This window comes from Avibacterium paragallinarum, assembly GCF_011765605.1.
Classification (GTDB): domain Bacteria; phylum Pseudomonadota; class Gammaproteobacteria; order Enterobacterales; family Pasteurellaceae; genus Avibacterium; species Avibacterium paragallinarum.
The window spans coordinates 452,804-510,474 of the sequence record NZ_CP050316.1 but is presented as its reverse complement, the minus strand read 5'-3'; the positions used below and the strand labels follow the sequence as shown (position 1 = coordinate 510,474).

The window sequence follows — 57,671 nt, the reverse complement described above, 5'->3', positions numbered from 1 at the left end:
GCCATAATCTTCATCAGGCAAATAATACCCCATTTCGCCTTTTTTTACTGCATTAAGAAAGGGTTTTATGCCATTTTGTCGGGCGTGCATTTTGCCGCCAAAACGCTGGCGGGTTATTGTCCATAGCCAATCCACTAAGGGGTTGCGGTGCGGGTTGTACATTGATGTCATCGGCATTCCGTAGGTGTGCAAAATAATCCCCGAAGCATCAATCGCCCAGCCGTGAGGCACCATTAGAATAATGTTATGCCCCGCAGCTTTGGCTTGCTGAATATAGTCCAAGCCGATAAATTCGCTACGTTGTTGCAGATGTTTTTTAGAACGCAATGCAATTTCACCAATGCCGAGCATCACTTGGCTGACGCAAATGAACATTTCGTCAATCACCTTTTCCCGCTGAGCGTCCGTCCAATCAGGGAAACAATATTGCAAATTGACCCTCGCCCGATGGCGTTGTTTTTTCGCTTTTTTACCCACAAGCAAGCCGATTTTGGCAGCGAATTTATCCCTTAAGCAAAAAGGAAGCAATGCCAATAATGCCAACGCAAAAATACCGAGCCACACGCCCCAATATTTCGGCAACAAAAATGCCCATTGCCATTTCGCTTCATAGCCTACGCGGGCGGTTAAACGTACATCATCTTGTTGTGTCATAAATCCTCAATTAACCAAACCAGCCTTGATCATAAGCCATTTTTGCAGTCATTATAAACGACATTATCACCACCATTGGGCGTATGAGTTGTTTGCCTTTGCTCAACACCATTTTCGCCCCTAAATTCGCCCCAATCATTTGCCCAAGCATCATCACTAAGCCTGCTTGCCACCAAATTTGCCCGCCGATTAAGAATAATAAAAGTGCGGCAATATTTGAGGTGAAATTTAGCACTTTGGCGTGAGCGGTGGCTTTAGCAAGATTGAAACCGAGCAAGGTAACGAATGCCAAACTTAACAGCGATCCCGTTCCGGGCCCAAAAAAGCCGTCATAAAAGCCAATGCCAAATCCTGCCGTAAAGGCAAAAGTGGCATAAGAAATGCGTTTGTGCCGATCTTCATCCCCTAAATTTGGGGTGAATAAAAAATACGAGCCTATGGCTAGCACTAAAAATGGAATGACTTTTTTAATCAACGCACTATCCACTAACTGAATAAGGATCGTGCCAAGCACTGCGCCGATGAAAGTCATCAGCACCAACAGCCAAATCTCTTTTAAATTCACCGCTCTTTGGCGTAAAAAATACAAGCTGGCGGAACATGAGCCGCCACAGGCTTGTAATTTATTTGTGCCTAATGCCATTGCGGGGGGAATGCCCGTCATTAACAAGGCGGGAATGGTAATTAAACCACCGCCGCCAGCAATAGCGTCAATAAATCCTGCAATAAATGCCACACAAAACAAGATAGCAATAAAGCTTAGGCTGATTTCCATTTGTCGCTCCCTTTTTTAATCCAACCATTCACTTTGATTCGGGGCGTTGCTCACTTGCTGGCATAAAATTGGCTCAGGCGGACGCGTTTTGGGCGTAGCTGTGCCAGTGGACGGTTTAGCAGGCTTAAACCAAGAATATAGCTCATCGCCACAGCCCTCTCCTGCTGGAACGGGTGCTTGATTTTCACAGTAAGTCGCGCCTTTCGGACAAGTTAAACGGACGTGAAAATGTGAATCGTGTCCAAACCACGGGCGGATTTTTTGTAACCAGCGGCGATCGCCTCGCACCGTTTGGCACAATTTTAATTTAATCGCAGGATTGACGAAAATTCTCGCCACTTGTTTATCTTCCGCTGCGAGGCGAATTAAATTTTCGTGGTCTTCTGTCCAAAGCCGATCATCAACCCGTTGTTTTTTTCGATCCACCACCAATAAGCCCATTCCCGCAGGGTTTTGTGCGTCTTTAGCGGATAAACGCCCTAAACGTAACCAAATATCCGCATCAAGCCCCATTTGATGGCTGGCGTGTCCCGTGAGAAAACGTCCGCCTCCCGGCATTGCAATGTCGCCAATGAGCATTGTGGGAATGCCTGCGGCTTTCACTTTTTTCCCTAAGCGTTGCAGATAGGCAATCATATCTGGGTGGCCGTAATAACGATTTTTACTCGTACGGATCACTTGATAGCCCTCGCCGTCAAAAGGCAAGGCTTTCGCACCAATAATACAACCGTTGCTGTATGATCCCACAGGCGTTGGATCGCCCGTAATAGGGCGTTTCACTTTTTGCCAATATTCAGGACTAGCCAATGCGGTAGTTGCAGAAAAAATGCCACAAAAAAGCACCGCACTTAATAATTTCATTGCGTGTTTCATTTACATTGAGCCTTAAAACGTAATAAATGATCTAACAGCACAATCGCCGTCATTGCTTCCGCGATTGGCACGGCGCGAATACCGACACAAGGATCGTGGCGACCTTTGGTGATCACTTCCACGGGTTCATTGTTAAGATTGACCGAACGCCCTGCAATGGTAATGCTTGAGGTGGGCTTTAATGCAATGGTGGCAATAATCGGTTGCCCTGAGCTAATCCCGCCCAAAATGCCACCTGCGTGGTTAGAGCAAAAACCTTCAGGGGTCATTTCATCACGGTGTTCTGTACCTTTCTGTTCCACCACCGCGAAGCCATCGCCGATTTCCACCGCTTTCACCGCATTGATCCCCATTAAGGCGTGAGCGAGATCCGCATCAAGGCGATCGAAAACGGGTTCGCCTAACCCCACTGGCACGTTCTCCGCCACCACCGTTAATTTCGCTCCAATGGAATTGCCCTCTTTTTTTAAGTCGCGGATTAATTCATCAAATTTTTCCACCGCACTTTGATCAGGGCAGAAAAACGGGTTGCTGTTCACCTGTTGCCAATCGATCTGTGCGATATTTTCTACCGTTTTCGGATCAATTTTTACTGAGCCAATTTGTGAAAGATAGCCTCTCACTTCAATGCCAAAATGTTCACGCAAATATTTTTTTGCAATCGCCCCTGCTGCCACTCGCATTGCGGTCTCCCGTGCGGAAGAACGCCCGCCCCCACGATAATCACGCAAGCCATATTTTTGTTGATAGGTGTAATCAGCGTGTCCTGGACGGAAACGATCCTTGATTTCGCCATAATCTTGCGAGCGTTGATCGGCATTTTTGATGATCATTCCGATGCTCGTGCCTGTAGTTTTCCCTTCAAACACCCCTGAGAGAATTTGCACTTCGTCATCTTCTCGTCTTGGTGTGGTGTAACGTGAAGTGCCGGGTTTACGGCGATCCAAATCTGGCTGAATGTCCTGCTCTGAAAGTTCAAGCCCCGGTGGTACGCCGTCCACAATACAGCCCAAGGCAACGCCGTGGGATTCACCAAAGGTAGTTACGCGAAAAAGTTGTCCAATACTGTTTCCTGCCATTATTTTTCCTTATTTTGTTCCTTATGATTTCGCTAAATTTTCTGACACAATTTGTACTTCTTGTGCCGTTGCTTGATTTTTAATAAATACATCAAGCTGGTTAAAGGCGATTTCTACATCGTGTGCAGCGAAGAGTTCATCAATGCGACGATTGAGATGATCCATGGTTTTCGTTCTCTCGTTGAGGTTGCCAACGTAAACCCGCAATTCGTGATCCAGCGTACTTGCACCAAACACGAGGAAGTATGCCATAGGTTCAGGATCTTTCAATACATATTCACATTCATCAGCGGCTTGCAATAATAAACGCTTCACTAATTCCAGATCCGAACCATAAGCCACGCCAACATTAATCACCACGCGGGTCATTGAATCCGTTAATGCCCAGTTAATCAAGCGTTCCGTTACAAAGGCTTTGTTTGGCACGATCACTTCTTTTTTATCAAAATCAATCAAGGTGGTTGAGCGGATACGGATTTTTGATACCGTACCTGAAAATTCGCCGATGGTAACCACATCACCAATACGAACTGGGCGTTCAAATAAAATGATGATCCCCGAAATAAAGTTGGCGAAGATTTCTTGTAAACCAAAACCTAAACCAACGGAAAGGGCGGCGAATAGCCATTGTAATTTTGACCACGACATTCCCAACACTGAAAACGCCGCACCGCCACCAATCGCAATGATAAAATAAGTGAGCAATGTAGTGATCGTATAAGGCGTGCCTTGAGAAAAACTCATTCGGGAAAAAATCAGCACTTCCAATAGCCCTGAAATATTCCGCACCAAAGCATAAGTGCCAATAATGATGCTCAAGGCAAATAAAAGATTTAATAACGTAATTGATTCGCTTACCGTTCCCGTATCCGTTACCACTTGTTGTTGCCACAGGGTTACGCCCTCTAAATAGTAGGCGACGGTAATCAGATCCGACCATACCCAATAAAATAGCCCAAACAAGCCGACCCAAAGTAAGAGATCCACTACGCTTTTCACTTGGCTCTTCACTTGAGCGATATTCAGCACCTCTTCTTGCTGAATTTCGGCATTAATTTCGCTGTCGTTCCCCTCTTCTTTTTGGGTTTGCATTTGCTCACGTTTTTCTAATAAACGGCGGTAGGCAAGACGACGGGCGGACACAGTGAAGCTGCGATAAATCACATCTTTTGCAATCATCCAAAGCACCAACACAAAATAAGTGGACATTAAATGTTCCATTAAATTAAGTGCGGTATAATAATAGCCCATTACGATCAAAATAATTAATGCAATCGGAGCGATAACCAATAATAAACGGGCAATTTTAAATAAATAACTTTGCTCGCCTGCTTGTTCTTGGGTTTTCTGATAAATGCTCACCGCATAGCGTAAACGAGGGCCTACAATAAATAACGAAATCACCAAAATAGAAATGGTTAAGACCTCACCAATAACATCATTGGTAATTCCCCCCTCTAAATGGGTAAAAATAGAGGCGTTTAGCCATAAAGCATAAATCCAAACCGAACGTTTTGATACGGAATAAAATAACTGCACATTATATTGCGGCATATTAAAATGACGATACGCCAAACCATTTGGACGTAACATTGCTAAAATAAAGGCAAAAAAGAGCCAATATCCCGCCATTTTTACTGACCACAACCAAAAGCTTTCAGGGGATTCAAAACAGAAGGTACTAATTAAAATTAATAACCCTAAGAAAACAAAAGTCGAGCGTAAACATAAAATTACCGTCCATAAAATGGCTTCTGGCGTATAACGTTGTCGCTCCCCTCTTAGCGTATTAATTTTGCTATTAATATAGGTAAGACGATGTTTTATTTTTTGGTTATTTAATTGAATTAACACAGTAAAAATACTGAGTAAAATAACAAAAAAACTGCCCGCTAAAATATTATTCTTCCAATTGGAAAAATTAATCAGATGGTGAATATCTTGCAACTGTGCTTTCACTTTTGGTAAAAATGTAGCGAACCAAGCAAAATCAATGGGTGGATTACTTTTCACCCAAAAACTTTGCTGTTGCAATTTACCTTGCAAGGTATCACTAATCGAGCTCACTTGCTGTTGGTTTAATTCAATATTGATCGCAAGATTTAATTGATTATTTAATGTTGTAATCGTGTCAGATAATAATTTACGCCGCTCTTGTAAAATTGTGGTTAATTGCGTTTTTTCATTATCGCTAAAAGGCTTTTGTGCATTTTTTTCTAAATTCGCAATATAACTATCAGTATCATACAAATTATCGCGTAATTCCGTTACATCAAAAATTTGTACGCGTAAATCAGTAATTTGTTTTGAAAGCCCCTGCACCATTTGATCTTGAGGCAATAATTGTTTTTGTTTATTAATAATGCGAGAAAGCACTAATGTACCTTGCAATGCACTAATTTGCTCATTAATATTTCTTTCTGTTTGCTGTAAATTATCTAAAACGCCTTTAATTCGCAAACTATCCTGAGCCAAAATATTTAATTGTGCCGTTTGTTTAACTAAATCTTGGCTAATACGTAAATTTTGATTTTGTTGCTCAACAATAATCGGGTTACTGTCTTGAATATTGGTTTGTGATTGTTTTAATTGTTCCGCTTGTTGCTGAGTTTCTTGTAAATTTTTATTATTAATCACCTCTTGCAACATTGATAATTTGGCTTGTAGTTGTTGCTGAATTAAATTCTTTTCTTCTAATTGAACGGTATATAATGACGTTAAATCATTATTCCCTTGCAACAGCATTTGATTATAACTATTTTGTAAATTAATAAAGGCTAATTCCGTTTCTAATTTTGTTTTTTCAACATTATCTACAGTCGTATCAAATAATAATTTATCAATTTCTTGTGAACGAATTAAATTCGTACTCAATACTGATTGCACTTTTTCTGGAGCAGTACGCTGGCTAACTAATTGTGCATTAATAGAAACCAAATCCGTTTGCGTTTGTTGTAAACGCTGCTGCGTACTAAGTAATTGATTTTGCAGTTCAATTAAAGAGAGACGATTAAAATCCCCGATTTGCAAAGCTGGAGCCGTTTTTAATTTATCAATATCCTTTTGTACCGCACTGGCTTGTGCGGGAGCATTGCTCACCATATTTTTCAGCGTTGCATTATCCGTTTTTTGCTTAGCAATTTTATTTAAAAAATTGAGAGTTTCTTCTAAATTTTGCTGTAAAACCTTATTATTGGGATCATTTTGATCCGCACTTTTTGCCGTATTGAGCTGTGCTTGAATTGCGTCTAGCGTAGGCAAATCCGCAAAACTTGCATTGGAAAACGTCAATAATAACAACACACTATAAAAATAAATCAGACACTTACGAAATAACTTCATTTGCTTTTCCTACTAATTCTTTTAATGCAGATTTCGCCGCTTGGCGTGAAAGTTTAATTTGCCCGTTTAATTGGAATAATTCAAGGGGGAAGGGAAAATATCGCACAGGCTGTTTAAATCGCTCCAAATGCTGAGCGAGAAAAACGCGTAAATTTCCCACCGCACTTTGCTTAAAGCCTTGTTCAAATTCGACCATCGCCACGGGGCGTTGCCCAAATTCCTGATCGTCAATGGGCAATACAAAAACCTGTTTCACGCTAGGATACTGCAAAATAATCCCCTCAATTTCCTCAGGCTGAATATTTTCACCACCTGAAATAAACATATTGTCTGCCCGCCCTAAAATGATTAGCTCGCCGTTAAGCCACTCGCCAAGATCTTTGCTATGTAGCCAGCCATCTTGTTGAATTAAAGGGACAATTTCGCCATTTTGCCAATACCCCAAGCCTAGCCCCGCACCACGCAAGCAGATTTCACCCTCAATAAGTTGCAATTCTCTACCTTGTAAGGGAGTACCAACACCATTGCGATTATCACTTTTTTTCGCACAAACCGTGGACGCCATTTCCGTCATTCCATAGCCAGAATAACAGGTCAGCCCCCATTTTTCTGCTTCCTGTGTTAAAGCTAAAGGAATATGGCTACCGCCTAATAAAATATGCTGTGTTTGAATTGATTGAGCGGGCGATTGTTGCAAATATGCCAAAAACCGCTGTAATTGGGTTGGCACAAGGGATAAATGCGAAACCTGCGTTGCGGCGGCGTAAAAATCTTCACTTGGCAAATGCAACGCCGCCCCAGCCACTAGCCAACGCCACACAATGCCTTGCCCTGAAACGTGGTATAAGGGCAAGGAAAGCAACCACGCGTCATCTTGCTCAAATGCCATTAACTCACAAACCCCTTTGGCATTCGCCCAATGGGCTTGGAGATGATGAACCACTGCTTTGGGGTTACCTGTTGAACCAGAAGTGAGCGTCATTGTGGCTGGACGCTGTGCATCATAAGCTGCCATTGTTTTCGTTGAGGTTCTTCTATCAGCGGAAAAATCATCATCAGCAAGATAAAGTGCGGTCAGATTTTTCAGTGTTTTTTTCGGCTCAAGTGAAAAGTAGAAATGAACGCCATTTGCCTCACAAAGTTGCTGGATTTTATCTTGCGGAAAGGCGGGATTAACCCCTAATACTCTTGCTCCAAGCTGAATGCCAGCCAAATAAGCCAAGAGCAAAGAAAAATGGTTTTTCCCCCACAACGCAATGCCATCACCCTGTTTAACCCCTTGCTGCGAAAACGCTGCGGCGACGGCATTGATTTTATTATTCAACTGAAGCCAAGAAAAAAGTTCGCCTTGCTCGTTACGCAAGGCTACTTTGGTTTGAAAGGGAGCTTGAGTGGCGTAGTGTTGCCAAGGGTACATCATCACAACACCGTTAATTTACCGTGAAGAACGCACGCACTTCATCGATCAAGGCTTCTGGCAAGTGCATTGATTGCATTGCCCCCTCTAACATCAACATTTTTCTTGCACTGTTGGTATTGGTAATCACCCAATAAGGGGTGTCTGGAATTTGTTTTGGCTTGGTGTGATTGCCTGCCATCAATAATGTGCCTTCATCGCGGGCAAAGTAAATCCGCGTACGCCCCTGTAAAGATTCTGTCGCTTGGGCGAAACTTTCGGGATTGGTGCGATAAAGTATGCGTAAAATGGCGAGAAACCGCACCACCGCTTTACTTTCTTGCTGAAAATCTGCCGATTGGATCAGCTCTCGCACTTTGCTACTCACTTTATTAATGGCTTCGTTGGATTGTTTTTTGGTCGCCACTTTAGGTTGGCTTTCCGCGTGAGTTACCGCTGACGCATTCTCCCGCTTTGCGGAGGTTTTCTGATTGCTACGCAAAGAAGCCTCGCTGTGCGGGGCAGTGCTTTGACTTTGCGGGGTTGAACTTAAAGAAGAAAAATTCAGTAAACGGCGTAAAATATCAGATGCACTCTCGCCAATGGATTTCGTTTGGCTCGCAATGTATTGATAAAGCTCTTCGTCCACTTCAATAATTTTCATTTTTTCTCTCCAGTTGCTTGATCTCTTTACGCTTTTGCAACATTATAACGATTTATTTTCAAATACTCACGCAAAAATTATGTTGCAATCTCATTTACTTAACTTTCAATTTCACCCGTTAGAAACCGCCTCCACACAACCCACCTTAGTGTTTATTCACGGGCTGTTTGGTGATATGAATAATTTGGGCGTGATCGCCCGTGCCTTTGCGGAACACTACCCGATTTTACGCGTAGATCTGCGTAATCACGGGCAAAGTTTTCACTCCGAAACAATGAATTACGATCTAATGGCTCAAGATCTGCTTGCTACACTCGATCATTTAGGCTTAAACGAGGTGATTTTGATCGGGCATTCAATGGGCGGCAAAACCGCAATGCGAGCCGCAGCCCTACGCCCTGATTTGGTGCAAAAATTGGTGGTGATCGACATCGCCCCTGTCGCCTATGGCGAACACGGACACGATAGCGTTTTCGCGGGCTTATTTGCCGTCAAAGCCGCCCAGCCAGCCACTCGCCAACAAGCAAAACCCATTTTGGCACAGCACATCCCGCAAGAAAGCGTACAGCAATTTATGCTGAAATCCTTTGATCTCGCGTCAGTAGAAAAATTCCGTTTTAATCTGACCGCACTTTATCAAAACTACGCTCAAATAATGGGCTGGCAACCTTGCTTCTACCCCAATCCGACCCTTTTTATTCGCGGCGGGCTTTCTGATTACATTCTGCCGGAATACAGCGAACAGATTTTGGCACAGTTCCCCAACGCGACATCATTCACCATTAACGGCAGCGGACATTGGGTACACGCGGAAAAACCTGAAGCCATCGTGCGGATTATTTCCCGCTTTTTAGCCAGCTAACGTAAAAGAGGCAATCTTTGCCGCAGGGTTTTATTCATTCAGGAATTATGATATATTTCGCCCTAATTAGTAGTTGTAGCTTCTCATTCTCAATTAGCTACATTTTAAACAACATCAGTGATTTGAAAAATGGCAAAACAAGATGCTGACTGTATAACGCTCGATCTGTTTGCTAACACGCCAAAAGTGGGTCGTCCAAAAACAAATCCACTGAGCCGAGAACAACAACTTCGCATTAATAAACGCAACCAGCTGAAACGTGATAAGTCCAGCGGATTAAAACGAGTTGAGTTAAAATTACATACGGATTTAGTGCAACAGTTAGAAGATTTAGCGTCAATAAAGCGTGTTAGTCGTTCAGAATTGATCGTAACGATTTTACAAGAACATTTTAAATAAAATAGGAAATAAAAATGGCTATCGTTGGTTTATTTTATGGTAGTGATACTGGTAATACCGAAAACATTGCCAGAATGATTCAAAAACAACTCGGTGCAGAAGTCGTGGACATTCGTGACATCGCCAAAAGCACCAAAGAAGACATTGAAGCGTATGATTTTTTAATGCTGGGAATCCCAACTTGGTATTACGGCGAAGCCCAGTGCGATTGGGACGATTTCTTCCCAACCCTTGAAGAAATTGATTTCACCGACAAATTAGTCGCCATTTTCGGTTGCGGCGACCAAGAAGACTACGCAGAATACTTCTGCGACGCAATGGGAACAATCCGCAATATTATTGAGCCGAAAGGGGCAATCATCGTCGGACACTGGCCAACGGAAGGTTACACCTTTGAAGTGTCGCAAGCACTGGTTGATGACAGCACATTCGTCGGTCTATGTATTGACGAAGATCGCCAACCTGAGCTGACCGCAGAGCGTGTTGAAAAATGGACAAAACAAGTTTTCGATGAAATGTGTTTAGCCGAACTCGTTGAGTAAGCCGTTAATCCCAAAATAAGGAACGATTATGTCTGAAGAAAATATCAAATTACTAAAAAAAGCGGGCTTAAAAATTACCGAACCCCGCTTAACGATTTTGGCATTAATGCAAGAACATAGTATGTCGCATTTTTCTGCCGAAGAAGTGTACAAATTACTTCTCGAACGCGGCGAAGACATCGGCTTAGCCACCGTTTATCGCGTCCTAAACCAATTTGACGAAGCCAACATTCTGACTCGTCATAACTTTGAAGGCAACAAATCGGTTTTTGAACTTGCCCCAACAGAGCATCACGACCACATTATTTGCGTAGATTGTGGCAAAGTATTTGAATTTAATGATGAAATCATCGAACAACGACAAAAACAAATTAGCGAAGAACACGGCATCAAATTAAAAACTCACAGCCTTTACCTCTACGGAAAATGTAGCGATATTGACAACTGTGATGAAAAAGATAAAGAGAAAAAATAATCTCTTGTGTAAAAATCTCACTTAAAAAATACCGCACTTTTAATAAAGTGCGGTATTTTTTTAGATCAGTTTTTCACTTTAAATGTCACAATATAATTGGCACTCACATCGTGGTTTAGCTTAAACATTCCCGTTAAAGGATTATAATGGTAGCCCACCATATCTACGCATTCTAACTCTGCATTGTCTGTCCACGCCAATAATTCCGCAGGTTTAATAAATTTCTCGTAATTGTGCGTGCCTTTAGGTAGCATTTTTAGCACATACTCCGCCCCAACAATCACCAATGCCCACGCCTTTAAAGTACGATTGATGGTTGAAAAAAACAGCACGCCATCAGGTTTAAGCAACGCTTTGCACGACTGAATAATCGAATTAGGATCAGGAACGTGTTCAAGCATTTCCATACAAGTGATGACATCAAATTTTTCCTCACCAAGTGCGGTGTGTTTTTCAAGAAAATTTTCCACGGTAGTTTGTTGATAATCAATACGTAGCCCCTGCTCTTGGCTGTGCAATTTTGCCACTTCAAGCGGAGCGGTGGTCATATCAATCCCCGTAACAGTTGCCCCTTGTTTTGCCATTGCTTCTGATAAAATTCCCCCACCACAGCCAACATCTAACACTTTTTTCCCAAATAATCCTTGTGCTTGCTGACAAATATAAGCTAAACGCACGGGATTTAAACGATGAATGGGTTTAAAATCCCCCTCAGGATCCCACCAAGTTTTTGCCATTTTTTCGAATTTGTCCAATTCTTGTTGGTCGATGTTTTGCATTATTTTTCTCGTCTTTTTAAATTTCGTTTTTCTTTGGATCTGATAACGGGTTTCGCTCGTTGAGCGACTTCCTTTCTTCTGCTTACACAAAAGGAAGCAAAGAAAAGGGAACCCCGATAAAACCGCGTTTTCCTCATTCTGATAAAATTTTCTTCACGAAAAGTAAGCCCACACTCGCTACGCTGCGTTCAGGCGTTACTTTTCTAAAAATTTTATTGGAATGACGGCGATTTGGACGGAAATTATATTACAAGTGCGATGGAAATTTTTAAGTTTTTAAAATTTTGTGGAAAATGACCGCACTTTATGGTTCGAATAGCTATTTTTGTAGTTAAAGAAAATATTTTTTCTACGTTAAATTTCTTTTTTATTTTTTTGGGGGGATAACGGGTTTCGCCGTTGGCGACTTCCTTTCTTTTGCGTTCCCAAAAGAAAGGAAGCAAAAAAAGGAAGTCGCTCAACGAGCGAAACTCGTTATTAATCCCAAAGAAAAAAGCAAATTTACGCCATAACAATCTTTATTAAATTAGAGAAATCATTGAAATTATGCTACAATCTCGCCTAATTTTTTATGTAATTAGGGAATATTTCAATGACGAATTTGGTTTCAAACGTTACCCCTGTGAGTATTGAGGAAGAGTTAAAATCTTCTTATCTCGACTACGCAATGTCCGTGATTGTTGGACGTGCCTTGCCTGATGTGCGTGATGGGTTAAAACCTGTACACCGCCGTGTTTTGTATTCAATGGATCAAAGCGGAATTACCCATAATAAAGCCTATGTAAAATCAGCCCGTGTGGTAGGTGATGTCATCGGGAAATACCACCCGCACGGTGATATTGCGGTTTATGACACCATTGTGCGTATGGCACAGCCTTTTTCGCTACGTTATATGTTGGTGGACGGTCAGGGTAACTTTGGTTCGGTGGACGGTGATGCCCCAGCGGCAATGCGTTATACCGAAGTGCGTATGCAAAAAATTACGCAAGAATTGCTGACCGATTTAGACAAAGAAACCGTGGATTTCTCGCCAAACTATGATGGCAAAGAGATGATTCCCGATGTGTTGCCAACCAAAATCCCTGCCTTGCTCGTCAATGGTTCATCGGGGATCGCAGTGGGTATGGCGACCAATATTCCCCCACATAATTTAGGCGAAGTGCTAGATGGTTGCTTGGCATATTTGGATAACGAGGAAATTAGCATTGATGAATTAATGCAGTTTATTCCCGGCCCAGATTTCCCAACGGCGGCGTTAATAAATGGTCGCAAAGGCATTGAAGATGCCTATAAAACAGGGCGTGGAAAGGTTTATGTGCGTGCCAAAGCAGAAATTGAAACCAGCGAAAAAGGCCGCGAAACCATTGTCGTTACGGAAATTCCTTATCAAGTAAACAAAGCCCGTTTAGTGGAAAAAATTGCGGAGCTGGTGCGAGATAAAAAAATCGAAGGCATTAGCAACGTGCTTGATGTATCCAACAAAGAGGGCTTCCGCATTGAAATTGAAATCAAGCGTGATGCGGTTGGCGAAGTGGTGCTGAATAACCTCTATGCCCTCACCCAAATGCAAGTGACCTTTGGGATCAATATGGTGGCACTTGATCACGGGCAACCTAAGCTCTTCAATTTAAAGCAAATTATTGAAGCTTTCGTGAAACATCGCCGTGAAGTGGTTACTCGCCGTACCGTGTTTGAATTGCGTAAAGCCCGTGAACGCGCTCATATTTTAGAAGGTTTGGCGATCGCGTTGGCGAATATCGATCCTGTCATTGAAGTGATTCGTGCTTCAAAAACAGGCGATGAAGCCCGTGAAGCCTTGCTATCTCGTGGTTGGGAACTGGGCAATGTGAGTGCGATGCTCGAAGCCGCAGGAATGGACGCGTCTCGCCCTGAAGATCTTTCCCCTGAATTAGGCGTGCGTGATGGCTTATATTACCTTTCCGAAGAACAAGCCCGTGCGATTTTAGATCTCCGCTTACAACGTCTAACAGGGCTAGAGCACGAAAAAATCGTTACCGAGTACCAAGAAATTTTAGTCGAAATCGGCGAACTTTTACACATTTTAAACAGCACTGAACGCTTGCGTGAAGTGGTGCGTGAAGAATTAGAACGCATTAAAACCGAATTTAATGACGAACGCCGCACCGAAATCACAATGGCATCTGGCGATATTAATCTTGAAGATCTCATCGCTCAAGAAGACGTGGTTGTTACCCTTTCTCACGAAGGTTATGTGAAATATCAACCACTTACCGATTACGAAGCCCAACGCCGTGGCGGTAAAGGGAAATCAGCAACCAAGATGAAAGAAGAAGATTTCATCGAAAAATTATTGGTTGCCAACACCCACGACACGATTTTATGTTTCTCTAGCCGCGGACGTTTATACTGGCTCAAAGTGTATCAATTACCGCAAGCCAGCCGCGGTGCGCGTGGTCGCCCAATCGTCAATATTCTGCCATTGGATGAAAACGAACGTATCACCGCCATCTTGCCAATTTCCGCTTATGAGGAAGATAAATTTGTCGTAATGGCAACCGCAGGCGGGATCGTGAAGAAAATCGCCCTCACAGAATTTAGCCGCCCACGTTCAAGTGGAATTATCGCCTTGAACTTGCGTGATGAAGATGAACTCATCGGGGTGGACATTACCAATGGCAATGACGAAATTATGTTGTTCTCCTCACAAGGTCGTGTAGTGCGATTTGCAGAAAGTGCGGTTCGCCCAATGGGACGCACCGCTACAGGGGTTCGCGGGATTAAACTCGCCCTAACTAACGATCTTTCTGATGATGAAAGTGCGGTGGAAATTGAAGACGTTTCCGAGGATAACAGCGAAGAAACCCTTGATCTCAACATTGATAAAGTGGTTTCCCTTGTTGTTCCAAAAAATGCGGGAGCAATCTTAACTGCAACGCAAAATGGTTACGGAAAACGTACCGCACTTGAGGAATACCCAACCAAATCACGCAACACCAAAGGGGTGATTTCTATCAAAGTGAGTGAGCGTAACGGCAAAGTGGTGGCAGCAACCCAAGTGGAAGAAAGCGACCAAATTATGCTCATTACGGACGCAGGAACATTGGTTAGAACCCGTGTGAACGAAGTGAGCATTGTGGGAAGAAACACCCAAGGGGTTCGCTTAATTCGCACCGCCGAAGATGAGCAAGTAGTAAGCCTTGAACGTGTTTGTGATGTGGACGACGAAGAATCGGACATTGAAACAGACAATGTGGAAGAATAAAAACAAAGTGGGCAACTCGCCCACTTTCTCTTTTCCCAAAGCTGAAACCTTTTTTCACACTGGACTTTTTAAATCCCAAACCATTCTATAGGAATTTCAACAATGATTTTTTATGCTATTTACACCCACTTTTTTTGTGCTTTTATTAGCTTAGGATTATTTATTATTCGTGCCTTAATGCAATTTGCTGGAAAAGATTGGCGTGCCATAAAATTACTCAAAATCCTACCGCACTTATCCGATACGCTACTGATCGTAAGCGGTGCAATCTTATTATTCTCCCTAGGAATAGGCTTCCCTTGGTGGATTATCACCAAATTTGCTTTATTAATTAGCTATATCATTTTTGCCACCAAGTTTTTCAAACAAGGTTCTACAAATAATTTACTCCTCTTTCTTTTCGCCTTATTTTCATTTATTAGTATCATAATACTTGGCTATTTCCATTAGACAAAAAGCGATGCCTCTCACCTCAACAATCAAAGACATATACGCTAGGTTTATTGTTAGAAAAATGAATAATTTTCCATTAATCTTACTAAAATACCAAACTATTAATTATATTATCTCGTTAAATTCTTCTTCAGATACCCCAATGCAAATAGCATCTGAAATATCATATTTCAAACAACATTGATTTATTTTTCCACCCAATTCAACCCACCTTGATTGCCAAGATACAGCGGTTGAATGGTTCGGAAATTTTTGCTTTCCAACATTGCCGCGGTGTCTTTGAGATAAGCTTGGAAATGGGGCGTTTGGCGGTGGGCTTGGTAGGCGGCATCATCAGCGTAGATTTCAAAAAACAGCCATTTGTTCGGTTGATTTTTGTAAGTGGCGGCATACATTGCCAGCACACCATTTTCGGCTTTGAGCGATTGTGCCATTTCTTGGCTGACGATGCGTTTAAAGTCGGTGTTGTGTTGTGGTTTCACTTCCACCATCACTAAATTAGTGCGATAGGATGCAGTGGCTTGCACTTTTTTGTCGCCTAAAAATTGTGGCACAAGCGGGGTAAAGACTTTGTGATCGGTCAAAATGGTGGGGGACTGGGCTAAAAAGGCTTGGTATTGTGGCGATTGACGGTGGGTTTGATATGCCGCATCATCGGCGTAGATTTCCACCATATAGGCCATATCGGGCTGTTCGCTCGGCTGCACGGCATACATCGCCAGTGTGCCTTTTTCCTTGGCAATGGATGTGTCGATATTGTGTTTGCCCACTTGGTTAAATTCGGCGTGCTGCCCTTGTGCGATGCCCAGTTCAAAGAAGTTTATCACGGGGGCTGCCTGCACATTGAGGCTGGCGGCGAGGGTAAGGGTGGTGAGGATTTTTTTCATGGTTGTTCCTATCGTTGTTGTGGTTGAGGGTGTTTCGTTCAATAGCTATCAATGTGTAACGCCGTAGGATGGTTGTTTGCTTTCAACATCATACGGCGTTACTTTGCTGTGTGGGCTTGGGCGATTTAGTGGGCGGCCATGTGTGAAAATGCGTTCAAAATCACCACACCCACGAGAATAAACGCAATGCCGAGTAGCCCCATTGCGTCTGCTTTTGTGCCGAAAAACAGCATACTCACGATGGCAGTTAGCACCAAGCCCACGCCTGCCCACACCGCATAAGCCGTTCCCAGCGGTAAAGTTTTGAGGGCAAGACTTAGAAAATAAAACGCCAAGCCAAAGCCCAACACCACACCTGCGGAGGGCAATAATTTGCTAAACCCTTCGCTTAATTTCAACATTGTTGAGCCAAATACTTCCGACACAATCGCCAAAGCCAGCCATAACCACGCCATTTTTTTACCTCTTTTGTTATCTGAAAAGCGGTATTATAGCCTTTTATATTTTGCCATTATAGACTTGTTTTTTCAGCGAATTTGTGTGCAAAGTGAGCCGATATTGAACGAAACATCTTATTATAGTCGTTTAAGTTCAACATAAGACAAGGCTTTGATCCGCAGACAGTACAAATAGTACGGCAAGGCGAAGTAACGCCGTATTATGTTGAAATCAAACGGCTAAAAATTTGACTGCACTTTAATGCCGTCTGAAAAAATAACGTTGATAAACCCTATACAAGCCGTATAGGGTTACTTAATTTGAGTCGCTCTGCAACTCTGCTATTCAGCCCCAAATAGGCAAAGAAGCAAAGCGGCTTAGCTTAACGAGCCGAGTACGGCTCGTGCTAGGTGGCTTACCAAGGCTGTGTAGTCGGCCCAATGGTAAATTCGCTGATGTTGGTGTCTTCAGGCTGGCTGAGGGCGAACGCCACCACGTTTGCCACGCGTTCGGCGGGGATTTCGTAGTTGTCGTACAGCTCACGATAGGCTTTCGACACGTTGTCGTTAGTGATGCCTGCCACCAATTCCGATTGCACCGCCGCAGGGTAAATAGTGCTGGTGCGGATATTTGTACCAGCCTGTGCCGATTCCATACGCAAGGCTTCCATAATGGCTTTCACCGCCCATTTTGTGCCGCAATACACGCCAGCCCCTGGGTACACTTTCAGCCCAGCCACAGAAGAAGTGGCGAGAATATGCCCTGATTTTTGTGCTTCAAAAGTGGGCAACACGGCGGCAATGCCGTTCAACACACCTTTGATGTTCACGTCCACCATCGCATTCCAGTTGGCAGTTTCCAACGCGGAAAATGGCGAACTTGGCATTAAGCCTGCGTTTAAGAAAATCGCGTCCAATTTGCCAAAAGTGCTTTTTGCCAACTCTACTAAGGCGTGATTGTCTTCAGGCTTGGTTACATCGGTGCTGCGATACACCGCCTCGCCGCCATTTGCAACAATTTTATCGGCAATGGCTTTGAGCTTGTCTTGACGGCGTGCCGCCAAGACGATTTTCGCCCCCTCTTGTGCCAGTTTATAGGCAGTGGCTTCGCCGATGCCTGATGATGCACCAGTGATAATGACGACTTTGTCTTTTAAGTTTTGCATTTTGTTGTCCTTTTATTGTGAATAATGGATGCCGCTTATTATCATTGTTTTTATTGGTAAGCGGTAGTGTACTATTTGTTTATTCTCTATTAAGTTAAACCTAACAATCTCTCAGCATTTTGCTAGGTAATCATTGGTTTTTCGGCTTCATTTCCGTTTTCAGGCAGTCCAAAGAACAATAGGCTTGACTTTCCAACCTATTTAGGAAGAAACCAAACATCACAAAATGCGGAAAAATCCCACCGCACTTTATGTGGTAAAAGTTTGGCGTCATTCATCTTCGCTTCAAACTGGTGTGAACTCATATTCAATCAGTTTCGCCATCGCTTCCGCTTTGGCGTTATCGAATAAATAAGCGGTGAAATGCAACGCCATTTCAATGCCTGCACTAGTGAAAAATTGCCCGTCTTGGCAGACCCGTTGGCGGACAAACCGCACTTGTGGATTGAGCGATTGCCCCCAATCAAAAGCATTAAGATTGGTGGTGGCAGTTTTGCCATTCAACACGCCTGATGCGGCGAGCAACGCCGAGCCTGTGCAAACACTTAGCACAAAGCGATGTGATTGGCACAGCTTCGCCAGCTCTGCCAAAAATACTTGATTTTGCACCAGCGTACGCGTACCTGCCCCACCTGGGATCAACAAAATATCCCCCTCTGCATGTTGCCAAGGTTGAGTTTCTAGCACTGCACCACACGCCCCACGAACCTTGCCGCCATTGGCACTGAGATAGTACATTAAAAAACCTAAGTTTTTAAACTCCGCCAACGCCCCAAAGACATCAAGTTCTAAAAACTGATCGAATAATACCGTGTTCACCTGCATCGCTTCCTCCTTTGTTGTGTTTTGAACAATGCTCTCTTACATAGGCATTATTCTGTTTTTTTATTGAATATCGGTTCTGAAGTGAAGAAACATACTCTATTAAAAGTTAACGATGCTGTTGAAACAACCAATCCCGAGCGGGTTCGAGCAGATAGGCGTAATCAAAAGAATACATATGTTCACCGCCGCGGCTGTTGGCGAGTGTGCCTTCAGGCAGTGTGCTGCCTTGGGCGAATTGGATAAAGTTGTGGGCGTTGCCCTGTGCCAGCAGTTTGGCGGTGTCGGCGTTTTGTTCGGCAAGGCTTGCTTTAGCGGAAAATTCGGTGCTGTCAAACGGGATTTTTTTGGCTTCAAACAGGGCTTTGAGTTCTGCCATGCCTTTGGAGGCTTTGGGGTCGCCCTCAGCAACGGTGTAGATGAATTTGGTGTTTTTCAGCGGTTCAAGCACGGCGGTGTTCCATTGGCTGCCAACAAACATTGAAGCGGCGAAGAGCTGGGGTTCGGTGATGTTGAGGTAGAAGGAAATCATTCCGCCCATGGATTGCCCTGTGGTGTAAACCCGTTTGCTGTCAATGGGTTGGCTGGCAATGGTGTGTTTGAGCAGACGCAGGGCGATTCCGACTTCATCAGTAGTTTGCCAGTCGTCATTCACGGCGGATTGTGGGCCGCTAAAGGCCGGCACAAGGACAAACGCAGGGTGCTTGGCTTGGGCTTCATCGGTCGCCCAAATAATGCCGCCGTAGCCTTGCATTAAGGGGGCTTGTACGCCTTTGCCTACGGTGCTGGCATCGGCAATAAACATCACCAGTGGGTATTTTTTGTTCGGGTCGAGATTTTTCGGCGTGTAGAGGTTATACGCCATTGTTTTGCCCGTTACGCTGTCTTTGAAGCTAAGTTGTTGAAAACGTGGGGCGATTTGTTCACGCATTGTGATGAGTTGTTGATCGTAACTTTTATTCGCACCGCCGTATTGGTTGTTCCACGCACCTTGCTGGCTTGCCGCCTGTGGGCTGGTGGTATCGGTGAGATGAGTGCAGGCAGCCAATGCAAATAGGCTGAGGGTGAGAAGTGATTTTTTCATAATTTTCCTTGTGTTAATGTGCCGTTTGCAAACGTTGCCATTCGGCTTCGCCTTGTGCATCGCCGGCGTTTTTGGCTTGTTGATAATAGGCTAAGGCTTGTTAGCGGTCGGCTGCAACGCCTTTGCCTTGTTCGTAAAATCTGCCCAATGCCACCATCGCTGGGGCGGCGATCACATCGCCACGCTGGGCGGATTATTCATACCATTTTTTGGCAAGGGCGAGGTTTTGCGCTGTGCCAATGGCATTTTCATAACAATAACCGAGCCAATATTGCCCCGTGATGTCGCCTTTGCTGGCGGCTTGCTGAAAATAGGTGAACGCCTGTGCCGCATCACGTGGCACGCCCTGCCCGTTGAGCGACATCAAGCCAAGATAACGCGGAGCTTTCATATCGCCTGCTTGTTCGGCTTGGCGAAACAATGGCAGGGCTTGGGCGTAATCTTGAGCGTGATAAGCGGTAACCGCTTGATTCAGTAACGCCCATGCGGCTTCTTGGGCGGCACTATGAGCAGGGTGAACCGTTGAGAGGGAAGAGGTTACCGTGCAAGCCGATAACAAAAGGCTACACAAAACAAGGGTGAATTTCTTCATAACACAGCCATTTCTAAACATAAATTGCACGGCATTATATAAACCTCTCTATATCAATGCAATTTTTAGATTATTGAATATTATTCAAAACCCTATGCAATATTTTCCTACTAATCAAAACAATGCCATTGCGTTACACTAGCCGACATTCAAGTGAAAACAAAAATAAGAGAACAATATGCAGTCAAAAAACAGCCTCCCCCCCATTGTTTTATTCATGATTTTGGGCTTATTAATGGCGACCACCTCGCTTTCCACCGATATTTATCTGCCCGCAATGCCACAAATGGCCCGGGATTTAAACGGGCGGGCGGAGCTGACGGTAACGGGCTTTTTGGTCGGTTTCGCCTTAGCACAACTGTTATGGGGCCCGATTAGCGACCGCATTGGGCGGAAAAAACCGCTCTATCTCGGTATGCTATTGTTTATCGTCGGCTCGCTGGGCTGTGCGATGTCGGAAACGATGCCACAGATGATTTTTTGGCGTGTCTTTCAAGCCTTTGGTGCTTGCACCGCACCAATGTTGGCGCGTGCGATGGTGCGTGATTTGTTCGACAAAACCCGTGCGGTGCAAATGATGTCCACCCTTACCATTATTATGGCGATTGCCCCGATTTCCGCCCCACTCATTGGCGGGCAACTGCTCCGCCTCAGCTCGTGGCACGCCATTTTTTACCTGCTCGCGGTGATTGGCGGCGTGATGTTTCTTTCCTTGCTGGCATTGCCCGAAAGCCATCGCCTCGAAAACCGTGCCACAGGGGCATTTTTCAGCGTGTTCCGCAACTACCGAACCTTGCTCGGCAACGCCGCATTTATGCGTTACACCCTGTGCGTTACCTTTTTCTACATCGGTAACTACGCCTTTATCATCGGCTCGCCAGAGGTGTATATCGATCATTTCCACATTGATCCGCAACATTTCGGCTGGCTGTTTGGGCTGAATATTGTCGGCGTGATGATCCTGAGCCTCGCCAATCGCTTTTTGGTGAAACGCTTTAACCTCAACCAACTGCTGCGAGCCACCACCGCTTTCGCCAGCCTAATGGGGCTGTTCATCGCCTTTTTTGCCTACACCCACATCGGCGGTATGGTGAGCCTGATCATCAGCGTATTTTTCTATTTCTCAATGGTCGGCATCATCGCCGCCTGTGCCACCGTTGCCGCCCTCGACCGCGTTCCCGAAATGGCTGGCTCAGGCTCAGCACTGATGGGATCGTTGCAATACGGCAGTGGCATCGTTTCCTCTTTGCTACTCGCCACCTTTTCAGACGGCAGCGCGTGGGCAATGGCATGGATAATGGTTGCTTCTGCGATTTTGAGTGCGGTGATGATGTGGGGCAAACGCAAAGCATAGTCATCTAAAAGTGCGGTGAAAAATGACCGCACTTTTTTCCTTGCTTCCACATCACGACTGTTTTAATCTAACGCTTGAAAAAACATCATCTTAACAACATCATCATAGCAAAAGGAGTTTAATATGGGACACATCTCAACACTTCATTACACAGGCGATTTACACAACGATATGGTGCATTTGCAAAGTGGCGATAAAATTTCCACTGATGCTCCTGTGGATAATAATGGCAAGGGTGAGGCATTTTCACCAACAGATTTACTTGCGGTTTCCCTCGCTGCTTGTGCAATGACAATTATGGGAATTAAGGCGAAAGCGTTGGATCTTGATTTACGTGGTACTCGAGTTGAGATTGAAAAAGAAATGGCATTAAATCCGCGTAGGGTGGCTCGCGTTAGCTTGGATTTTTATTTATCCCAAGGGCTAGATGAAAACAGTCGCCGTGTTTTAGAAGAAGCAGCACACACCTGCCCTGTGTCAAAAAGTTTAAGTGTAGAATTAGTGCAAGAGTTCCGTTTTCATTACCTCTAAAACATCTTGTTTGTGAAAAAATACGGTTAGTTTAGACGTATTTTTTTGCTTATTTTAACTTTTCTTTATACAGAAGAAATATTGAATAGAAAAATAAGGACAAATCTAAGCTTGTCTTTATTGATAAATAAAGTTGGAGAAATCTTAATGCCTAATTTCGCTTTTTGCATATAGCGTTTTCTCTTCGCAAAATCGATAAAACGACTAATGCTATATAAACGACCAATATGCTATCCGTTTGTTAAGCCGAAGCTTAACTTTCCGTCAGCGATCATAACTAAGCCCAATTTCACCAAAGCATCACCGATTAAATAGGTAAATGTGCTTTTCAGGCTCTCAACAATAGCAACGCTTTAGCCTACTTTGCCAGAGTAACTAAGCAATTTGTTCCTGTAAGCCTTCGGCGTTGATCCATCTTGGGCTAAAGGCGGTAACTTGATAATCCGCTAAACCGTTATGGTAAAACACATCTTCTGACAAGATCGCTTGCAAGGTCTCTTCGCTGTCGGCTTGGGAGAGGATTAAGCCGCCTTGGTGGTTGTCATATGGACCAAACAGCAAGAAGTTGCCTGCCTCGGCGTATTGTTTCAGCCACGCACGGTGCCCGTCTAATAAGGCGTTCACCGCGTTGCTGGGTGCTAATGAAATTTGTACTAAAAACATACCGCACTTCCTTATTTTTGCAACTGTGCCGCTAAACGCTCGGCGTATGCCACCGCTTTGGCTTGCACCTCTGCGATTTGCTCGGGCGTGCTGACGTTGGGAATGGTCATCATTCCGTTGGAATACACAGGCGGCTGCCATTTCATTCCGCACAAAAAGGCAAGCCGTTGAAACGCTGGCAAAAATTGCTCCACCGTATGGTGCATTGCACCCTCTGGCTGATATTGCTCCGCCACCGCGCCCGTGGTGAACGACATCACCAGCTTTTTGCCTTTGAGCTTATCGCCCGTTGAACCGTGCGCGAAGCCATACACAAACACCTCGTCCACCCATTTTTTCAGCAACGCAGGGTAGCTGTACCAATAAAACGGGAATTGTAACACGATGGTATCCGCTTGCATTAAACGGTTTTGCTCCGCTGCCACATCAATACGAAAATCAGGATATTGCGTATCCAAATGCACCAATTCTGCCGTTGGCAAAAGGGTTTGATTCGCCACCGATTGGGTTAAATTGGGGTGGCTGGAGATGATGAGAATAGACATTGTTTTTTCCTTATGTATTGTCGTTTGATTTCAAAATAATACGGCGTTATTTCGCCTTGTCGTACTATCTGTACTGTCTTCGGCTCATTGCCTTGTCTTATTTTGAACTGAAACGACAATAAATGAATAAGTTGCACAGTATAGACAAAGTGAATTGTATTGACTAGATTAAGAATAGCTAAAACAGAATTAGGAGAAATCGAAGAATGAGCGGCTTATTTTAAATAATGCCATCTGAAAAAATGCGGAGATAGCAAGTTTTGGCATTGTAAAGCCGAAATGTTTTCCTTGAAGTTTGCCTATGCAGCGGAACTGGATGTAGCACTACACGAGGCTATTCGCTATTACAACGAACAGTAGATTAATCCTAAGTTAAAACACTTAAGCCTATAAATACAGAATTCAATATTTAACTTCCTAGGCGTCTAGAATTTGGCATATTATTCACTCAGTATCCAAGTGAGGAGCAATTTGGAAAAATTTTATTCTTCTAATAAATTATCTTTTGCGGCTTTGAGATATTGTAGCATTGACCAAACGGTCAAAATGGCAGCGATATATAAGAACACGATGCCCGCAATTTCCATTAACGCGTTATAACGCCATAATAGACCGCCTAATGCGAGCATTTGTGAAGCGGTTTTCACTTTTCCGAGCCAAGACACCGCCACTTTGTTGCGGCTGCCGATTTCAGCCATCCATTCACGCAGGGCAGACACGATAATTTCCCTTGAGATCATTACGATTGCGGGTAAGGTGACCCAAAAGCTATGCTGATACTCCACCACCAAAACTAGGGCGGCAACCACCATTACTTTATCCGCCACAGGATCTAAAAACGCCCCAAATGGCGTGCTTTGATTCCATTTCCGTGCTAGATAGCCATCAAACCAGTCTGTAACAGCTGCGACAAAAAAGATCGCAGTGGTTAAAAATGGCGCCCAAGAAAAAGGGAGATAAAACGTCAAGACAAAAAATGGGATTAAAATCACACGGAATAGGGTCAGAATTGTAGGGAAATTTAATTTCATAGGATGTAACAATCACAGAAAATAGGTACTCGTTGAGTATTTTAAAGCATATTTTTCTAATTAGAAAACACTATTTAAAAAAATATCCCTCGTTAAAAGAGGGATATTTCACAAGATTTACAGTGCTTCAATCGCTTGGTATTGAGTTTGAACTTTTGTAATGGCTTCTTGGTAGCCTTGCATTTTTTCTCGCTCTTTGGCAATCACCTGCTCTGGCGCTTTTGCCACGAAAGCTTCATTGCTCAACTTGTTTTCAATGCGAGCAATTTCGCCATTGAGTTTTTCTAACTCTTTGGTTAAGCGTGCTAACTCGGTGGCTTTGTCGATGAAACCTACCATTGGAATCAGCAACTCTGTTCCTCCCACTAATTTCGTTACCGAGAACGGGGCTTCGCTCCCCGCTTCTAGCACTTCAACTCGCTCGAGCTTCGCCATTGCCTGCAATAAAGTGCGGTTATTTTCTAGCACCGTTTTTTCGGCACTTGTCAGATTACGCAGCAATAACTCAAGTTCTTTGCTCGGTGCGATATTACATTCCGCACGGATATTACGCACTGCGATGATAATCTCTTTCAGCCAGTTGATTTGCTGTTCGGCTTGCTCATCAATTTGACTCGGCTCACATTGAGGATAAGGCTGAAGCATAATGGTGTCGCCACTCACGCCCGCAAAGCCTTTCACTTTTTGCCAGATTTCTTCCGTGATGAATGGAATAATCGGGTGAGCTAAACGCAACAATTTTTCCAACACATTCACTAGCGTACGGCTCGCCCCACGTTTTTGAGCTTCTGAGCCTTGAGCAAACACAGGCTTGGTGAGTTCCAAATACCAGTCGCAGAACTGATCCCAAGTAAATTCATAAATCACGTTGGCGGCTAAATCAAAACGATATTGCCCGAATGCAGTGCGAACAGCTTGGGTTGTACGGTTAAACGCTGATTGAATCCAACGATCCGCTAGGCTATATTCCACCTTGCCCTCAGATAAATCTAGCTTTTCATTGGTTAGAACGAAACGGCTCGCATTCCACAATTTATTACAGAAATTGCGGTAACCCTCCAAACGTTTCATATCCCAGTTAATGTCACGTCCATTGCTGGCAAGGGCGGCGAGGGTGAAACGCAAGGCATCAGTACCGTGAGCGGCAATGCCGTCGGCAAACTCTTTGCGGGTGGCTTTAGCGATTTTTTCCGCTAATTGCGGCTGCATCATATTGCCGGTGCGTTTTTCTAACAGATCTTCAAGGCTGATGCCGTCGATCATATCGATCGGATCAAGCACGTTGCCTTTTGATTTTGACATCTTCTGTCCGTTTTCATCGCGGATTAAACCTGTTACATACACGGTTTTAAACGGCACTTGCGGTTTGCCATTTTCATCTTTGATGAAGTGCATTGTGAACATAATCATTCGTGCCACCCAGAAGAAAATGATGTCAAATCCTGTGATTAACACATCTGTAGGGTGGAACATTTTCAGCTCTTTTGTTTGCTGTGGCCAGCCAAGGGTAGAGAATGTCCATAACGCCGATGAGAACCAAGTGTCTAGCACGTCTTCATCTTGTTTCAGTTTTACATCAGAATTTAAGTGATATTTTGACCGCACTTCAGCTTCACTGCGTGCCACATAAATGTTGCCCTCTGCGTCATACCAAGCAGGAATGCGATGTCCCCACCAAAGTTGGCGAGAAATACACCAGTCTTGAATATCACGCATCCACGAGAAATAGAGGTTTTCATATTGTTTCGGCACGAATTGGATCTCGCCCTCTTCCACCGCTTTGGTTGCCACTTCTGCCAACGGTTTTACGCTCACATACCATTGATCGGTCAGCATTGGCTCAATCGGCACGCCACCCCGATCGCCGTAAGGCACTTTCAAATCGTGCGGTTTAATTTCTTCCAACAAGCCTAAGGCATCAAAATCCGCCACGATTTGCTTACGTGCTGCAAAACGCTCCATTCCACGATATTTTTCGGGAATTTCAGCCACATAATCCACTAAAGGTTTGTTGTCCACACCGATGATTTCAGGCTCATCACGAATATCCGCATTTAATGTCATCACATTTACCATTGGTAATTGATGACGTCTGCCCACTTCGTAGTCGTTAAAATCGTGTGCAGGTGTGATTTTCACCACGCCTGTACCAAATTCACGATCCACATAATCATCAGCGATAATCGGAATTTCACGGTTTGCTAACGGTAAAATCACGGTTTTGCCGATAAGAGATTGATAGCGTTCATCTTCTGGGTGAACTGCCACCGCGGTATCGCCCAGCATTGTTTCAGGACGAGTAGTAGCAACCACTAAATAATCTTTGCCATCTGCCGTTTTTTCGCCATTGGCTAGCGGATAGCGGAAATGCCAGAGCGAGCCTTTGCTCTCTTTATTTTCTACTTCTAGATCAGAAATGGCGGTGTGCAATTTAGGATCCCAGTTTACAAGACGCTTCCCGCGATAAATCAAGCCTTGTTCGTGCAGGCGCACAAACACCTCTTTCACCGCATCAGAAAGACCATCGTCCATTGTGAAACGCTCACGTTCCCAATCAATGGAGTTACCCAAACGTCGCATTTGCTGGCTGATCGTGCCACCTGAATACGCTTTCCAATCCCAGATTTTTTCAATAAAGGCTTCACGGCCGTAATCGTGGCGAGTTTTTCCCTCTTCCGCTGCAATTTTACGCTCCACCACCATTTGCGTGGCGATCCCCGCGTGGTCTGTCCCCGCTTGCCAAAGGGTGTTATCCCCCTCCATACGGTGGAAACGGATCAGGGTATCCATTAAGGTTTGTTGGAAAGCGTGCCCCATATGCAACGATCCTGTTACATTCGGCGGTGGAATCGCAATGCAATAACTCGGCGCATTCGGGTTTTCATTCGGCTTAAAATAGCCCGCTTCTTCCCAGTGTTTATAAAGTGCTTGTTCTACGGCAGAGGGATCAAAACGATCTGCCATTTGGAATTTTTGTGTCATTGTTACTCTCTATTCTAATAATTTATGTCAAATAATTCTGTAGGATCTATTTTGAATTGCAACATATTTGCCGTAGGTCTGCCATTATCGCCACCTTTACGTTGAATAGTTACCCTACCTAATTTTATTGAGCCTCTTGGCGAGATCTCAACATTTCCCTCGCTATAGTGTTGCAAAACATCATTAATATTTTTAAGCACCCAACGTGCATTATCCTGTATCTTTTGGGCAACAAGTACCCATTCGGCTGCAAACTCTCCTCGACCTCGAATAATATCAATAAGAACGAGCATTTTATTTTTCTTGAACCAATCTAAAATAAGGCTCTGTTCTTGTTGCGTAAATTCCGTCATAAACATTCGTTTTTTACTTTTTGTATCCGTCCTATAAGGTTTTCGTTCACCGGTAAAAAATTGCAATAAGGTTAAAATCTCTTCATTGAAATGCCACATTTCCTGATAATTTCTTACCCAACGTTTATCTATTTGATTAAAGCCACGTCTATTACTAACCAACTTCACTTGAATATTACGAATATCCACCGCACTTTGAGAAAAAATAAAAACTTGAACATTAACATCTGTTTTATAGCCACTTAATACAACTGCCTTGACCTTCTCTATTTTTGAGATATCAAAGCCCATAATTTGTAGCCATTTCTGGGCTTCACAACTGTTTTTCCAATTATTAAAACGATTGGCAACATCTTGTTCATTTTTAAAGCCATTTCGAGCGGTCTGAGAACCCAATTGAACCAAATCCATTTTATTTTCCTATACTTCGTAATAAATTCTCAGCCAACTTATGAATAACTGTTACCGTCATCGCATTCCCAGCTTGGGAAAGCACTTTGCTGTCGGGTAATTGATATTCAATCACTTTCTGTGCTGTTTCAATGGGAAAACCTTGTAAAAGTAATGCCTCATATCCGCTTAGTTTGCGTAGTTTTCCATTTTTTGTATATAAAATCCCGTGCCGTCCGGTACGCAAAGTGGGCGTTTTCCCTTGATACAATCGAAAATCAGATTGCCGCCAATCAATAACGTTGTAGTCCTGCTTCAAAATAGTATTAAGATCGATTTTCCCTTGATTATATTTATTAGTTAAATATTTTTTAAAAGTAAGATTATCCTTATCAAAAAAATAATTTCTTTCATCACTTAAATAATGTTCAATCGCCTTACATTCTACTTTTTCGGGAAATTTATAAGGTTGATGCTTAATATCTTTTCTAATACCAATAAAATAGATCCGCTCTCGCATTTGAGGTACACCATAAAATTGGCTATCTAGAACTTGATAATAAACATCATATCCTGTTTGTTCCAATAAAAATAAAATAGACTTCAGCGTTTTTCCTTTATTATGATTAACTAACCCTTTCACATTTTCTAAGATAAAATAAGGGATATTTTTCCAAGTTAATATATCAATCAAATGATAAATAATTTGCCCTCTTTCATCTTCAAACCCTTCTCGTTTCCCAACGATAGAGAATGCCTGACAAGGGAATCCCGCAAGCATAAGATCAAAATCAGGTAAAGTATCTATCTGAATTTTGGTTAAATCACCTAAATTATTTTTATCATTAAAAAAGAGTTGATAAGTTTTATCAGCAGCAGGATCAATCTCACTATGAGCAATACACTGCATACCATTTAATTCTAAGCCCAGTCGCCCGCCACCAATACCAGAGCAAAAATCGATAAATTTTAAGTTATTTCCCATACTCAATTACTTCTTCGTGCCACTGGATAATTCTCTTAATAAATCCTCACACCAATCAGGTAATAATTGTTCAAATTGTGTAATCATTTTTGATTTAAAAAGATGAAAAATAAGTATTGGCATTTCTGCTGAATTATCATAAATAAATATTTCATCACACAGTGGCAAAGCTAAAATTAAATTCTGCCTACTGATTTCATAGCGTTTACGAATTGTGGCTTCATCAATAAAATGGCCGCCTTTTCGCACTCTTGCAAGAGTCGATTCCATTGAAAATGAAACCTGATTTTTTAAGGCATACTTAAATAATTCAACGGCTTTTCTTCCTGCTTCAATATCTGCCAATCGTGGATTTTGTGGATTAATTTCCATCGCAATATGATCGGAATCAATCACCACTTGTACCCGATCTTGATTAAAAGAACGCAACGTACTTTTACCCGCCCCATTCGTACCGCAATAAAAAATGGCTAAATTATTTCGCATATTCAATTACTTCTTCGTGTCCATCAGGATAATGGCGCACAATATTTCCATTGGGACGCTGGAAGGTGAGAATTTCACGTTTTTTCTTATCTTCCATCCAAGGCTTAAAGCGAATGGCTAATTGCCATTGCTGTTCAATGATTTCTTCTTTTGTCATTGGTTTCATTATTTCTTCCTCCAACCTTAGCTCACTAATTTCATATCCAAATGCGGTATGCCATCTTCTAAATATTCCGTTGAAATGGCTTGGAAGCCGAAAGATTGATAAAAATTCCGCAAATAGGTTTGAGCTTGGATTAGCACGGGTTGAGTTGTCCAATGTTGTTGGCAATAAGCTAATGCTTGTTGCACCAATGCTTTAGCTAAGCCTTTGCCTCGTGCGTGCTGTGCGACTAACACTCTGCCAATATGCACACCGTCATCTTGTAGGATAATTCGGCAGTAGGCACAGATTTTTCCATCAAATTCTTGCCAAAAATGCACCGCACTTTTATCCCAGTGATCTACTTCTTGATAGACACATTGCTGTTCCACTACAAACACGGCGGTGCGTAATTGATAAATCGCAAACAATTCTTCTGTGCTAAGTTGGGCGAAAGATTTTGCAATCCACGACATCAGGCTTGCTCCGTGCTAAGTTGCCAGCCTAATTGGCGGTATTGTTTATAACGTTCACGGGCAATGGCTTTTTGTGCTTCATCGCTAGGAACAAAATCGATCACTTGGGTAAAACTTGCCACGAAATCAGGCACTTGAGCTTGTAAATTAATTAACAGATCACGGCGTTGTGCGTTACGTTTTCCCGCCCAGCTAATTTCAATGGGCGTGGCATATTGGGTGATTTCGCCCGATAAATTATGCGGCACAAACTCTTCTGGCTCTCTTGCCCATAGGGCTTCATCAAGGCGAAAAGCCTGTTCTTCACTTTCGCAGCTAATCAGCACTTTTTTGCCTAATCGCCAAGCTTGCGCAGCCAAATCACAAGCCAAGGTTTCCATTGCGGACAATGGCACTTTGGGTTGTGTTTTTTGTAGAATGTAAAACTGTGCTTGCTTTGCCATAAAACTGCGTCTTTTGCCTGTATGAAATCAAATTCTTAAACGTATAATTTTAACGAAAAATCCGCGAAATAGAAAACATTAATTTTTGCGCTATCAAAAAATTCAAAAAAATCTTACCGCTCTTTATGATCTATATCACAAAACAAAAAATTCGCCCTGCCCTTTACGTTCCATTCCTACTCCCAAAGTGTTAAACTCAAGGCGTTTTCTTATTATTAATTCAATCATTTGAGGTAACTAGAATGGAATTTCGTATTGAAAAAGACACTATGGGCGAAGTGAAAGTACCAGCTGATAAATACTGGGCGGCACAAACAGAACGTTCGCGCAACAATTTCAAAATTGGTCCTGCGGCTTCAATGCCCCACGAAATTATCGAGGCGTTTGGTTATTTGAAAAAAGCCGCTGCGTACGCAAACAATGAGCTAGGCGTATTGCCAGTGGAAAAACGCGATTTAATCGCGCAAGCCTGCGATGAAATTTTAGCCCATAAACTTGATGATCAATTCCCATTGGTGATTTGGCAAACGGGTTCAGGCACGCAATCTAATATGAATTTAAATGAAGTGATTGCTAACCGAGCACACGTTCTAAACGGCGGAAAATTAGGGGAAAAATCTATTATTCACCCGAATGATGATGTGAATAAATCTCAATCATCTAACGACACCTACCCAACCGCAATGCACATTGCCGCCTATAAAAAAGTGGTTGAAGTAACCATTCCTTGCATTGAACGTTTACAAAAAACCTTCGCTGCCAAAGCGGAAGCTTTCAAAGATGTGGTGAAAATCGGGCGTACTCACTTAATGGACGCCACGCCACTCACTCTTGGACAAGAATTTTCCGCTTATGCCGCACAATTAGATTTTGGTTTGCGTGCATTGAAAAACACCTTACCACACCTTGCACAGCTTGCACTAGGTGGCACGGCAGTCGGCACGGGCTTGAATACGCCAAAAGGCTATGATGTAAAAGTGGCGGAATATATCGCAAAATTCACAGGTTTGCCATTCATTACCGCTGAAAATAAATTTGAAGCTTTGGCAACACACGATGCCATTGTGGAAACCCACGGTGCGTTAAAACAATTAGCGATGTCATTGTTCAAAATTGCCAACGATATTCGTTTATTAGCCTCAGGCCCGCGTTCAGGAATTGGTGAGATCTTAATCCCAGAAAACGAGCCGGGTTCATCAATTATGCCGGGTAAAGTGAACCCAACGCAGTGCGAAGCCCTCACAATGGTTTGTGCACAAGTGCTAGGCAACGACACCACCATTTCCTTTGCGGGCTCACAAGGGCACTTCCAACTTAACGTATTCAAACCTGTGATGGCGTACAACTTCTTGCAATCTGCCCAATTATTAGCGGACGCTTGTATATCATTCGATGAGCATTGTGCAAGTGGTATTGAACCAAATCACCCACGCATTAAGCAACAACTTGAAAATTCCTTAATGTTGGTAACGGCATTAAATACTCATATCGGTTATGAAAATGCGGCGAAAATCGCGAAAACTGCACATAAAAATGGCACAACATTAAGAGAAGAAGCCATTAATCTTGGTTTGGTTACCCCTGAGCAATTTGACGAATGGGTACGTCCTAAAGATATGGTGGGCAGTTTGAAATAAGGCTAATTTTAGCATTCAATCTAAATGTAAAATGTTGGTGAGGGATATTCTTTACCAACATTTTTTCTATTTTTATTAGCAAAATCAATTAAACAAGCCGTTCTGGCTAAATTTTCCTTTTTGATAAAAAACAATCCTTGACAAACCTCCCTTGTACTAGTTTAATAGTACACAATTATTTTATGCAACAAAGGAATTCTGATGACAACGCCTTTCCTCCACGTTTTTTTGCAAGAAGTGGGTTATCACAACGATCCCACTGCAGTATTTGCAACTTTGTGCCAAGATCAAAAAAACACATTGTTACTTGAATCCGCTGAAATCAGCAGTAAAAATAGCTTAAAAAGTCTATTATTAATCAATGCGGCGTTAAAAATCAGTTGCTTAGGACAATGTGTTACCTTTACGGCGTTAAATGAAAATGGTGTGGCGTTGCTCCCTCTCATTCAACAAAAATTGCAACCCATTACACAACGCATTTCATTACAACATAATCAGCTCATTACAGAATTTGCTCCACTTAGTCATAATCTTGATGAGGACAGCAAATTGCAAGCACCGACCATTTTTGACGGCTTGCGTTGCTTAACGGATCTTTATAAAACAAGGGATACGCCGATTTTTTTAGGCGGTTTGTTCGCCTATGATTTAGTGGCGAATTTTATTCCAATGGAAAACATTACACTGCAAGATGACGGTTTAACCTGCCCCGACTATGTTTTCTATCTCGCGGAACAGTTGCTCATTCTCGATCATCAGCAACAGCAAGCTCAGCTTCACAGCTTTTGTTTTAGCGAAAATGCACTCAGTGCAGTAAAACAAAGTGCGGTGCAAATTACGCAAAAATTACAAAAAATCGAACCGCACTTAACCATTCAGCCCGCTTCAACAGAAGTGAATGTCAATATTGAAGACACACCATTCAAAGCCATTATTAAACATTTAAAGCACCACATTAATATTGGCGATGTGTTTCAAATTGTGCCATCTCGCCGTTTTTCGATGGCTTGCCCAAACCCGCTGGCGACCTATCGTCACCTCAAGGTGAATAATCCAAGCCCTTATATGTTCTATATGCAAGATGAAGATTTCACCCTATTTGGAGCATCGCCAGAAAGTGCGTTGAAATATAGCCAAGATTCTCGCCAGTTGGAAATTTACCCGATTGCGGGTTCTCGCCCACGCGGTTTTGACGCTCAAGGCAATATTGATCCTGAATTGGACGCACGCTTAGAGCTAGAATTGCGTTTAGACAAAAAAGAGCTGGCGGAACATTTAATGCTGGTGGATTTAGCCCGTAATGACATCGCACGCGTGTGCCAAAGCGGTACGCGTCAAGTGAAAGATTTAATGCAAGTGGATCGCTATTCCCACATTATGCACTTGGTTTCTCGTGTGGTCGGAAAACTTCGCCCTGAACTTGATGCTCTACACGCCTACCAAGCCTGTATGAATATGGGGACGCTCACGGGCGCACCGAAAATCAAAGCGATGCAACTCATCTATCAAGTGGAGCAACAAAAACGCCACAGCTATGGCGGTGCAGTGGGCTATCTCTCATCAGACGGCAATTTTGACACCTGCATTGTGATCCGCTCGGCTTTCGTACAAAAAGACGTGGCTTATATCCAAGCGGGCTGTGGTGAAGTGCTAGATTCCGATCCGCAAATGGAAGCCGATGAAACCCGCCACAAAGCTCGTGCGGTGATCCACGCCATTATGCAAACCAACCAGCTTGCTCAATAAGGAAAGATTATGGCAAATATTGTATTTTTAGATAATTTCGATTCCTTCACTTATAACTTGGTGGATCAATTCCGCACGCTCGGACACCAAGTGCAAATTTACCGTAACGATTGCGACATTGAGCTAGTGGAAAAAATGGCATTGCAACCCAACAGCATTCTTGCTCTTTCTCCGGGGCCGGGTAATCCGCAAGAAGCGGGCATTTTGCTCCCGCTCATTCAACGCCTAAAAGGAAAAGTACCGATGATCGGCATCTGTTTAGGGCATCAAGCCCTGATCGAAGCCTTTGGCGGTGATGTGGTGCATTCTGGTGAAGTGCTACACGGCAAAGTTTCTAACATTCAACACGATGAACAAGCAATGTTTAACGGCTTGAGCAACCCAATGCCCGTGGCACGTTACCATTCCTTAATAGGGGAAAATTTGCCCGATGAATTTGTGGTGAACGCCGAATATAACGGCATTATTATGGCAATTCGCCACAAAACCCTGCCGATTTGTGGTTTTCAATTTCACCCAGAAAGCATTCTTACCGTGCAAGGGGGGAAATTGTTAGAAAACTCGGTAAATTGGTTGCTTCACCGCGATTAAGGATAAAGCGATGATTATTGTGTATGGATTAAAAGAACGCCTTACCGCACGCAAAGCGCAACTGGCAGAGATTATTTACCATTGCCTAAACTTAGAAATGGACATTCCTGCAGGCAAACATTTTATTTATTTCCAAGGCGCAGACGCGGACGATTTGTATCTCCCAAGCGGCCGCAGCCAAGATTTCACCGCCATTGAAATTAATTTAATGCAAGGGCGTACAGAATTTACCAAAAAACGTTTAATAAAAATGCTATTTTGCGAACTTGAAAATAAACTCAATCTCGCCCCGATTGACGTGGAAATCACCATCAAAGAGCAACCTGCCCACTGCTGGGGATTTCGCGGAATGACAGGTGATGAGGCCAAAGATCTCAGCTACAGCATTTATCGTTAAATTTAAGAAAAAAGCACCGCACTTATGCTTTAATAAAAAGAAAAGGAATACCCTATGCAAACAGAACAACTTCTTAACCAACTTTTTGAGAAACAACCTTTAACTCAAGCCCAAGCGGAAACCCTGTTCAATACGGTGTTGCAAGGGGAATTGAGCAATGAACAATTGGCCGCTGCCTTAATCGCATTAAAATTACGTGGCGAAACGGCGGAAGAAATCAGCGGTGCGGTTAATGCCGTACTCGCCAATGCCAATAGCTTCCCAACACCTGATTATGTCTTTGCGGATATTGTTGGCACAGGCGGTGATGGGGCAAACACCATTAATATTTCCACCGCCTCCGCCATTGTTGGCGCAGCTTGTGGTTTAAAAGTAGCGAAACACGGCAACCGTAGCGTATCAAGCAAAACAGGCACAAGCGATGTATTAAGTGCTTTAGGGGTAAATATCAATATCAGTGCCGAACAAGCACGCCAAGCCCTTGATGAAATTGGCATTTGCTTTTTATTTGCGCAGCAATATCACCCTGGCTTTAAGCACGCCGTGCCAGTTCGCCAAGCGCTAAAAACACGCACTATTTTCAATATTTTAGGGCCATTGTGTAACCCAGCTCGCCCGAAACACCAATTATTAGGCGTGTATTCCCCCGATCTCATTGCTCCTTATGCTGAAACCGCCATGCGTTTAGGGCATAAACACAGCATTGTGGTACACGGTGCTGGCTTAGATGAAGTGGCGATTCACGGCAAAACAGAAGTAGCGGAAATTCGTGATAGTAAAATTGAACGTTACAGCCTAAGCCCTTATGATTTCGGCTTTGAGCCGCAACCATTAGAAAGCCTGCGTGGCGGCGAACCTGAAGAAAATGCAAAAATTTTGACCGCACTTTTACAAGGCAACGGCAAGCCAGAACACGCCCAAGCCGTAGCAATGAACACCGCGCTATTAATGAAATTATTCGGCTATGAAGATCTCAAACATAACGCCGAAAAAGTGCTTGATGTGCTTGCCACGGGCAAAGCCTTTGAAACCTTAGTCGCATTGCGTGTGGTAGAATAAAAAAGAGAAAACACAATGAATATCAACAACCAAACTCCAACGATTTTACAGAAAATCGTGCAAGATAAAATGCAATGGGTGGCGGAGAAATCCCAAGCCTTCCCATTGCAGGATTTTGAAAAAAACATTGAAAAATCCGACCGCTCTTTTTATCAGGCATTGGCACAAGGCACACACCAACGCCCCGCTTATATTTTGGAATGTAAAAAAGCTTCGCCCTCTAAAGGTTTGATTCGTGCGGATTTTAACCTTGATGAAATCGCCCAAGTGTATAAAGATTATGCGGCAGCCATTTCCGTGCTGACGGACGAAAAATATTTCCAAGGGGATTTTACTTACATTCAACAAGTGCGTAATCAGGTGAGCCAGCCCGTGCTGTGCAAAGATTTTATGATAAGCCCTTATCAGGTGTATCTGGCGCGTTATCACCAAGCGGATGCTATTTTGCTAATGCTTTCCGTGTTGGACGATGACACCTATGTGCAACTGGCAGATTTAGCCCACGAATTAGGAATGGGCGTGCTAACGGAAACCTCCAATCAGCAAGAATTAGAACGTGCCATTGCTTTGGGGGCGAAAGTGATTGGCATCAATAACCGTGATTTACACGATCTTTCTGTGGATCTTGGGCGCACGCCACCGCTTGCGAGTCAAATTCCTGCCGATCGCATTGTGATTAGTGAATCGGGCATTTATTCTCATCAACAAGTTCAGCAATTAAAACCTTATGTAAGCGGCTTTTTAATCGGCAGCAGCCTGATGGGCAGCGATGATTTGAATAATGCGGTAAGAGCGGTGATTTTTGGCGAAAATAAAGTGTGCGGTTTAACTCGTCCGCAAGATGTGCAAGCGGTGTACAACCAAGGCGCGTTATATGGCGGATTGATTTTTGCTGAAAGCTCAAAACGCAAACTTTCGTTACGCCAAGCACAGGAACTTGTGACGCAAGCACCGTTGCGTTTTGTGGGTGTGTTTCAAAATCAAGAAATTGATTTTATTGTAAAAATTGCCACTCAACTTAACCTTTTTGCGGTGCAGTTACACGGTAGTGAAAATGCGGAATTTATCGCACAACTTCGCTCACAGCTACCTGCCCAATGTCAAATTTGGCAAGCTGTTTCTGTTCCCTTAGAAAAACAAAGTGCGGTGCAAATTGAGCCAATTTCTCAGGTTGATCGCTATGTGTTAGATAGCCAGCTCGCCCAGCAACAAGGCGGCACAGGGCAAGCCTTTGACTGGTCACTCATTCCTGCGGAAATCAAAAACAACGCAATGCTCGCGGGCGGTATAAACTCAGAAAACATTGATCTTGCCCTCGCTCAACATTGTTTGGGCTTGGATATTAACTCTGGGGCGGAAAGCAGTGCAGGCGTGAAAGATGAAAGCAAGCTCACCCAATTATTTACCCAAATTTTAGATTATTAAGGAAAGATGATGTCAGAAACCCAACTCAACCCTTATTTTAGTGAATTTGGCGGAATGTATGTACCAGAAATCCTCGTGCCAGTGCTAAAACAACTGGAGCAGGCTTTTGTGGACGCACAATCCGATCCCGAATTTCAAGCCGAATTTCAAGATTTACTCAAAAACTACGCGGGTCGCCCAACGGCATTGACCCTGTGCCGTAATCTCACCAAAGGTACAAAAACCAAACTTTACCTAAAACGGGAAGATTTATTGCACGGCGGTGCACACAAAACCAACCAAGTGTTAGGGCAAATTTTGCTCGCTAAACGAATGGGTAAAACCCGTATTATTGCCGAAACGGGGGCGGGTCAGCACGGGGTTGCCACCGCACTTGCTTGTGCAATGTTGGATATGCCTTGTCGGATTTATATGGGGGCGAAAGATGTGGAACGCCAATCGCCAAACGTGTTCCGTATGCGTCTAATGGGGGCGGAAGTCGTGTCGGTGGAGAAAGGATCTTGCTCGCTGAAAGACGCTTGTTGCGAGGCGATGCGGGATTGGTCAGCCAATTACGACACCACGCATTATTTACTTGGCACGGCGGCAGGGCCTCACCCTTTCCCAACTATCGTGCGTGAGTTCCAAAAGATGATCGGGGAAGAAACCAAACGTCAAATTTTGGAAAAAGAGGGGCGTTTGCCTGATGTGATTATCGCGGCGGTGGGCGGTGGCTCAAATGCTATCGGAATGTTTGCGGATTTTATTGATGAGGCGAATGTACGTTTAATCGGCATTGAGCCAGCGGGCAAAGGCATTGCCACAGGGCAGCACGGTGCGCCACTTCGCCACGGCAAAGTGGGTATTTATTTCGGAATGAAATCGCCGATTATGCAAACGGAAGACGGACAAATTGAAGAGTCTTACAGCATTTCCGCGGGCTTAGATTTTCCTTCTGTAGGGCCACAACACGCCCATTTGCACGCTATCGGACGTGCGGAATATGAAAGCATTACAGACGATGAAGCCCTTGACGCATTCCAAGCACTGGCAAAACACGAGGGCATTATCCCCGCGTTGGAAAGCTCGCACGCCTTAGCCTATGCGTTGAAATTAATCCAACAAAATCTAGAAAAAGAGCAACTCATTGTCGTGAATTTATCGGGACGCGGTGATAAAGATATTTTCACTGTGGACAAAATCTTGACTGAAAAGGGGAAAATCTAATGAGCCGTTTTGAAACCTTATTCACCCAACTGAATGCCAAAAACGAAGGTGCATTTGTGCCGTTCGTCACCCTATGCGATCCTGATTTAAACCGTTCTTTCGAGATTATTTGTACCCTTGTGGATAACGGTGCGGACGCGTTAGAACTCGGCTTTCCTTTTTCTGATCCCTTATTAGACGGGCCTGTGATCCAAGCAGCAAATAACCGTGCACTAAACGCGGGTTATAGCACGGCGGAAAGTTTTGCCTTGCTAGCTAAAGCGCGGTCGAAATATCCCGAAATTCCAATCAGCTTATTACTTTGTGCTAATTTGATTTATGCACAAGGGTTAGACTCGTTCTATCAACGCTGTGCGGAAGTGGGCGTGGATGCGGTATTAGTGGCAGATATTCCCCTACTCGCCGCCGAGCCTTATATTCGTGCGGCAAAAAAACACGGCGTACAACCCGTTTTCATTTGCCCACCGAATGCCGATGATGCCACCATTCAAGGCGTTGCCCAACACAGCGAAGGCTACACTTATTTAGTGTCCCGCGCAGGCGTAACCAGTGCTGAAAACCAAAGCCACGCAGCGAATTTAGATACGCTAGTAGAACAACTTAAAGCCCACCAAGCGCCGCCAATCCTGCAAGGCTTCGGCATCGCCCAACCGCAACAAGTGAAAGAGGCATTACAGCTTGGTGCAGCGGGTGCGATTTCAGGCTCTGCCACCGTTAAAATCATTGAGCGAAATTTGCATAATCACCCACAATGTTTGGCAGAACTGGCTGAGTTTGTGCAAAAAATGAAAGGGGCAACACAATAAAGGCAATGTTATTTCGCTATAATAATGATAAGCCTTACTTTGTATTAAAAATTGGGCGTAGCCAATATTATTCTTCGCAAGAAAGTGCTAAAAACGGCATTAAATCGGTGATGAATAACGCGGCTACTACACAAATCAAAGACATCACGGCTTAATTGATAAAAAAGCGAGGGTTTCTCGCTTTTTCTCTAAAAATATATCCATATCTTATATAAAAACTTCAACCATTATCACCATCTTATGGGAACATTGTTTTGCTCCCCCCTTGCAAAGTGCGGTAAAAAATTGCATAGTTTTTTACGATAAACCACGATGAATCCACAAAGGGGGAAACAATGGAAAAGACAATATTTATCGGGCTTGGGGTGGCTGGCAATTTTGCGGGGCATTTGGAGCAAGCGGGGGAAGCGAAAGATTTTGAGCAGGTGGAAACGCAGGAACGCCATCAGCCGAAAGCGATTTTTCCGTTTTATGTGCCAGCGGCGGCGGAAGATTTGGGGGATTATGCCTTTTTGGCAGTAAATCCTTTAAGTGCGGATCGCATTGTGTTCCCGCGTGAGGGGGCGGATAATTTGCAAATTGAGCCTGAAATCGCCTTGCTTTGTGAGGTGCAATATTCTGGCGAAAAAGTTACCGCACTTTTACCACAGGCTTTCGCCGCCTATAACGACTGCTCTATCCGCCGTCCGAATGCGAATAAAATTTGCGAGAAGAAAAATTGGGGTGCGGCAACCAAAGGGCTGGCGGCAAAAACCATTCCGCTCACCCGTTTTGATTTAGGCAGTGAAATAGATGATTATCGCATCGCTTGCTTCCATAAGCGTAATGACGTGCTGAATGCCTATGGCGTGGATAGCCCTGCCTTGGGATACAGCTACTTTCATCAAAAATTACTGGATTGGATTGTGGGGCAAATGAATCATCAGCCTGATTTTGGCCCGATGAATAATATTGCTGAATTATTGCAAAAAGCCCATTACCCAACTCAAGCCATTATCAGCATTGGGGCGACCCGTTACACGGAATTTGGCACGAGCCATTTTCTACAGCCCGATGATGTGAGCATTGTGGCAGTGTATAACGGCAAAAAATACACGCCCCAACAGATTGAGCAAATGGCGATGGAAGAACAGTTTGCAGAGGACATTTCCGCCCTTGTACAAAAAGTGGTTTAAATGAGAAAGGGGAAATTTCCCCTTTATTTTTGCGATCATTTTTGCGATCGTTGCCGCAATGACACTTCTCCACCATTGAATTTGATCACGCCCCGTGCCGTTTCCAGTAACAAATGCCCCTCGCGATCAATGCCGCGTTCAATGCCGTCAAGGGCTTCTTTTTCGCTTATCATACTCACGGGCTTGCCGAAAAATGCGTCCCACTCTGTCCAACGCTGATAAAAACTCACCATTCCTCGTTGTTCAAATTGAGCGAGGTAATGATAAAGCCGATTGACAAGGGCGATGATGATCTCATCGCGATCAAAGTGCGATACGATTTCTTTCAGTTCTGCCCACGGCTGATCGATGCTCGCCTGCTTAGGCAAGGAAAGATTAATGCCGATGCCAATAATCAAATTCAGCAAGCCGTTTTTATGATTAGCAATTTCCACCAACACGCCTGCTAATTTTCGCCCGTTCAGCAACACATCATTGGGCCACTTCAGCCCAATTCCCTCTGCCCCAAAAGATTGCAAGGTTTCCGCAATCGCCAACCCAACCACAAGGCTCAGTCCATTCAGTGAAATATGTGGCGGAAGTGTCCAATAAGCACTTAAAATAATTTGCCCTGCAAAGGGGGAAAGCCATTGCCGTCCCCGCCGCCCTCGCCCTGCGAATTGATATTCCGCCAAACACAGATCCCCTTGTTTTAATTGATCAATTTGCTCAAGCAAATATTGATTGGTGGAGTGAATCACCGGTTTCACCACCGCTTGATAAGGGGCAATGCCTTGATTAATTTTTTGTGCGGAAAGTAGCGGTAGCTCAGGCTGTAATTGAATATCATCGCCATTGGTTTGGATCTTGATCCCCAATTCCCTCAACGCCTGAATATACTGGCTGAGCTGGTGATCGTTCAAACCTAAAAGTGCGGTCATTTTTTGACGTGTTTTTTTCTCGCCATCCGCCAATTCGACTAAAAAATGAAACATTTTATTTTTCCTAATTTTCGTTCAGATAGACGACAATGAATTTTTTTAAAATAAAAAATATTTGCAATTCGCCATTTTCAAATAAGCATAAACTCTGTATAATCCCGCCGCAATATTTTTTAACATTAACCTTGGGATTTTCCCCCTTTAAAGAGAGATATTGCTATGCTACGAGTTATCAAAGAAGCCCTCACATTCGATGATGTGCTACTTGTTCCCGCTCATTCTACCGTGTTGCCAAACACTGCCAATTTATCCACCCAGCTCACCAAAACCATTCGCTTGAACATCCCGATGCTTTCTGCCGCGATGGATACCGTTACCGAAGCAAAATTAGCGATTTCTCTCGCACAAGAGGGCGGGATCGGCTTTATCCATAAAAATATGAGCATTGAACGCCAAGCGGATCGCGTTCGCAAAGTGAAAAAATTTGAAAGTGGCATTGTGTCTGAGCCTGTTACCGTTTCCCCAGATTTAACCTTAGCGGAACTGGCGGAATTAGTGAAGAAAAACGGCTTTGCGGGCTACCCTGTGGTAGATAAAGAAAGCAATCTCGTTGGTATTATCACAGGTCGCGATACCCGTTTTGTGAAAGATTTGTCACAAACCGTCGAAAAAATGATGACCCCGAAAGATCGCCTTGTTACCGTAAAAGAAGGCACTTCACGCGAGGCGATTTTAGAATTAATGCACAACCACCGCGTAGAAAAAGTGCTAGTGGTTGATGACGCGTTCAAATTAAAAGGAATGATCACCGTTAAAGATTTCCAAAAAGCGGAGCAAAAACCGAACGCTTGTAAAGACGAATTTGGGCGTTTGCGTGTAGGTGCGGCTGTGGGAGCAGGGGCAGGCAATGAAGAACGCATTGAAGCCTTAGTGCAAGCTGGCGTGGACGTGCTATTGATCGACTCTTCCCACGGGCATTCTGAGGGCGTGTTGCAACGCGTGCGTGAAACCCGTGCGAAATATCCTGATTTGCCAATTATTGCCGGCAATGTGGCGACTGCGGAAGGTGCGATCGCCCTTGCGGACGCAGGAGCAAGTGCGGTGAAAATCGGCATTGGCCCAGGTTCGATTTGTACCACGCGTATTGTAACGGGCGTGGGCGTACCCCAAATCACAGCCATTGCTGACGCGGCAGAAGCGTTAAAAGATCGCGGAATCCCAGTGATCGCTGATGGAGGGATCCGCTATTCAGGCGACATCGCCAAAGCCATCGCCGCGGGGGCAAGCTGTGTAATGGTGGGATCGATGTTCGCAGGGACAGAAGAAGCCCCAGGTGAAATCGAGCTTTACCAAGGCAGAGCGTTCAAATCTTATCGCGGAATGGGATCATTAGGGGCAATGAGCAAAGGCTCATCAGATCGCTACTTCCAAAGCGACAACGCCGCCGACAAACTCGTGCCAGAGGGCATCGAAGGACGCATTCCATACAAAGGCTACTTAAAAGAAATTATCCACCAACAAATGGGTGGCTTGCGTTCTTGTATGGGCTTAACGGGCTGTGCCACCATTGAAGATCTCCGCACCAAAGCCCAATTCGTGCGAATCAGCGGCGCTGGCATCAAAGAAAGCCACGTCCACGATGTAACCATTACGAAAGAAGCACCGAATTATCGTATGGGATAATAATCTTTCAAATAAGCTCTATTTATTTTAAATAGAGCTTATTTTCTCTTAAATTATCATTATTTATTTTAATAGGAATTCAAAATTTTTGATTATTTTTTATCACATTGTTCAGGATCATAATCTTAAATTTAAGTAATCTAGTAAACTAATACTAAATTGTGCTATTAATACTCGGAAGGAATCAATATTATGTTTAATCGAAAATATAACAAAAGAGATAACAAAAAAATGATTATTTATTTCGATGTTGCAACATTACCTTCACTAAATATGATATTTGATCTATTAAAACAGAAAGAAAATAATGAAATTGAAAGAATTGTTGGATTTTCTAGATTTGAACTAGATGAAACAATCCTAAAACACTTCCCTGATAATAAAATATCTTTCCATAAAGTTGATTTAGATAGTAAGTTAGAATTATTTGCTAAAAAGATATTAGAAATTATCAAAAACTCCCCAACTAAATACGCATTAACCATACATACAAATCTTTGCCATTCATTAGTTATTATTCCAAAACTAATGTCTATACTTAACTTAGTAAAACATAAATATTATATAGAGCAGCTCTATTTATATGATGATGGTTCATCTGATTATCTTGATCTTTATAATCAAAGAGAAAACAATCTCGCTTTACTATTTAAAACAGCGAAGAAAAATACATCATTAAGACTTAAACAAGAAATAATTTATTATTTCCCACGCGTACATCCATATAGACTTATCTATAAGGTTATAAGAAAGTTTAAATTTTTACGTAAATACTTTCATTTTACCTATTTAAATAAATATACTTGGCATACTCTCTTTCCAACAAAATATATTGTTCTATGTCCAGAGTATTTTGAAACAGATAAGAAAATGTCTTATGTAAATAAGGAATTAGAAAAACATTTCACCAAAATGAATTTTCAACAATTTCACACTTTAACTTCTGAGAATAAGTCGTTATTTCTGCATTTTATTAATATTGATAGCCAACAATTACATACCTTAGCTAGAACATTAAAACAAAAAAATACTCTTATTTTAACTGGAACAACGACTTGGAAAGATGAACGTTTAGAATTTGCAAAATTACAAGCTAATTTATTAAAGAATCTCATTGACACTAATTTTAAAAACTATCATATCTTATTTAAAGGTCACCCTGCAGCAACAGATATCAATACTTTTATCATAGATACACTAAAAATAGAAAGTATTCCTGAGAATATTCCTTTAGAAATATTAATCATCTTAGATCTATTACCAGATACTATTTGTGGAATGCCTAGTTCTATTTACTTTTCTTTACCTAAAGAAAAAGTTGGAAAACTTATCTTCCTAGAAAATAAGTACATTGAAAATACTAATCCAGAAAAACTGACTAAATTTGAGAAATTAATCTCAGTTATTCTTAAAATTAATACTAATAAATCAATAGAGCTATTGAAAAACAAGCAAAATGCTATAAAATAGAAACGCGAAGAATATTTATGGCATCTTATGTTGATGGAGGGAAAATAATTATATGAGGAAAATAATTACATTTTTTAGCCTTTTCTTTTCTATATCAGCTTGGTGCCAAAAAATGGAAATCTATTTGGACTATGCCTCCCTTCCATCCCTAAATATGATTCTAAACCTCGTCGAAAATAAAAATAATGAGAAAGTTGAAAGAATCATAGGCTTTAAACGATTTGACTTTAACAAAGAAATTTTAAACTCGTTTTCTAAAGAACGTATAGAATTCAGTAAAGTATCTATTCTTGATATTAAAGAATTTTCTGATAAGCTTTATTTGAACATCGAGAAAAGTGATACTCCCGTAGATCTAATAATTCATACAAACTTAGATCACTCTGTAAGAAGCTTATTATCGATTTTTAAGACATTATCTCCTCTATCTCATAAAATAAACATTGAAAAGCTCTATTTATATGATGATGGTTCAGGAAATTATGTTGATCTTTATCAACATCGGCAAGAAAATATTTCTGCAATTCTCATTGAAGCACAAAAGAAGTTAAAAGATGCATTAGAAAATCGTGAAACAGATGCGGATAAACTACATTCACTAACAAGATATACTTGGCATAAAATTTTTCCGACGGAATATATTTTGTTGCGTCCTGATTATCTCGATATTGATGAAAAGATGCAACCGCTAAAACATTTCCTTTCAGATACGATTGTATCTATGGATTTATCTCGCTTTAGCCATTTCTCTAAAAAGCAGAAAGAACTCTTTTTAAAAATTACTCATTTTGACCAAAATATTTTTAATGAATTAAATATAGGAACTAAAAATAAAGAATATAAAACTTTTATTTTTACTGGAACAACTACTTGGGAAAAAGATAAGGAAAAACGATTAAATAATGCCAAATTACAAACTGAGATACTTGAGAGTTTTATAAAACCAAATGGAAAGTTCTATTTAGGTGATGATATAAAAATCTTTTTTAAAGGCCATCCGAAAGGGGATGATATTAATGATTATATTATCAGTAAAACAGGTGCAGAGAAAATCCCAGCAAATATTCCTTTTGAAGTATTAATGATGACGAATTCATTACCCGATTATGTTGGAGGAATTATGAGTACTGTCTATTTTTCTCTCTCTCCCAAAAATATCGATAAAGTGATTTTTCTTGGTTCAGAAAAAATCAAAAATGAAAATGATGCAAAATCCCAAACTTTATCAAAACTAATGTTAATGCTTAATGTAATTACACCTGAACAAATTTTTTTGAAGAGATGCCAAACCCAATCAACTTTTGAAAGCTTTTCGATAGTTTCTAAATACAATAATATTAAGGTACACAATGAACAACATTCACAACCATAAAATTTTAATCTTAGACTTTGGTTCGCAATACACCCAACTTATCGCTCGCCGTGTGCGGGAAATTGGGGTGTATTGTGAGCTGTGGGCTTGGGACGTTACGGAAGAACAAATCCGTGAATTTAATCCAACGGGGATTATTCTTTCAGGCGGGCCTGAAAGCACCACCGAAGAAAACAGCCCACGCGCGCCTGAATATGTGTTTAACGCGGGCGTGCCTGTGTTGGGCATTTGTTACGGAATGCAAACAATGGCAATGCAGCTTGGCGGTTTAACCGAAACTTCCGATCACCGCGAATTTGGCTATGCCTCTGTTTTGCTTGAAAATACCACCGCACTTTTCGCGGGCTTAGATGATGGCGATCATAAGTTAGATGTTTGGATGAGCCACGGCGATAAAGTTACCCAATTACCACCGCACTTTCAAATCACGGGGGTAACGCCAACTTGCCCGATTGCGGCAATGTCCGATGAAAGCCGTCATTTCTACGGCGTGCAATTCCACCCAGAAGTGACTCACACCAAGAGTGGCTTAGCCCTTTTAACCAATTTTGTGGTGAAGATTTGTGGCTGTGAACGTAACTGGACACCAGAAAATATTATCGAAGATGCCGTTGCTCGCATTAAAGCACAAGTGGGCGATGACGAAGTAATTCTTGGCTTATCTGGTGGCGTGGATTCCTCCGTTACCGCTTTATTATTGCACCGTGCTATCGGCAAAAATTTGCATTGTGTGTTTGTGGATAACGGTTTACTTCGCTTAAATGAAGCGGATCAAGTGATGGAAATGTTCGGCGATAAATTCGGTTTAAATATCATTCGTGTCGATGCGGAAGATCGCTTCCTTGACGCATTAAAAGGCATTGCAGATCCTGAAGCCAAACGCAAAATGATTGGCAAAGTGTTTGTTGATGTATTTGATGACGAATCGAAAAAACTCACGAACGTCAAATGGTTAGCACAAGGCACGATTTATCCTGACGTGATCGAATCTGCCGCGAGCAAAACGGGCAAAGCACACGTTATCAAATCTCACCACAATGTGGGCGGCTTGCCTGATTATATGAAACTCGGCTTAGTTGAACCATTACGCGAATTGTTCAAAGACGAAGTGCGTAAAATCGGCTTAGCCCTTGGTTTGCCTGCAGAAATGCTCAACCGCCACCCATTCCCAGGCCCAGGATTAGGCGTGCGTGTTCTCGGTGAAATCAAAAAAGAATACTGCGACTTGCTCCGCCGTGCCGACGCTATTTTTATTGAAGAGCTTTATAACTCAGGCTGGTATTACAAAGTTAGCCAAGCATTCACTGTCTTCCTGCCAGTGAAATCCGTTGGCGTAATGGGCGACGGTCGCAAATACGACTGGGTTGTTTCTCTCCGTGCGGTAGAAACCATTGATTTTATGACCGCACATTGGGCTCACCTGCCTTATGATTTACTCGGCAGAATTTCCAACCGCATTATCAACGAAGTCAATGGCATCTCCCGCGTGGTGTATGACGTCAGCGGAAAACCGCCAGCGACGATTGAATGGGAATAAAACCTCTGCTTTTCATCGCATAACATATTATTTCAAAAATAGCCAAAAGCCCTGTTATTACAGGGCTTTTCTATTTCACCTTATTTCACGCCGTTTCATATTAGTTTATTTTTTTTGTCGGTATTTTTGACGGCATAGCATTGCCAATACCGATAAAATGATAGAAAATACCGTCAATGTAATGACGGTGAAATTGACGTAAAATGCTAACAGATACAAAAATTAAATCTCTTAAACCTAAAGACAAAGTGTATAAAGTCGCAGATCGAGATGGACTTTATGTTTCCGTGTCAGTGACTGGGACTATCACTTTCCGCTATGACTATCGTATAAACGGCAGACGAGAAACGCTGACTATAGGCAAATACGGTGTTGATGGCATCAATCTTGCGGAAGCTCGTGAGCGTTTGATGATTGCTCGTAAACAAGTAAGTGAAGGGGTTTCACCTGCAAGACAAAAGCGTGCCGAACGTAATAAAATCCGCAATGCAGATCGTTTTTGTATTTTTGCGGAAAAATATCTTGCTGACGTCAAATTAGCTGACAGTACAAAAGCCTTACGTATTGCAACATACGAGCGAGATATTAAAGACACTTTTGGCAATAGGCTGATGGTTGAAATCACAACTGATGAAATTCGTCATCACTGTGAAAAAATCAAAGATCGCGGTGCTCCTTCTACGGCGATATTTGTCCGTGATCTCATTGCAAATATTTATCGCTATGCTATTCAACGCGGGCATAAATTTAGCAACCCTGCCGATGAGATTGCTAATTCATCCATTGCTGTATTCAAAAAACGAGAGCGTACATTAACTCCACGCGAAATTCATTTGTTCTTCAATGCTCTTGAAGAAACTCAATCGGACTTCGGTTTGAAAAAAGCGGTTAAATTCATTTTGTTAACCCTTGTACGAAAGGGCGAACTCATCAACGCTAAATGGGATGAAATCGATTTCAAAAATAAAGTCTGGACAATTCCCGCTGAAAGAATGAAAGCTAAACGTGCACATAACGTTTATTTGTCTGAACAATCCATTGATTTAATTGTAGCGTTTCAAATTTATTCAGAGGGTTCGCCATACTTGTTGCCAGGTCGAATAAATCGGCAAAAACCTATCGCCAATAGCTCTCTTAATCGAGTGATTGCCAACTGTATTCAATATATTAATCGCAACGAGCAGCTCATCGATGATTTTACCGTACACGATTTGCGTCGCACAGGATCCACCTTACTACACGAGATGGGATTCAATAGTGATTGGATTGAGAAAAGTTTAGCTCACGAGCAACAAGGTGTGCGTGCAGTTTATAATAAAGCTGAATATGCAGAACAAAGAAAAGAAATGTTGCAAGTGTGGGCTGATAAGGTGGATGAATGGATTAAAGGTAAGAATTTGTAAAAAAACCGCACCTTTCGATGCGGTTGCTCTGCTATTAAAGTCCCATTCTGCGACGCATTTTGAATGATTTCAGGCGACGCATTTTAGCTGCACCTGTATTAGCTCTGCGTTGTGCTTTGCGAATTGCTGTACGTTGTTTGGCGGTCAAACGAACCTTACCCGAAATGCGTTTATTAATACGCATTTTCTTGCCATTGCGGATAGCAAACACTTTTCTATAAGCGGCATCAGTGATTAATTCATCAGCCAATGCACCATCTAACACCGCTTCATTTTCTTCCGTTGAGAAAATTAATGCGTCCATCTCACCTTGCATTTCCTCTTCACCTTGTGGCAATTTGGTCAAGATAAATTCGTGAATATTGCGTGCAAGGTCATTGTCAAAATCATCTAATAGTGCCCCTGCATTTTCTTCAGAAACGCCTTTAGAAATTAAGTAATCATAGACCGCATTTAGTCCGATGGTAACAACCTCTTGCTCGTCATCGTCTAATTCTCCATCTTGATTATCATCTGCAACAGCGATCATCAACCCAAGCAGGCGATCACCAAATCCTTCGTTTTCTTCAAGATCCTCTTCATTAGTTTCACACCATTCATAGAAATAATTCAAGGCTTCTGAAGCAATTTGCTGTTCTTGGAAAAGTGCAAGTCTGTTATCGGGCTTATCTTCTTCCGCACCATCAAGAATCATTGCATTTTTATTTGCAACCATTGCGGTGGGTTTTCCTACCGCTTTTTTCGGGAGGCGTGATAAATGTAATAATTGCTCAAACATAATCTTTCCTTATCGAGTAATCGTTGATGTAATATGTATTTGGCGAACACAACCCTCTGGGCGAACACGCCAGCTGACCATCATTACGTCTGCAGGGCGTTGTTGATTTGGCATAATTTCTAGCTCATAAGCCTTGCCACCTAATTCACTGCTATTTACAAGCCACCCTGACGTTTTCGCGGCATCAAAATGCTGGGTGATCATTCGATATGCTGCTTTTATCGCCTCTTCCATCGGCATAAAGAGTAAAAATTCTCTTGCTATACGTGCAACATCTCGTTCAAGCGAGGTGATAATTTCAACAGAAGAAATTAAATTTAAGAAACTGGTTTCTTTTCCCGCTTTGGTAATGGCATCAGCAAAAACATAGCCACTACTACTTGAGAATGTTTGGAAAATAACAGGCGTAATTCCAGCCGCTGCTAAATCGGATAATTCCTCATTATCAGGCTTATAAAGTTGCTTCATTCCTTGTCGTTGAATTGGGAATTGACGACCCGCTACCGCGTATTGTTTGGCAGAGAAGCCAAGTGCATTTTGTACGGCATTACGCTGGCAAGATAAGGCACAGCGATAAGCACTCGTCCCAATTTTGACCCGACCACTTACCCCATTAGGATCATTACATTCCACAGGATGCCAGAGTAAGCTTAATAAATAGCTACTCAATCCCAATTGATTTACCCAAGCAATCGCTTGTTTTGGCGTAAAATGATTGGGCACATCAATCATTACTTGAATATTTTTATCAAATCCTAATTGTGCTAATGCAGCACAAAGTGCGGTAGAATTTGAGCCTAAACTTGAAATATAGACAAAATTGCTATCCGTATCTTTCAGCTGTTTTACTGCACTTTGGTATTGGAGTGCGGTGAAACTACTCACGCTCCCTTCACTAAATGGATATAGCACCTCTGTTACTTGAACGCGTTGAATGCCATTCTCATTTTTACCATAAGCAGCACAATCTTTCGGAATTACCGCACCTTGAGCTAAAACAAGTTCATAATCATCAAAGGCGTATTTCGCAATTTGTGCTTGCAAGCTATTTGGGTAGCCATCGTCATCAACAGAATCTAAGTCGATTGATCCCGTAAATTCATCAAGCACAGATTTATTTTTATCCATTACTTTTAACGTGATCATTTTGGCATCAACTGACTGGCTTCTTTCATCTTGCAATTCAGGTGCTGAAATAGAAAGTCGTATGCCATCATTAAAACAGCCGTGATGTTTTAATGCCAAAATGAAGGTATCACTAGGAACCTCATCGACCAATTCAACTTTTAACGCATAACGTCCACTAGGGCTATCAGGCTTTTTCACTACAATCCACTTGTTCTTTGCATCCGTTCCGACTAAGCGAGAAATCACCGCACGTTTTGCTCCCTTATTTAAGGCTTCAACAAGCTGAGTATGTGCATCATTCAGTGCATTAACTCGAATAGGCTCAGGACGACCGGTAATACGTAGGACATTTCCTTTATGTACTTCAAATGCTCGACCAATCGGACCGCGTGGTAATCGAGCTACTGCAGCAAATGTTTGATCTTCGACAGCATTAACCGCAAATCCCTCACTCTTGTCTAGCGTTGGATTAAGCTGTACACCGGGTTCGTGTCCTAAAGAACGACTAAAACTGGTTGCCATTGATTACTCCTTGTTGTTTTCTTCATCAGGTTTAACATCTTCATTTTGTTGATGCTTATCTCTTCGTTTACGTGATTTTTTGCTCTCTCCGGTTTCGTTTCTTTCAGTTTCAACAGTATGAGTTTCTTCAACTTCAGCTGTGTGAGCGTCTTCAACTGTATCAACCTCTTTTTCTGCAATAGAAAGTGAGATCGCTTTTTCAAAATCATTTGCTTTTGCCACCAATTCAATATCCGTAACGAATTGCATTAAATGACCAAATGTCGGAAATTCAACTTCTTGCTTTGTGATACCGCTTGCTTTTAAATTAGAGTCTAAAAACAGGCTCACCGAAGCCCCAACAACATCACGGGGCATATGGTTTTCTACAGTAATTTTTTGCGGGAAGTTAAATTCCCCACATTCTTGTTTTAAGATCGCTAATGCTTCATTTTCTTTTAGCATTGATCCAATAATTAAGAACATAGGGGAATCTCCTTATCAATTTGGGGTGTCTAACACATCAAGCAAAGCAACACTTGCCGCATACTCTGGCACGGGGTTTTGTTCTGCAAAGTTTTTACCCGTTACCCAATAGCCACCCTCAGGGCTTTCTGAATTTGGGTTAATGCGATCAATTTTTGGTGCACCCACTTCACCAAAAATAAATGGATTGAACGCTGGTTGTGCGGAATTAGCACCAATCAACAACATACGAGCGGCTTTCTTGCCACCACTTTCGGTGCGTTTACCTAAGCCTTTCGGTGTGTAATAAACTTCATACATTCCACCTAAGCGACCTAAGCGATAACTCCCTGGGCGTGCTGAAATATTAGATGATTCAAAATAATCCCCACCAAGTGCAGAAAGAATAGTACGAATGCGATCATCAACATAAATATGGGATACCCCGTGAGAGCCGTTACGATTTGCCATCTCTTGGCTAATCATATCGATTTTGCTTAATAAAATTTTGGCAATCTCTTCTTGAGATTTGCGTTTACCTGCTTCGTCCCAATCAAAGTCAAATTCATTCGCATTGTGGAATTTCGCAATGGTTGTCGCATCATTCAGGGCTTTATAAAGATGTTCTTGAGCAAATTGCATACGAATCATCATTGTCCCTTCTGTCGCGGGATCAATACCCATTTCTTGACTAAACTGACGTTCCGCTTCTGGAGTTACCACTACTTTTGAGCGGTAGGATTTTGCAAACATTGTATATTTATTTGCAATCGTTTTGACTGACGGCGTTGCCTCTTTAAATTTCACATCTTCCACGTTCAAATAACCGCGTGCTGCCACAACGGTATTTTCAGGCACGGCGGACGTAAACGCGACGGTAACTTCGCCAGTTTGAATTTTAACAGTGGCAGTAAAACTGTAATCCGTATCGCCAATTTTTACTGCCGCCGAAACCATTTCAGTATCAGATTTTGAATTTGTAGTTGTCGCCGCAACTAACCCATTTACCATAATTTGCGTACGACTAGGATAAAGCGGGATCACGGTAGCAGACTGATCGCATTGAGCAAAATCGGTCATTACTGAAGTAATTTTACCTGAGTAATTGGTTTTATCACTTGAAGTTAATGTATGTGTACGATCGGAAGTAATAAATGGATTACCACCACTTACACCATTTAATGATCCCCCAACATCATACATACCGGTTTTATTTCCCGCGTGATGAGAAATAATAATTAACGGTGCTTCACCCGTGTTTTTATCCCCTTGCAAATAATAGGCAAATGGCACACCCGCAAATAACACAGACTTAATCGCAATCAAGGCTTGGCGTGGCACCATCGCACGTGCTTCTGATGACATTGAATTTGATGTTGCAATCGCATCATCAAGATACACTTTTCCTTGTTCAAGTGCTGACGCAACTAAGTGTGAACCCGGTTTACATCCGTGTGCTTTTTCATAGGCATTAATGCCATCTAAAATCGCTTGTCGGATTTCCACCATTCCCACTTGATTGGCTTCCTTCCCATCATTAAACGAGCCTAATTTATCATTGATTTGCTCAACAGAATCTAACTGTAACGATGAAACATCATTCACATCAGCAAGTACACTATCCATTAACAACTGAGCTTCTTGGCAGCGTTTATCATCATAAAATGGCATATTTTGCCCTCCATAGTTTCATTAATTGACGTATTGAAATTACAAAGGGCAATGAATGAGAATTGAAGCCACTCTGCCTTTGTAAACAGCGTTACTTTACAAATGACTAGAAGAAAGAAATTTTCATTTTTCCTAATTTGACTACGAAATAAAGTGCAGTGGCGAATAGATAGGAAAAATACCGCTCTCCTAAAAAAATCAACCTTTATGCTAGAGGAATGAGCAAAAATACCCTACCTAAATTAATTCAAGATCATCGTTATGCCGCTTTTGTGAAACGGTACGCTTTCAATTTGCCTTTATTTGCGAAAGAAGTTTGCGGATTAGATCTCACTTATCAGCAAATTGATGTGATGGAGAGCGTACAGACACTCGGATCTCGTACTTCTATTTCATCTGGCCACGGCACGGGAAAGACAGCGAGCTTTGGGGTGATCGTACTTTGGCACTTAACTTGTTATTATAATTCGATCACGGCAGTTATAGCCCCAAAAGTAGAACAAGTACGAAAACAAGTATTTAAGGAAGTTGCGTTATCACTCAATCGAATGAAAAAAAGCAACTTTAGCTGGGTTGCTGAAGAAGTAGAACTCAATGCTACCGACATTAATATTAAGGGGGCGAAGCAATATTGGCACGTTCTTGCCAAAACGGCACCCAAAAATGAACCTGAAAACTTGGCGGGGTTGCACGGCGATTATCTTTTAGTCATCGCTGATGAAGCCTCTGGGATTGAAGATACCCACTTTGGCGTGCTGACAGGTTCACTCACTGATCGCCGAAACAGAATGGTGCTTGCCAGTCAGCCAACTCGAAATACGGGCTTTTTCTATGAAACCCATCATAAACTAAGCCGTGCTTTTGGTGGTGCGTGGAATAATCTTACACTCAATTCTGAACTTTCTCCCATTGTTAGCTATGAATTTTTACAAGAGAAGAAACGCCAGTACAGCAAAGAGCAATACGACATTAAAGTACGCGGATTATTTCCGAATAAATCCGATGGCTTTTTATTGGGGCGTAGTGAGGTTGAAGCGATCTTCGGACATAATCCATTAAATGGCTATCAAGATTGGGGCTATGTGATCCCTATTGATGTCGGAGGTGGGGATTTTCGCGATGACAGTGTAATGACCGTTGCACGTGTGTGGGGATTTGGAATGTATGGCGAAAATGCCCGCCGTGTTTATATTGAAGACATTCCCATTGTGCGTGATGATCAAGATACGGTGAATTTTGCAAGAGCGGTCGCCAGAAAATCTACAGATTATCAAAACGCTACCCTTGTCGTGGACTATGGCGGGCTAGGGGTAGGTTTCATTCATAACCTTAATGACCTTGGTGTGCCAAATATTGAAAAAGTGAAATGGGGAAATCTTTGTTTCCGTAAGGAATTAAAAGAGAGTTTTTATAATTTACGTGCACAGTCGATCGTTTCTCTTGCCAGAGCCATTCAAGAAAAACGCTTTGGTATTAGTGCAGCGGTTGCGGATCGTTATGGCATACGCATCATTAATGAATTAACTCGCATACCTTACAATTATGATAATAAAGCCCGCTACCAAATTATGAGTAAACCCGATATGAAAGCTCAAGGCATACCCTCGCCTGATATTGGCGATACGTTTGCCTTTGCGTTCCTTGAAAGCACGCATTATATTGCGGCAGAAATTGGTGAGCAAACAGAAATAGATCGCCGCTGGTCGGATAAAATCGCTCAAAGTTTAGCAGGACTTGATAACTACCTCTAAAAAAGTGCGGTCAAAAAAGACCGCACTTTGTGACTAGACAACCGAATTTGCTGTAATCTTCGCATTATTGAGATCTTCACGATAAGCTTCGACAAGCCAATCCCAAGCCTGCTTATGAATGATCCAGCTGTTGGCGGGTAAGACGGCGAACTGCTCATCATTAAATTGTTTGAAGAATTGTCCATCACCTTTCTGATTAAAGGATTTGTCTTTCTTCAGCCACGCAATGGCATAAGTAGGATCAAGTTCATCACGTTTTAATACACTGTTTACACTGTTACGGAATTTATTCCCGTTACTGTCTTGATATTTCAACGTATTGCCCGAAACAACCAGATAATTCGCAAGAAGAGTATAGCGTAAGGCTTCTTTTTCCTTTGCTTTTTCTGCATTCTGTTTTTCAAGCTGTTTTTGTTGGTAATCAATAAATAAATCTGATGCCAAGCGGAATAGATAAGTGAAAATATTGCTCTTAAAATCCGTTATACGAGAAGAAACAACGCGTTGATAATCAAACAAGGTAAACCCCTTCTCAATAACCTTTAATTCTTCAAGACGAGCATTGGCTAGTTCATTCATTTTCTGAATTAAGGCTTCTCCACTCTCGATATTCGCAACATCAATTTGACTAAAGACATTTTCTACCGCCTCTAATGGCTGAGGCATTGGCGTGTGTATTAAATCGGAGAAGTAACCATCAGCTACCTTCTCATTTAATGGATAATTGTATTTCACATAAAAGGTGAATAATTCATCACTCACATCGTTTGACCAATAATATCGGGACTGATAAATATTACTGATCGGGGCATAAATACCGTTATCTCGATACTCCACACCTTGATCATCATAAATACGACGAATATGTTCGTAAGCTTCTGGTGATTGCTTTAACGCTTGATAGTCTTCCTCATTCAAAATAAGTGAAAAATCAAGATTACGATCATTGAATCGATATTGACGTGCTTCACTCAATTTGACTTTGGCTGAGCTGTCAATATATTTTTCAATTTCAGGCATCTCTTTAGTCCACCACTCATAGGTTGATAAAGACTGCTCCGCACGTTTTGCAATGTGCTGATAAATCACTTCACTCTCAGGACTATTTGCCTTAATTAAGTGGTATCCCTTCAATTTTTCTTCATTATAACGATCTATTCCTTTATTCTCTAAAGGTTCTAATGAAATCCCAAGTCCAAACAAATAATGATCATTAATCGAACTAACGTAGATTAAATCATTTTCTGATTGTAATAAATCCCCCTCTAATATTGGATAATTCTCCACCAAAAAGGCTTTTGCCTCTTTTAATGCTTGCAACCTTTCTTCATCAATATCTACCTGACTTGCCAGTTCTGATAGCTTATGTTCATACTCTTCTATCATCTGTGTGTAAGCCCCGCTCTCTTCTTCCCAATTATTGTAAAGTGGGTGTTGCTCTCCTTTTTCGAGATTTTGTTTTAAGCTGTTTGATTTGGTGCCGTAATAAGGTTGGCTTTCTTCAAGCAGACTGCTCGCTCGTTTAAAATCCTCATCAGGCATTACATCGGGATAAATAGATTGGTATTGACGCACGAATGCCGCCCACTTTTTCATTAATACGGCATTTCTTCGCTCAAGCTTGCTTTCCAAACCAATACGTTTTTTCTGTTTGCTTGAAATCGTGGCCTCATTTGTTTCATTTTCCAACTCTTGACGAATTTTGCTAATGTTATTCTCTAATGGAGCAATTTGAGCAATGATTTCATTGTTGATTGCCTCTAAATGCCTTACGGCATCATTAAAATGGGATTGTAGAAAATCATCAAAAGTACGGATTTTTTGTGCTTCTGTTTTGATCGTTTCTGCCATTTGATAGGTATTGACAAAATCCTGTTTAAGCGTGGCTAAACGTTTTTCTTCGTTAAGTTTTTTCAGTTTTTCCTCAGCCTGTTTATAGGCTTCTTCATTACCCATTAAGTCAGCTAAATATTCCTGATCTTTTTTGCTTAGTCCATTTTCAATATTAACTTTATTTTCATCTCCATAGAGTAAATGATTAATC

At 42.4% G+C, this 57,671-nt stretch carries 53 protein-coding genes and 1 pseudogene (2 of these 54 running past the window's edge); 24 read left to right on the top strand and 30 right to left on the bottom strand.

Features of this window, described 5'->3' with window-relative positions:
• The 7 genes in view from lpxM to seqA are tightly spaced (at most 21 nt apart) and all read right to left on the bottom strand, a layout consistent with a single transcriptional unit that may run on beyond the window.
• Positions 1–654, bottom strand: the 5' portion of a protein-coding gene (lpxM, locus tag HBL79_RS02635) for a lauroyl-Kdo(2)-lipid IV(A) myristoyltransferase (RefSeq protein WP_035685907.1). 300 nt of this gene lie to the left of the window's left edge; 654 of the gene's 954 nt are visible here — the first part of the coding sequence; the start codon lies at positions 652–654; its stop codon lies beyond the left edge, outside the window.
• 10 nt (positions 655–664) lie between these two features.
• Positions 665–1,429, bottom strand: coding sequence for a TSUP family transporter (locus HBL79_RS02630; protein WP_035685909.1), 765 nt, complete (start codon positions 1,427–1,429; stop codon positions 665–667).
• Positions 1,430–1,444: 15 nt separating this feature from the next.
• Positions 1,445–2,290 carry a penicillin-insensitive murein endopeptidase gene (gene mepA, locus HBL79_RS02625; RefSeq protein ID WP_046097450.1) on the bottom strand — a complete coding sequence of 282 codons (846 nt, stop codon included), beginning with the start codon at positions 2,288–2,290 and terminating at the stop codon, positions 1,445–1,447.
• A gap of 8 nt (positions 2,291–2,298) precedes the next feature.
• Complete coding sequence (aroC, locus tag HBL79_RS02620) at positions 2,299–3,381, bottom strand: chorismate synthase (RefSeq protein WP_035685913.1); 1,083 nt, start codon at positions 3,379–3,381, stop codon at positions 2,299–2,301.
• A 21-nt stretch (positions 3,382–3,402) separates the two neighbouring features.
• Complete coding sequence (gene mscK, locus HBL79_RS02615; RefSeq protein ID WP_035685915.1) at positions 3,403–6,723, bottom strand: mechanosensitive channel MscK; 3,321 nt, start codon at positions 6,721–6,723, stop codon at positions 3,403–3,405.
• Positions 6,707–8,140 (bottom strand): o-succinylbenzoate--CoA ligase, encoded by a 1,434-nt coding sequence (menE, locus tag HBL79_RS02610; RefSeq protein ID WP_035686027.1) that lies wholly within the window; start codon positions 8,138–8,140, stop codon positions 6,707–6,709. The genes mscK and menE overlap by 17 nt, the downstream gene beginning before the upstream one ends.
• A gap of 13 nt (positions 8,141–8,153) precedes the next feature.
• Entirely contained in the window at positions 8,154–8,783 is a 630-nt protein-coding gene (gene seqA, locus HBL79_RS02605) for a replication initiation negative regulator SeqA (protein WP_035685917.1), read from the bottom strand.
• Between the two features lie 79 nt (positions 8,784–8,862).
• Between seqA and HBL79_RS02600 the strand changes: the two genes are divergently transcribed.
• From HBL79_RS02600 to fur, 4 genes are all read left to right on the top strand, one after another.
• Positions 8,863–9,645 (top strand): alpha/beta fold hydrolase, encoded by a 783-nt coding sequence (locus HBL79_RS02600; RefSeq protein WP_035685919.1) that lies wholly within the window; start codon positions 8,863–8,865, stop codon positions 9,643–9,645.
• A 129-nt stretch (positions 9,646–9,774) separates the two neighbouring features.
• Positions 9,775–10,044, top strand: a complete 270-nt coding sequence (gene ybfE, locus HBL79_RS02595) for a LexA regulated protein (RefSeq protein WP_017805780.1) — start codon at positions 9,775–9,777, stop codon at positions 10,042–10,044.
• A 14-nt stretch (positions 10,045–10,058) separates the two neighbouring features.
• Positions 10,059–10,586, top strand: coding sequence for a flavodoxin FldA (fldA, locus tag HBL79_RS02590; RefSeq protein WP_017805779.1), 528 nt, complete (start codon positions 10,059–10,061; stop codon positions 10,584–10,586).
• 28 nt (positions 10,587–10,614) lie between these two features.
• Positions 10,615–11,061: a ferric iron uptake transcriptional regulator gene (fur, locus tag HBL79_RS02585; RefSeq protein WP_017805778.1), complete on the top strand. Its 447-nt coding sequence runs from the start codon at positions 10,615–10,617 to the stop codon at positions 11,059–11,061.
• Between the two features lie 65 nt (positions 11,062–11,126).
• Here fur and ubiG read toward each other — a convergent pair whose 3' ends face one another.
• The gene (gene ubiG, locus HBL79_RS02580; RefSeq protein ID WP_035685921.1) at positions 11,127–11,840 is read right to left on the bottom strand and encodes a bifunctional 2-polyprenyl-6-hydroxyphenol methylase/3-demethylubiquinol 3-O-methyltransferase UbiG; all 714 of its coding nucleotides are present in this window, start codon (positions 11,838–11,840) and stop codon (positions 11,127–11,129) included.
• A gap of 592 nt (positions 11,841–12,432) precedes the next feature.
• On the opposite strand from ubiG, the gene gyrA reads away from it, so the two are divergent.
• Positions 12,433–15,084, top strand: a complete 2,652-nt coding sequence (gene gyrA, locus HBL79_RS02575) for a DNA topoisomerase (ATP-hydrolyzing) subunit A (RefSeq protein WP_046097418.1) — start codon at positions 12,433–12,435, stop codon at positions 15,082–15,084.
• A gap of 102 nt (positions 15,085–15,186) precedes the next feature.
• Positions 15,187–15,534, top strand: a complete 348-nt coding sequence (locus tag HBL79_RS02570; RefSeq protein WP_017805802.1) for a SirB2 family protein — start codon at positions 15,187–15,189, stop codon at positions 15,532–15,534.
• Between the two features lie 188 nt (positions 15,535–15,722).
• Here HBL79_RS02570 and HBL79_RS02565 read toward each other — a convergent pair whose 3' ends face one another.
• The 6 genes from HBL79_RS02565 to HBL79_RS02540 form a co-directional block, all read right to left on the bottom strand.
• On the bottom strand, positions 15,723–16,424 hold the full coding sequence (locus HBL79_RS02565) for a putative quinol monooxygenase (protein WP_046097419.1): 702 nt from the start codon (positions 16,422–16,424) through the stop codon (positions 15,723–15,725).
• A 125-nt stretch (positions 16,425–16,549) separates the two neighbouring features.
• Positions 16,550–16,879, bottom strand: coding sequence for a DMT family transporter (locus HBL79_RS02560; RefSeq protein WP_046097420.1), 330 nt, complete (start codon positions 16,877–16,879; stop codon positions 16,550–16,552).
• Positions 16,880–17,277: 398 nt separating this feature from the next.
• Positions 17,278–18,027 (bottom strand): SDR family oxidoreductase, encoded by a 750-nt coding sequence (locus tag HBL79_RS02555; RefSeq protein ID WP_046097421.1) that lies wholly within the window; start codon positions 18,025–18,027, stop codon positions 17,278–17,280.
• 285 nt (positions 18,028–18,312) lie between these two features.
• A complete protein-coding gene (locus HBL79_RS02550) occupies positions 18,313–18,852 on the bottom strand; it encodes a DJ-1/PfpI family protein (RefSeq protein WP_046097422.1) in 540 nt (179 codons plus the stop codon).
• 106 nt (positions 18,853–18,958) lie between these two features.
• The gene (locus tag HBL79_RS02545) at positions 18,959–19,933 is read right to left on the bottom strand and encodes a carboxylesterase family protein (protein ID WP_046097423.1); all 975 of its coding nucleotides are present in this window, start codon (positions 19,931–19,933) and stop codon (positions 18,959–18,961) included.
• A gap of 193 nt (positions 19,934–20,126) precedes the next feature.
• Complete coding sequence (locus HBL79_RS02540) at positions 20,127–20,525, bottom strand: tetratricopeptide repeat protein (RefSeq protein ID WP_223810373.1); 399 nt, start codon at positions 20,523–20,525, stop codon at positions 20,127–20,129.
• Between the two features lie 178 nt (positions 20,526–20,703).
• On the opposite strand from HBL79_RS02540, the gene HBL79_RS02535 reads away from it, so the two are divergent.
• Complete coding sequence (locus tag HBL79_RS02535; protein ID WP_046097424.1) at positions 20,704–21,879, top strand: multidrug effflux MFS transporter; 1,176 nt, start codon at positions 20,704–20,706, stop codon at positions 21,877–21,879.
• A gap of 123 nt (positions 21,880–22,002) precedes the next feature.
• On the top strand, positions 22,003–22,410 hold the full coding sequence (locus HBL79_RS02530) for an OsmC family protein (protein WP_046097425.1): 408 nt from the start codon (positions 22,003–22,005) through the stop codon (positions 22,408–22,410).
• A 375-nt stretch (positions 22,411–22,785) separates the two neighbouring features.
• On the opposite strand, the gene HBL79_RS02525 is transcribed toward HBL79_RS02530, so the two are convergent.
• The 10 genes from HBL79_RS02525 to HBL79_RS02480 form a co-directional block, all read right to left on the bottom strand.
• Positions 22,786–23,073: a YciI family protein gene (locus HBL79_RS02525; RefSeq protein WP_035685945.1), complete on the bottom strand. Its 288-nt coding sequence runs from the start codon at positions 23,071–23,073 to the stop codon at positions 22,786–22,788.
• An 11-nt stretch (positions 23,074–23,084) separates the two neighbouring features.
• Positions 23,085–23,618, bottom strand: a complete 534-nt coding sequence (locus HBL79_RS02520) for an NAD(P)H-dependent oxidoreductase (RefSeq protein ID WP_035685948.1) — start codon at positions 23,616–23,618, stop codon at positions 23,085–23,087.
• A gap of 482 nt (positions 23,619–24,100) precedes the next feature.
• Entirely contained in the window at positions 24,101–24,649 is a 549-nt protein-coding gene (gene pgsA, locus HBL79_RS02515) for a CDP-diacylglycerol--glycerol-3-phosphate 3-phosphatidyltransferase (protein WP_035685951.1), read from the bottom strand.
• A 117-nt stretch (positions 24,650–24,766) separates the two neighbouring features.
• Positions 24,767–27,631, bottom strand: coding sequence for a valine--tRNA ligase (locus HBL79_RS02510; RefSeq protein WP_035685954.1), 2,865 nt, complete (start codon positions 27,629–27,631; stop codon positions 24,767–24,769).
• A gap of 14 nt (positions 27,632–27,645) precedes the next feature.
• Positions 27,646–28,395, bottom strand: coding sequence for a PDDEXK family nuclease (locus HBL79_RS02505; RefSeq protein WP_017807249.1), 750 nt, complete (start codon positions 28,393–28,395; stop codon positions 27,646–27,648).
• A gap of 1 nt (position 28,396) precedes the next feature.
• The gene (dcm, locus tag HBL79_RS02500) at positions 28,397–29,359 is read right to left on the bottom strand and encodes a DNA (cytosine-5-)-methyltransferase (protein WP_035685957.1); all 963 of its coding nucleotides are present in this window, start codon (positions 29,357–29,359) and stop codon (positions 28,397–28,399) included.
• A 6-nt stretch (positions 29,360–29,365) separates the two neighbouring features.
• Positions 29,366–29,845 (bottom strand): zeta toxin family protein, encoded by a 480-nt coding sequence (locus tag HBL79_RS02495; protein WP_035685960.1) that lies wholly within the window; start codon positions 29,843–29,845, stop codon positions 29,366–29,368.
• The gene (locus HBL79_RS02490) at positions 29,835–30,011 is read right to left on the bottom strand and encodes a hypothetical protein (RefSeq protein WP_156127773.1); all 177 of its coding nucleotides are present in this window, start codon (positions 30,009–30,011) and stop codon (positions 29,835–29,837) included. The genes HBL79_RS02495 and HBL79_RS02490 overlap by 11 nt, the downstream gene beginning before the upstream one ends.
• Before the next feature lie 17 nt (positions 30,012–30,028).
• Positions 30,029–30,463, bottom strand: coding sequence for a GNAT family N-acetyltransferase (locus tag HBL79_RS02485; RefSeq protein WP_035685964.1), 435 nt, complete (start codon positions 30,461–30,463; stop codon positions 30,029–30,031).
• Entirely contained in the window at positions 30,463–30,906 is a 444-nt protein-coding gene (locus HBL79_RS02480; RefSeq protein ID WP_035685967.1) for a DNA polymerase III subunit chi, read from the bottom strand. The genes HBL79_RS02485 and HBL79_RS02480 overlap by 1 nt, the downstream gene beginning before the upstream one ends.
• A gap of 242 nt (positions 30,907–31,148) precedes the next feature.
• Between HBL79_RS02480 and fumC the strand changes: the two genes are divergently transcribed.
• The 10 genes and pseudogenes from fumC (at position 31,149) to HBL79_RS02430 (ending at position 40,948) form a co-directional block, all read left to right on the top strand.
• Positions 31,149–32,543 (top strand): class II fumarate hydratase, encoded by a 1,395-nt coding sequence (gene fumC, locus HBL79_RS02475; RefSeq protein WP_046097426.1) that lies wholly within the window; start codon positions 31,149–31,151, stop codon positions 32,541–32,543.
• Between the two features lie 201 nt (positions 32,544–32,744).
• Positions 32,745–34,289 carry an anthranilate synthase component I gene (gene trpE, locus HBL79_RS02470; RefSeq protein ID WP_035685972.1) on the top strand — a complete coding sequence of 515 codons (1,545 nt, stop codon included), beginning with the start codon at positions 32,745–32,747 and terminating at the stop codon, positions 34,287–34,289.
• A 9-nt stretch (positions 34,290–34,298) separates the two neighbouring features.
• Positions 34,299–34,880, top strand: a complete 582-nt coding sequence (locus HBL79_RS02465; RefSeq protein WP_035685976.1) for an aminodeoxychorismate/anthranilate synthase component II — start codon at positions 34,299–34,301, stop codon at positions 34,878–34,880.
• A 10-nt stretch (positions 34,881–34,890) separates the two neighbouring features.
• A complete protein-coding gene (locus tag HBL79_RS02460; RefSeq protein ID WP_035685979.1) occupies positions 34,891–35,277 on the top strand; it encodes a tautomerase family protein in 387 nt (128 codons plus the stop codon).
• A 54-nt stretch (positions 35,278–35,331) separates the two neighbouring features.
• Positions 35,332–36,336, top strand: a complete 1,005-nt coding sequence (trpD, locus tag HBL79_RS02455) for an anthranilate phosphoribosyltransferase (protein WP_035685982.1) — start codon at positions 35,332–35,334, stop codon at positions 36,334–36,336.
• Positions 36,337–36,351: 15 nt separating this feature from the next.
• Complete coding sequence (trpCF, locus tag HBL79_RS02450; protein ID WP_035685984.1) at positions 36,352–37,761, top strand: bifunctional indole-3-glycerol-phosphate synthase TrpC/phosphoribosylanthranilate isomerase TrpF; 1,410 nt, start codon at positions 36,352–36,354, stop codon at positions 37,759–37,761.
• Between the two features lie 9 nt (positions 37,762–37,770).
• Complete coding sequence (gene trpB / locus HBL79_RS02445) at positions 37,771–38,967, top strand: tryptophan synthase subunit beta (protein ID WP_035685987.1); 1,197 nt, start codon at positions 37,771–37,773, stop codon at positions 38,965–38,967.
• Complete coding sequence (trpA, locus tag HBL79_RS02440) at positions 38,967–39,773, top strand: tryptophan synthase subunit alpha (RefSeq protein ID WP_035685989.1); 807 nt, start codon at positions 38,967–38,969, stop codon at positions 39,771–39,773. The genes trpB and trpA overlap by 1 nt, the downstream gene beginning before the upstream one ends.
• A gap of 23 nt (positions 39,774–39,796) precedes the next feature.
• Positions 39,797–39,928 (top strand): annotated as a pseudogene (locus tag HBL79_RS02435) (YegP family protein); the annotation flags it as partial.
• Between the two features lie 180 nt (positions 39,929–40,108).
• Positions 40,109–40,948 (top strand): DUF5718 family protein, encoded by an 840-nt coding sequence (locus HBL79_RS02430; protein ID WP_035685991.1) that lies wholly within the window; start codon positions 40,109–40,111, stop codon positions 40,946–40,948.
• A gap of 35 nt (positions 40,949–40,983) precedes the next feature.
• Here HBL79_RS02430 and birA read toward each other — a convergent pair whose 3' ends face one another.
• On the bottom strand, positions 40,984–41,922 hold the full coding sequence (gene birA / locus HBL79_RS02425) for a bifunctional biotin--[acetyl-CoA-carboxylase] ligase/biotin operon repressor BirA (protein WP_035685993.1): 939 nt from the start codon (positions 41,920–41,922) through the stop codon (positions 40,984–40,986).
• Between the two features lie 165 nt (positions 41,923–42,087).
• Between birA and guaB the strand changes: the two genes are divergently transcribed.
• The 5 genes from guaB to HBL79_RS02400 all read left to right on the top strand — a co-directional run bounded on the left by guaB (position 42,088) and on the right by HBL79_RS02400 (position 49,333).
• On the top strand, positions 42,088–43,551 hold the full coding sequence (gene guaB / locus HBL79_RS02420; RefSeq protein ID WP_035685995.1) for an IMP dehydrogenase: 1,464 nt from the start codon (positions 42,088–42,090) through the stop codon (positions 43,549–43,551).
• A 192-nt stretch (positions 43,552–43,743) separates the two neighbouring features.
• Positions 43,744–45,021, top strand: coding sequence for a hypothetical protein (locus HBL79_RS02415; protein ID WP_046097427.1), 1,278 nt, complete (start codon positions 43,744–43,746; stop codon positions 45,019–45,021).
• Between the two features lie 112 nt (positions 45,022–45,133).
• Positions 45,134–46,393: a hypothetical protein gene (locus HBL79_RS02410; RefSeq protein ID WP_167316911.1), complete on the top strand. Its 1,260-nt coding sequence runs from the start codon at positions 45,134–45,136 to the stop codon at positions 46,391–46,393.
• Complete coding sequence (gene guaA / locus HBL79_RS02405) at positions 46,371–47,930, top strand: glutamine-hydrolyzing GMP synthase (RefSeq protein WP_046097428.1); 1,560 nt, start codon at positions 46,371–46,373, stop codon at positions 47,928–47,930. The genes HBL79_RS02410 and guaA overlap by 23 nt, the downstream gene beginning before the upstream one ends.
• A 203-nt stretch (positions 47,931–48,133) precedes the next feature.
• Positions 48,134–49,333 (top strand): tyrosine-type recombinase/integrase, encoded by a 1,200-nt coding sequence (locus HBL79_RS02400; RefSeq protein WP_017807204.1) that lies wholly within the window; start codon positions 48,134–48,136, stop codon positions 49,331–49,333.
• Between the two features lie 34 nt (positions 49,334–49,367).
• Here HBL79_RS02400 and HBL79_RS02395 read toward each other — a convergent pair whose 3' ends face one another.
• The 4 genes from HBL79_RS02395 to HBL79_RS02380 are packed head-to-tail and all read right to left on the bottom strand — an operon-like array spanning position 49,368 to position 53,876.
• Positions 49,368–50,111 carry a hypothetical protein gene (locus HBL79_RS02395; RefSeq protein ID WP_051128104.1) on the bottom strand — a complete coding sequence of 248 codons (744 nt, stop codon included), beginning with the start codon at positions 50,109–50,111 and terminating at the stop codon, positions 49,368–49,370.
• A gap of 9 nt (positions 50,112–50,120) precedes the next feature.
• Entirely contained in the window at positions 50,121–51,761 is a 1,641-nt protein-coding gene (locus tag HBL79_RS02390) for a hypothetical protein (protein ID WP_035688177.1), read from the bottom strand.
• 3 nt (positions 51,762–51,764) lie between these two features.
• Positions 51,765–52,226: a hypothetical protein gene (locus tag HBL79_RS02385; RefSeq protein ID WP_017807201.1), complete on the bottom strand. Its 462-nt coding sequence runs from the start codon at positions 52,224–52,226 to the stop codon at positions 51,765–51,767.
• 15 nt (positions 52,227–52,241) lie between these two features.
• Positions 52,242–53,876 carry a hypothetical protein gene (locus HBL79_RS02380; protein ID WP_035688180.1) on the bottom strand — a complete coding sequence of 545 codons (1,635 nt, stop codon included), beginning with the start codon at positions 53,874–53,876 and terminating at the stop codon, positions 52,242–52,244.
• Positions 53,877–54,094: 218 nt separating this feature from the next.
• Between HBL79_RS02380 and HBL79_RS02375 the strand changes: the two genes are divergently transcribed.
• On the top strand, positions 54,095–55,627 hold the full coding sequence (locus HBL79_RS02375; RefSeq protein ID WP_046097429.1) for a DEAD/DEAH box helicase family protein: 1,533 nt from the start codon (positions 54,095–54,097) through the stop codon (positions 55,625–55,627).
• Between the two features lie 33 nt (positions 55,628–55,660).
• Here HBL79_RS02375 and HBL79_RS02370 read toward each other — a convergent pair whose 3' ends face one another.
• Positions 55,661–57,671 carry the 3' end of an SNF2-related protein gene (locus HBL79_RS02370; protein WP_035688181.1) on the bottom strand. The gene runs 3,116 nt beyond the window's last position, so 2,011 of the gene's 5,127 nt are visible here — the last part of the coding sequence; the start codon falls outside the window, past its right edge; it ends in the stop codon at positions 55,661–55,663.

Excerpts from the sequence above, each read along its gene's own strand:
- HBL79_RS02630 (WP_035685909.1), bottom strand. The coding sequence starts at position 1,429 with ATGGAAATCAGCCTAAGCTTTATTGCTATCTTGTTTTGTGTGGCATTT.
- mepA (WP_046097450.1), bottom strand. The coding sequence starts at position 2,290 with ATGAAATTATTAAGTGCGGTGCTTTTTTGTGGCATTTTTTCTGCAACT.
- aroC (WP_035685913.1), bottom strand. The coding sequence starts at position 3,381 with ATGGCAGGAAACAGTATTGGACAACTTTTTCGCGTAACTACCTTTGGT.
- mscK (WP_035685915.1), bottom strand. The coding sequence starts at position 6,723 with ATGAAGTTATTTCGTAAGTGTCTGATTTATTTTTATAGTGTGTTGTTA.
- menE (WP_035686027.1), bottom strand. The coding sequence starts at position 8,140 with ATGTACCCTTGGCAACACTACGCCACTCAAGCTCCCTTTCAAACCAAA.
- seqA (WP_035685917.1), bottom strand. The coding sequence starts at position 8,783 with ATGAAAATTATTGAAGTGGACGAAGAGCTTTATCAATACATTGCGAGC.
- HBL79_RS02600 (WP_035685919.1), top strand. The coding sequence starts at position 8,863 with ATGTTGCAATCTCATTTACTTAACTTTCAATTTCACCCGTTAGAAACC.
- ybfE (WP_017805780.1), top strand. The coding sequence starts at position 9,775 with ATGGCAAAACAAGATGCTGACTGTATAACGCTCGATCTGTTTGCTAAC.
- fldA (WP_017805779.1), top strand. The coding sequence starts at position 10,059 with ATGGCTATCGTTGGTTTATTTTATGGTAGTGATACTGGTAATACCGAA.
- fur (WP_017805778.1), top strand. The coding sequence starts at position 10,615 with ATGTCTGAAGAAAATATCAAATTACTAAAAAAAGCGGGCTTAAAAATT.
- ubiG (WP_035685921.1), bottom strand. The coding sequence starts at position 11,840 with ATGCAAAACATCGACCAACAAGAATTGGACAAATTCGAAAAAATGGCA.
- gyrA (WP_046097418.1), top strand. The coding sequence starts at position 12,433 with ATGACGAATTTGGTTTCAAACGTTACCCCTGTGAGTATTGAGGAAGAG.
- HBL79_RS02570 (WP_017805802.1), top strand. The coding sequence starts at position 15,187 with ATGATTTTTTATGCTATTTACACCCACTTTTTTTGTGCTTTTATTAGC.
- HBL79_RS02565 (WP_046097419.1), bottom strand. The coding sequence starts at position 16,424 with ATGAAAAAAATCCTCACCACCCTTACCCTCGCCGCCAGCCTCAATGTG.
- HBL79_RS02560 (WP_046097420.1), bottom strand. The coding sequence starts at position 16,879 with ATGGCGTGGTTATGGCTGGCTTTGGCGATTGTGTCGGAAGTATTTGGC.
- HBL79_RS02555 (WP_046097421.1), bottom strand. The coding sequence starts at position 18,027 with ATGCAAAACTTAAAAGACAAAGTCGTCATTATCACTGGTGCATCATCA.
- HBL79_RS02550 (WP_046097422.1), bottom strand. The coding sequence starts at position 18,852 with ATGCAGGTGAACACGGTATTATTCGATCAGTTTTTAGAACTTGATGTC.
- HBL79_RS02545 (WP_046097423.1), bottom strand. The coding sequence starts at position 19,933 with ATGAAAAAATCACTTCTCACCCTCAGCCTATTTGCATTGGCTGCCTGC.
- HBL79_RS02540 (WP_223810373.1), bottom strand. The coding sequence starts at position 20,525 with ATGAAGAAATTCACCCTTGTTTTGTGTAGCCTTTTGTTATCGGCTTGC.
- HBL79_RS02535 (WP_046097424.1), top strand. The coding sequence starts at position 20,704 with ATGCAGTCAAAAAACAGCCTCCCCCCCATTGTTTTATTCATGATTTTG.
- HBL79_RS02530 (WP_046097425.1), top strand. The coding sequence starts at position 22,003 with ATGGGACACATCTCAACACTTCATTACACAGGCGATTTACACAACGAT.
- HBL79_RS02525 (WP_035685945.1), bottom strand. The coding sequence starts at position 23,073 with ATGTTTTTAGTACAAATTTCATTAGCACCCAGCAACGCGGTGAACGCC.
- HBL79_RS02520 (WP_035685948.1), bottom strand. The coding sequence starts at position 23,618 with ATGTCTATTCTCATCATCTCCAGCCACCCCAATTTAACCCAATCGGTG.
- pgsA (WP_035685951.1), bottom strand. The coding sequence starts at position 24,649 with ATGAAATTAAATTTCCCTACAATTCTGACCCTATTCCGTGTGATTTTA.
- HBL79_RS02510 (WP_035685954.1), bottom strand. The coding sequence starts at position 27,631 with ATGACACAAAAATTCCAAATGGCAGATCGTTTTGATCCCTCTGCCGTA.
- HBL79_RS02505 (WP_017807249.1), bottom strand. The coding sequence starts at position 28,395 with ATGGATTTGGTTCAATTGGGTTCTCAGACCGCTCGAAATGGCTTTAAA.
- dcm (WP_035685957.1), bottom strand. The coding sequence starts at position 29,359 with ATGGGAAATAACTTAAAATTTATCGATTTTTGCTCTGGTATTGGTGGC.
- HBL79_RS02495 (WP_035685960.1), bottom strand. The coding sequence starts at position 29,845 with ATGCGAAATAATTTAGCCATTTTTTATTGCGGTACGAATGGGGCGGGT.
- HBL79_RS02490 (WP_156127773.1), bottom strand. The coding sequence starts at position 30,011 with ATGAAACCAATGACAAAAGAAGAAATCATTGAACAGCAATGGCAATTA.
- HBL79_RS02485 (WP_035685964.1), bottom strand. The coding sequence starts at position 30,463 with ATGTCGTGGATTGCAAAATCTTTCGCCCAACTTAGCACAGAAGAATTG.
- HBL79_RS02480 (WP_035685967.1), bottom strand. The coding sequence starts at position 30,906 with ATGGCAAAGCAAGCACAGTTTTACATTCTACAAAAAACACAACCCAAA.
- fumC (WP_046097426.1), top strand. The coding sequence starts at position 31,149 with ATGGAATTTCGTATTGAAAAAGACACTATGGGCGAAGTGAAAGTACCA.
- trpE (WP_035685972.1), top strand. The coding sequence starts at position 32,745 with ATGACAACGCCTTTCCTCCACGTTTTTTTGCAAGAAGTGGGTTATCAC.
- HBL79_RS02465 (WP_035685976.1), top strand. The coding sequence starts at position 34,299 with ATGGCAAATATTGTATTTTTAGATAATTTCGATTCCTTCACTTATAAC.
- HBL79_RS02460 (WP_035685979.1), top strand. The coding sequence starts at position 34,891 with ATGATTATTGTGTATGGATTAAAAGAACGCCTTACCGCACGCAAAGCG.
- trpD (WP_035685982.1), top strand. The coding sequence starts at position 35,332 with ATGCAAACAGAACAACTTCTTAACCAACTTTTTGAGAAACAACCTTTA.
- trpCF (WP_035685984.1), top strand. The coding sequence starts at position 36,352 with ATGAATATCAACAACCAAACTCCAACGATTTTACAGAAAATCGTGCAA.
- trpB (WP_035685987.1), top strand. The coding sequence starts at position 37,771 with ATGTCAGAAACCCAACTCAACCCTTATTTTAGTGAATTTGGCGGAATG.
- trpA (WP_035685989.1), top strand. The coding sequence starts at position 38,967 with ATGAGCCGTTTTGAAACCTTATTCACCCAACTGAATGCCAAAAACGAA.
- HBL79_RS02430 (WP_035685991.1), top strand. The coding sequence starts at position 40,109 with ATGGAAAAGACAATATTTATCGGGCTTGGGGTGGCTGGCAATTTTGCG.
- birA (WP_035685993.1), bottom strand. The coding sequence starts at position 41,922 with ATGTTTCATTTTTTAGTCGAATTGGCGGATGGCGAGAAAAAAACACGT.
- guaB (WP_035685995.1), top strand. The coding sequence starts at position 42,088 with ATGCTACGAGTTATCAAAGAAGCCCTCACATTCGATGATGTGCTACTT.
- HBL79_RS02415 (WP_046097427.1), top strand. The coding sequence starts at position 43,744 with ATGTTTAATCGAAAATATAACAAAAGAGATAACAAAAAAATGATTATT.
- HBL79_RS02410 (WP_167316911.1), top strand. The coding sequence starts at position 45,134 with ATGGAAATCTATTTGGACTATGCCTCCCTTCCATCCCTAAATATGATT.
- guaA (WP_046097428.1), top strand. The coding sequence starts at position 46,371 with ATGAACAACATTCACAACCATAAAATTTTAATCTTAGACTTTGGTTCG.
- HBL79_RS02400 (WP_017807204.1), top strand. The coding sequence starts at position 48,134 with ATGCTAACAGATACAAAAATTAAATCTCTTAAACCTAAAGACAAAGTG.
- HBL79_RS02395 (WP_051128104.1), bottom strand. The coding sequence starts at position 50,111 with ATGTTTGAGCAATTATTACATTTATCACGCCTCCCGAAAAAAGCGGTA.
- HBL79_RS02390 (WP_035688177.1), bottom strand. The coding sequence starts at position 51,761 with ATGGCAACCAGTTTTAGTCGTTCTTTAGGACACGAACCCGGTGTACAG.
- HBL79_RS02385 (WP_017807201.1), bottom strand. The coding sequence starts at position 52,226 with ATGTTCTTAATTATTGGATCAATGCTAAAAGAAAATGAAGCATTAGCG.
- HBL79_RS02380 (WP_035688180.1), bottom strand. The coding sequence starts at position 53,876 with ATGCCATTTTATGATGATAAACGCTGCCAAGAAGCTCAGTTGTTAATG.
- HBL79_RS02375 (WP_046097429.1), top strand. The coding sequence starts at position 54,095 with ATGAGCAAAAATACCCTACCTAAATTAATTCAAGATCATCGTTATGCC.